43 protein-coding genes and 3 pseudogenes are annotated in these 57,671 nt (G+C 54.6%); 24 read left to right on the forward strand and 22 right to left on the reverse strand.

The annotated features are described in order from the left end of the window. A pseudogene (locus H6G52_RS16055) lies at positions 1–117 on the forward strand (IS1 family transposase); the annotation flags it as partial. A 10-nt stretch (positions 118–127) separates the two neighbouring features. On the opposite strand, the gene H6G52_RS16060 reads toward H6G52_RS16055, so the two are convergent. The 3 genes from H6G52_RS16060 to pruA all read right to left on the reverse strand — a co-directional run bounded on the left by H6G52_RS16060 (position 128) and on the right by pruA (position 5,086). Then, entirely contained in the window at positions 128–676 is a 549-nt protein-coding gene (locus H6G52_RS16060) for an MAE_28990/MAE_18760 family HEPN-like nuclease (protein WP_242026441.1), read from the reverse strand. 82 nt (positions 677–758) lie between these two features. Continuing rightward, positions 759–1,820: a DUF262 domain-containing protein gene (locus H6G52_RS16065; RefSeq protein WP_190529615.1), complete on the reverse strand. Its 1,062-nt coding sequence runs from the start codon at positions 1,818–1,820 to the stop codon at positions 759–761. A gap of 257 nt (positions 1,821–2,077) precedes the next feature. Beyond that, the gene (pruA, locus tag H6G52_RS16070; RefSeq protein WP_190529616.1) at positions 2,078–5,086 is read right to left on the reverse strand and encodes an L-glutamate gamma-semialdehyde dehydrogenase; all 3,009 of its coding nucleotides are present in this window, start codon (positions 5,084–5,086) and stop codon (positions 2,078–2,080) included. A gap of 201 nt (positions 5,087–5,287) precedes the next feature. Here pruA and H6G52_RS16075 point away from each other — a divergent pair, with 201 nt between their 5' ends. The 4 genes from H6G52_RS16075 to H6G52_RS16090 all read left to right on the forward strand — a co-directional run bounded on the left by H6G52_RS16075 (position 5,288) and on the right by H6G52_RS16090 (position 7,196). Further along, on the forward strand, positions 5,288–5,611 hold the full coding sequence (locus tag H6G52_RS16075; RefSeq protein WP_190529666.1) for a nucleotidyltransferase family protein: 324 nt from the start codon (positions 5,288–5,290) through the stop codon (positions 5,609–5,611). Continuing rightward, positions 5,598–5,939: a DUF86 domain-containing protein gene (locus H6G52_RS16080; protein WP_190529618.1), complete on the forward strand. Its 342-nt coding sequence runs from the start codon at positions 5,598–5,600 to the stop codon at positions 5,937–5,939. The genes H6G52_RS16075 and H6G52_RS16080 overlap by 14 nt, the downstream gene beginning before the upstream one ends. A gap of 268 nt (positions 5,940–6,207) precedes the next feature. Continuing rightward, entirely contained in the window at positions 6,208–6,504 is a 297-nt protein-coding gene (locus H6G52_RS16085; protein ID WP_190529620.1) for a DUF2442 domain-containing protein, read from the forward strand. Between the two features lie 80 nt (positions 6,505–6,584). Then, positions 6,585–7,196: a hypothetical protein gene (locus tag H6G52_RS16090; RefSeq protein WP_190529622.1), complete on the forward strand. Its 612-nt coding sequence runs from the start codon at positions 6,585–6,587 to the stop codon at positions 7,194–7,196. Positions 7,197–7,364: 168 nt separating this feature from the next. Here H6G52_RS16090 and H6G52_RS16095 read toward each other — a convergent pair whose 3' ends face one another. Then, complete coding sequence (locus H6G52_RS16095) at positions 7,365–7,559, reverse strand: hypothetical protein (RefSeq protein WP_099531946.1); 195 nt, start codon at positions 7,557–7,559, stop codon at positions 7,365–7,367. A gap of 451 nt (positions 7,560–8,010) precedes the next feature. On the opposite strand from H6G52_RS16095, the gene H6G52_RS16100 reads away from it, so the two are divergent. Further along, on the forward strand, positions 8,011–8,445 hold the full coding sequence (locus H6G52_RS16100; RefSeq protein WP_099531947.1) for a thioesterase family protein: 435 nt from the start codon (positions 8,011–8,013) through the stop codon (positions 8,443–8,445). Between the two features lie 66 nt (positions 8,446–8,511). Here the strand turns inward: H6G52_RS16100 and H6G52_RS16105 are convergent, their stop codons facing one another. Then, complete coding sequence (locus H6G52_RS16105) at positions 8,512–9,276, reverse strand: ABC transporter ATP-binding protein (RefSeq protein ID WP_190529624.1); 765 nt, start codon at positions 9,274–9,276, stop codon at positions 8,512–8,514. A gap of 143 nt (positions 9,277–9,419) precedes the next feature. On the opposite strand from H6G52_RS16105, the gene H6G52_RS16110 reads away from it, so the two are divergent. The 3 genes from H6G52_RS16110 to H6G52_RS16120 all read left to right on the forward strand — a co-directional run bounded on the left by H6G52_RS16110 (position 9,420) and on the right by H6G52_RS16120 (position 11,928). Further along, a complete protein-coding gene (locus H6G52_RS16110; protein ID WP_190529626.1) occupies positions 9,420–9,911 on the forward strand; it encodes a hypothetical protein in 492 nt (163 codons plus the stop codon). A gap of 334 nt (positions 9,912–10,245) precedes the next feature. Continuing rightward, a complete protein-coding gene (locus tag H6G52_RS16115) occupies positions 10,246–10,866 on the forward strand; it encodes an aminodeoxychorismate/anthranilate synthase component II (protein ID WP_190355058.1) in 621 nt (206 codons plus the stop codon). Positions 10,867–11,160: 294 nt separating this feature from the next. Next, positions 11,161–11,928, forward strand: coding sequence for an MBL fold metallo-hydrolase (locus H6G52_RS16120; protein WP_370567728.1), 768 nt, complete (start codon positions 11,161–11,163; stop codon positions 11,926–11,928). 87 nt (positions 11,929–12,015) lie between these two features. Here the strand turns inward: H6G52_RS16120 and H6G52_RS16125 are convergent, their stop codons facing one another. The 3 genes from H6G52_RS16125 to H6G52_RS16135 form a co-directional block, all read right to left on the reverse strand. Further along, complete coding sequence (locus H6G52_RS16125) at positions 12,016–14,079, reverse strand: adenylate/guanylate cyclase domain-containing protein (protein ID WP_190529628.1); 2,064 nt, start codon at positions 14,077–14,079, stop codon at positions 12,016–12,018. Between the two features lie 945 nt (positions 14,080–15,024). After that, a complete protein-coding gene (locus H6G52_RS16130; RefSeq protein ID WP_190355056.1) occupies positions 15,025–16,083 on the reverse strand; it encodes an ABC transporter substrate-binding protein in 1,059 nt (352 codons plus the stop codon). 145 nt (positions 16,084–16,228) lie between these two features. Further along, positions 16,229–18,079 carry an SLC13 family permease gene (locus tag H6G52_RS16135; RefSeq protein WP_190529630.1) on the reverse strand — a complete coding sequence of 617 codons (1,851 nt, stop codon included), beginning with the start codon at positions 18,077–18,079 and terminating at the stop codon, positions 16,229–16,231. Between the two features lie 935 nt (positions 18,080–19,014). Here H6G52_RS16135 and H6G52_RS16140 point away from each other — a divergent pair. Next, positions 19,015–19,548 carry a nitrate reductase associated protein gene (locus H6G52_RS16140; protein ID WP_242026443.1) on the forward strand — a complete coding sequence of 178 codons (534 nt, stop codon included), beginning with the start codon at positions 19,015–19,017 and terminating at the stop codon, positions 19,546–19,548. A gap of 197 nt (positions 19,549–19,745) precedes the next feature. Here H6G52_RS16140 and ruvB read toward each other — a convergent pair whose 3' ends face one another. Together ruvB and H6G52_RS16150 are read right to left on the reverse strand one after the other, a co-directional pair. After that, positions 19,746–20,927, reverse strand: coding sequence for a Holliday junction branch migration DNA helicase RuvB (gene ruvB / locus H6G52_RS16145; RefSeq protein ID WP_190355053.1), 1,182 nt, complete (start codon positions 20,925–20,927; stop codon positions 19,746–19,748). A gap of 132 nt (positions 20,928–21,059) precedes the next feature. Then, a complete protein-coding gene (locus tag H6G52_RS16150) occupies positions 21,060–21,599 on the reverse strand; it encodes a hypothetical protein (RefSeq protein WP_190529632.1) in 540 nt (179 codons plus the stop codon). A gap of 960 nt (positions 21,600–22,559) precedes the next feature. On the opposite strand from H6G52_RS16150, the gene hpsP reads away from it, so the two are divergent. The 5 genes from hpsP (at position 22,560) to H6G52_RS16170 (ending at position 31,351) form a co-directional block, all read left to right on the forward strand. Continuing rightward, positions 22,560–23,726 (forward strand): hormogonium polysaccharide biosynthesis glycosyltransferase HpsP, encoded by a 1,167-nt coding sequence (gene hpsP / locus H6G52_RS16155; RefSeq protein ID WP_190529670.1) that lies wholly within the window; start codon positions 22,560–22,562, stop codon positions 23,724–23,726. Positions 23,727–23,835: 109 nt separating this feature from the next. Further along, positions 23,836–24,582: a dienelactone hydrolase family protein gene (locus tag H6G52_RS16160; protein ID WP_190529634.1), complete on the forward strand. Its 747-nt coding sequence runs from the start codon at positions 23,836–23,838 to the stop codon at positions 24,580–24,582. A 30-nt stretch (positions 24,583–24,612) separates the two neighbouring features. Next, a complete protein-coding gene (locus tag H6G52_RS16165; protein WP_190529636.1) occupies positions 24,613–25,734 on the forward strand; it encodes a glycosyl transferase in 1,122 nt (373 codons plus the stop codon). Between the two features lie 166 nt (positions 25,735–25,900). After that, the gene (locus H6G52_RS18845; protein WP_255508551.1) at positions 25,901–26,023 is read left to right on the forward strand and encodes a hypothetical protein; all 123 of its coding nucleotides are present in this window, start codon (positions 25,901–25,903) and stop codon (positions 26,021–26,023) included. Positions 26,024–26,722: 699 nt separating this feature from the next. Continuing rightward, on the forward strand, positions 26,723–31,351 hold the full coding sequence (locus H6G52_RS16170) for a PAS domain S-box protein (RefSeq protein WP_190529638.1): 4,629 nt from the start codon (positions 26,723–26,725) through the stop codon (positions 31,349–31,351). On the opposite strand, the gene H6G52_RS16175 is transcribed toward H6G52_RS16170, so the two are convergent. Together H6G52_RS16175 and H6G52_RS16180 are read right to left on the reverse strand one after the other, a co-directional pair. After that, the gene (locus tag H6G52_RS16175; protein ID WP_190529640.1) at positions 31,344–33,065 is read right to left on the reverse strand and encodes an iron ABC transporter permease; all 1,722 of its coding nucleotides are present in this window, start codon (positions 33,063–33,065) and stop codon (positions 31,344–31,346) included. The genes H6G52_RS16170 and H6G52_RS16175 overlap by 8 nt on opposite strands. Before the next feature lie 361 nt (positions 33,066–33,426). Then, positions 33,427–33,633: a hypothetical protein gene (locus H6G52_RS16180; protein WP_099531961.1), complete on the reverse strand. Its 207-nt coding sequence runs from the start codon at positions 33,631–33,633 to the stop codon at positions 33,427–33,429. A gap of 111 nt (positions 33,634–33,744) precedes the next feature. Between H6G52_RS16180 and dacB the strand changes: the two genes are divergently transcribed. Further along, positions 33,745–34,989, forward strand: a complete 1,245-nt coding sequence (gene dacB / locus H6G52_RS16185; RefSeq protein ID WP_190529642.1) for a D-alanyl-D-alanine carboxypeptidase/D-alanyl-D-alanine-endopeptidase — start codon at positions 33,745–33,747, stop codon at positions 34,987–34,989. Between the two features lie 153 nt (positions 34,990–35,142). Here the strand turns inward: dacB and H6G52_RS16190 are convergent, their stop codons facing one another. After that, positions 35,143–35,418, reverse strand: coding sequence for an HU family DNA-binding protein (locus tag H6G52_RS16190; protein ID WP_099531963.1), 276 nt, complete (start codon positions 35,416–35,418; stop codon positions 35,143–35,145). A 460-nt stretch (positions 35,419–35,878) separates the two neighbouring features. On the opposite strand from H6G52_RS16190, the gene H6G52_RS16195 reads away from it, so the two are divergent. The 3 genes from H6G52_RS16195 to H6G52_RS16205 all read left to right on the forward strand — a co-directional run bounded on the left by H6G52_RS16195 (position 35,879) and on the right by H6G52_RS16205 (position 39,780). Next, positions 35,879–37,192, forward strand: coding sequence for a glutamate-5-semialdehyde dehydrogenase (locus H6G52_RS16195; protein ID WP_190529644.1), 1,314 nt, complete (start codon positions 35,879–35,881; stop codon positions 37,190–37,192). Positions 37,193–37,427: 235 nt separating this feature from the next. Next, positions 37,428–38,297 (forward strand): SH3 domain-containing protein, encoded by an 870-nt coding sequence (locus H6G52_RS16200; protein WP_190529647.1) that lies wholly within the window; start codon positions 37,428–37,430, stop codon positions 38,295–38,297. A gap of 157 nt (positions 38,298–38,454) precedes the next feature. Then, entirely contained in the window at positions 38,455–39,780 is a 1,326-nt protein-coding gene (locus H6G52_RS16205) for a lipid-A-disaccharide synthase (protein ID WP_242026444.1), read from the forward strand. Positions 39,781–39,888: 108 nt separating this feature from the next. On the opposite strand, the gene H6G52_RS16210 is transcribed toward H6G52_RS16205, so the two are convergent. Together H6G52_RS16210 and H6G52_RS16215 are read right to left on the reverse strand one after the other, a co-directional pair. After that, complete coding sequence (locus tag H6G52_RS16210) at positions 39,889–40,821, reverse strand: NAD(+) kinase (protein WP_099532014.1); 933 nt, start codon at positions 40,819–40,821, stop codon at positions 39,889–39,891. Positions 40,822–40,955: 134 nt separating this feature from the next. Beyond that, a complete protein-coding gene (locus tag H6G52_RS16215) occupies positions 40,956–41,939 on the reverse strand; it encodes an NAD(P)H-binding protein (RefSeq protein ID WP_099531967.1) in 984 nt (327 codons plus the stop codon). Positions 41,940–42,428: 489 nt separating this feature from the next. On the opposite strand from H6G52_RS16215, the gene H6G52_RS16220 reads away from it, so the two are divergent. Then, positions 42,429–42,851 carry a helix-turn-helix transcriptional regulator gene (locus H6G52_RS16220; RefSeq protein WP_099531968.1) on the forward strand — a complete coding sequence of 141 codons (423 nt, stop codon included), beginning with the start codon at positions 42,429–42,431 and terminating at the stop codon, positions 42,849–42,851. 509 nt (positions 42,852–43,360) lie between these two features. On the opposite strand, the pseudogene trmD reads toward H6G52_RS16220, so the two are convergent. The 3 genes and pseudogenes from trmD to H6G52_RS16235 form a co-directional block, all read right to left on the reverse strand. Further along, positions 43,361–44,023: pseudogene (gene trmD / locus H6G52_RS18635) on the reverse strand (tRNA (guanosine(37)-N1)-methyltransferase TrmD); the annotation flags it as partial. 271 nt (positions 44,024–44,294) lie between these two features. Further along, positions 44,295–44,942 (reverse strand): alpha/beta hydrolase, encoded by a 648-nt coding sequence (locus tag H6G52_RS16230; RefSeq protein WP_190529651.1) that lies wholly within the window; start codon positions 44,940–44,942, stop codon positions 44,295–44,297. Positions 44,943–45,199: 257 nt separating this feature from the next. Further along, entirely contained in the window at positions 45,200–46,174 is a 975-nt protein-coding gene (locus H6G52_RS16235) for an alpha/beta hydrolase (RefSeq protein WP_190529652.1), read from the reverse strand. Positions 46,175–46,499: 325 nt separating this feature from the next. On the opposite strand from H6G52_RS16235, the gene H6G52_RS16240 reads away from it, so the two are divergent. The 3 genes from H6G52_RS16240 (at position 46,500) to H6G52_RS16250 (ending at position 50,965) form a co-directional block, all read left to right on the forward strand. Further along, complete coding sequence (locus H6G52_RS16240) at positions 46,500–47,294, forward strand: SDR family oxidoreductase (RefSeq protein ID WP_190529653.1); 795 nt, start codon at positions 46,500–46,502, stop codon at positions 47,292–47,294. Positions 47,295–47,662: 368 nt separating this feature from the next. Next, positions 47,663–49,561: a molecular chaperone DnaK gene (gene dnaK / locus H6G52_RS16245; RefSeq protein WP_099531974.1), complete on the forward strand. Its 1,899-nt coding sequence runs from the start codon at positions 47,663–47,665 to the stop codon at positions 49,559–49,561. A 207-nt stretch (positions 49,562–49,768) separates the two neighbouring features. Further along, positions 49,769–50,965 (forward strand): glycosyltransferase family 2 protein, encoded by a 1,197-nt coding sequence (locus tag H6G52_RS16250; RefSeq protein ID WP_190529654.1) that lies wholly within the window; start codon positions 49,769–49,771, stop codon positions 50,963–50,965. Positions 50,966–50,994: 29 nt separating this feature from the next. Here H6G52_RS16250 and H6G52_RS16255 read toward each other — a convergent pair whose 3' ends face one another. The 4 genes and pseudogenes from H6G52_RS16255 to H6G52_RS19185 all read right to left on the reverse strand — a co-directional run. Next, the gene (locus H6G52_RS16255) at positions 50,995–51,525 is read right to left on the reverse strand and encodes an ATP-binding protein (RefSeq protein WP_190529655.1); all 531 of its coding nucleotides are present in this window, start codon (positions 51,523–51,525) and stop codon (positions 50,995–50,997) included. A gap of 94 nt (positions 51,526–51,619) precedes the next feature. Then, the gene (locus H6G52_RS16260; protein ID WP_190529656.1) at positions 51,620–52,615 is read right to left on the reverse strand and encodes a sugar transferase; all 996 of its coding nucleotides are present in this window, start codon (positions 52,613–52,615) and stop codon (positions 51,620–51,622) included. Positions 52,616–53,185: 570 nt separating this feature from the next. Continuing rightward, entirely contained in the window at positions 53,186–54,202 is a 1,017-nt protein-coding gene (locus tag H6G52_RS18640; protein WP_242026445.1) for a calcium-binding protein, read from the reverse strand. Positions 54,203–55,018: 816 nt separating this feature from the next. Next, positions 55,019–55,945 (reverse strand): annotated as a pseudogene (locus H6G52_RS19185) (hypothetical protein); the annotation flags it as partial. 567 nt (positions 55,946–56,512) lie between these two features. Between H6G52_RS19185 and H6G52_RS16270 the strand changes: the two are divergent. Then, entirely contained in the window at positions 56,513–57,616 is a 1,104-nt protein-coding gene (locus H6G52_RS16270; RefSeq protein ID WP_242026446.1) for a PstS family phosphate ABC transporter substrate-binding protein, read from the forward strand. Positions 57,617–57,671 lie beyond the last annotated feature (55 nt).

The raw sequence follows: 57,671 nt of genomic DNA on the forward strand, positions 1-57,671 counted from the left end.
TATTTCAACTGGATTTGGCAGCATAGTCGTTTCAAAACCACGGCTGCTGAACGAGCGGGATTAGCGACTAGGGCATGGACTTGGCATGACATTGCTACCTATCCCACATTAATCTGATTCACTACCGTCATTTTGAACTGCTACGGGCTAGATAAACTTTATCTTGATAGCCTTTGCTAATAGCCGAAACAATGTCAATAGCTAAGTTTTGAACGAGTAAGGTGAAACTATCAACATCTTTTTGTGTTACTGGAATCCCTTCTTCTCCATGAGCTATCGCATTCCTGAATCGCAATAATCTGTCTAATGGAATTTTATAACTCTTCTCATCCAATGGCTCAAGGCACAGCTTTTCTAGGATAGAATTTGCGATCGACAAATTAGCATTTGATTCGGTGTTTACGCTTGTGTTGAATATCACCGGCTCTTGATACATCTTATATAAATCGTTAGACAGTTTGGTGATTGTTTTAAAATTTGTCTTAGGTTGCTTAAATTTTATAAAATTGTCAGTTTGGTAAGAAATATAATTCTCATTTAATGAGGAAAAACTTAGCTTTTCTCTATTTATTTCCTGTAAATATAATGTAATGGATTTTTTCAGGAAACCTTCCCATTCTGCATATATTCCAAGTATGGAATACCTACGCAAGAAGTCTATATGATCATTAGTCATTGAGTACCGAAGATGTATCGTTTTGCACTTGTACATCTTACTTTGTAGAGTATCAATTTCTGCTAATAGAAGTGACTCTAAATTATTCATCAGGAGCAAATATTTCTAAAGCACGACGAATACGCTTTTTAACTCTCTCTTTATAGTTTGATGATGCTCCTGAAACTTTTTTAAACTCTTCATCTTCCTTGATCTTTTCGATCTTACTGACAAGCTCCTCAATATCACAATTCTCGTAATACTCAAGATTCTCAGCCACCCCACTAAATATACCATCATAAAGACTAGTGGAAAGCTGCCCGTTCTTACCACTCAGAGTAGATCTGCCTCCTTTCGATACAGTAGTTACAACTCGGTTGAAAATTTCAGTTTTGTATTGATAGTCAACTTTACCTTCAGTAGCAAGTTTCATGTACTCGGTCATATGCTCAGATAGCTTTTTGTCTACCTTGCTGTAATTCTGATATAGGGAAAAAAATCGTAAAACAAGTTCATCGAGGTAAAGCTCATCTTTTTGCTTTTGCGTCGGTTGAATCAAATCAACAAACAGTTGATTCGACGCTAGATCTTTGATTAGATTGGTAAATTCAATAGAGATTCCTCTAAATATACAATTCCGAATCTCTTGATCAGTGAGAGGGGTACCGCCAGTATTTAGTCGCTTAAAAAGTTCATACCTCATATCATAATTGCTGTCCCATTTGACGACTTCGATCCGGCAAACCGAGCGCTTAATATTTAATTGATATTTGATTGGTAAATCAGATACCTTGAATCCGCGCAGAGACGATATAACATCCCCGCGTTCCAAAGCCCAGTCATTTTTATCAGGAGTATGTTTGAGCATTCCAAAAAATGAAAGTATTGTGGAAAGCCTTTGCAATCCATCCACGATTTCCCATTTTCCATTGGAGTCTTCCGCAACAAAAATTGAAGGGATGGGTATCCCTAAGAGCAGTGACTCAATAAATCGGGTTCTTTGATCTATATCCCATCTAAACAGACGCTGAAATTCCGGATCGATTACTAGCTCATTATTTGAATACATACTCATTAGTTCGCCGAATGACATATCGAGTCTTTCAGCGGACAAACTGTTTCTTCCTTTTAAAATTTCATCTTCCAATTGTTCTAATTGATTCATCTTTTGTTACTCAGTTTTCATGGAGGACTTAGAACTTGTTGGTTTCTATTATCAGGGTTAATAGTTTTTCAAGAAAGATTACCTTAAGACTGTTAACGTTCAAATCCGTATAGCTGCTTAATATACTATGGCTTCTGAGCAAGGCTTTCTCAATCAAAATTGAAGTCTTAAGCGATATTCTACCTTGAAATTCAACGAGAATGCACGACCGATCGCACTGCGGCCGCGCACCCTCACTTGATACCTACTGATCGCCCCTATTCAAACCCCTCGACTGGCGCAAAGCCTTGGCGCTGAACGTTTTCCGTCACCACACGCGGCTCCAGGAATTGCAACAGATAGTCCGGGCCGCCCGCCTTCGAGCCAACCCCCGAGAGCTTGAACCCGCCGAACGGTTGCCGCGCCACGATCGCCCCCGTAATGTTCCGGTTGATATATAAGTTACCCACCTCGAACTCCCGGGTCGCCCGATCGATGTGTGACGGCGTGCGCGAATAGAGACCCCCCGTGAGAGCGAATTGCGTCCCGTTGGCGATCGCCAGCGCCTGCTCAAACGTCTCCGCCTTGATCACCGCCAGCACCGGCCCAAAGATTTCCTCCTGGGCGATCGCCGCCGTCGGGGGCACATCGCGGAACACCGTCGGCCCCACAAAGTAGCCACCCTCGGGAGCCGGCAACTCGATCGCCAGCGTCGATTCCGCCTTGCCCTTGGCGATGTAGTCGCGGATCCGAGCCTGGGACGTGCCATCAATCACTGGTCCCACCTTGACGCTCGGATCATCTGCCGGGCCAATGTTTAGGGACTTGACCGCCTCCACCAGCCGCTCCACAAACGCCTCGTAAATCGGCGCAAGCACGATCGCCCGGGAGCAAGCGGAGCATTTTTGGCCGCTGTAGCCAAAGGCCGAATCCACCACGCCCTGCACCGCCTGATCCAGGTCGGCGCTCTCATCCACGACGATCGCATTTTTGCCGCCCATCTCCGCGATCACCCGCTTCAGGTGCTTCTGACCCGGTTGCAAAATCGCCGCGTTGGCGTAGATCCAGCAGCCCACTTCCTGGGAGCCGGTGAAGACGATCGTATGCACATCCGGGTGCTTGACCATGTGCGCCCCCGCCGTCGAGCCGCGCGCCGGAACGTATTGCAGCACACCATCGGGAATCCCCGCTTCCACCAGAATTTCAATGAATTTGGCGGCGATCACCGAGGAGGTTTCGGCGGGTTTCAGGATCGTGCAATTGCCCGTCACCAGCGAAGCCACAGTCATGCCCACCGGGATCGCCAGGGGGAAATTCCAGGGCGAAATCACCAACGTGATTCCCTTCGGTTGGTAGTGGTAGCGGTTGGTTTCGCCGGGGTAGTCGTAGGCCGTGCCCGCCTCCAGCCGCTCCATTTCGTCGGCGTAGTAGCGGCAAAAGTCGATCGCCTCGGACACTTCGGGATCGGCTTGGCGCAAGGCTTTGCCCACCTCTAAGCACACCCAAGCGGATAACTCCGCCCGCCGCGCTTCCATCAGGTCAGCCGCCTTCCGCAGGATCGCCGCCCGTTCCTTAGCCGGTGTGGCTTTCCAGGCTGGGAAGGCCGCCTTGGCCGCCGCGATCGCCTCGTCGGCCTGCTCAATGCTGGCTAGGCCAACCTTGCCGATCAGCTCCTGGGGCTTCGAGGGATTTTCCGAGGCGATCGTTTCGGTGGTTTCCACCCGCCGACCGGCAATCAGCGGCCGGTAAAGCTGACCCAACTGCGATCGCACCTGGGCGATCGCCGCCAGGGCCGGATCGCGCAACTGGGGCCGCGAATAGTCCGTATCCGGCGCATTCGCAAAGGGAACCGCCGTTTCATAGGCCGCATCATTCGGCTGCGGCGCGGCGGCCAGTTCGTTCAGTTCCCGCTCCCCGAGGCTACTTTGGCGCAAAAACGACGAATTGGCCGTGTTCTCCAGCAGCCGCCGAATCAGGTAGGCCATGCCGGGGATCAAGTCGCCGTAGGGGCAATAGACCCGCACCCGATAGCCCTTGTCCGCCAAGGTTTTGCCCAGTTTGTCCGCCATGCCGTACAGCACTTGCAGCTCAAAATTCCGCCGGGGTGCGCCCACCTTTTCCGCCACGGCGATCGCCTTCGCAGCCGATCGGGCGTTGTGGGTTCCCAGCGCCGCATACAAGTGAGCATGGCTCTCCAGCAGCAGTTGGGTCATCGCTTCGTAGTTGGCATCGGTCGCCGCCTTGTCGTTAAACACCGGCTGGGGCCAATCCTTTTGCACCGATTGGATCGTTTCCTGATCCCAATAGGCTCCCTTCACCAGCCGCACGGTCACGGGTGTGCCGCGCTCCTTGGCCCAGGCCACCACGCCCTGCAAATCCTGATAGGAATCGCGCAAATAGGCTTGCAACGTCAGGCCAATATCGGTGCGATCGCGGAACTCCGGCTCCATCAACACCGCTTTCAACGCCGCCAGCGTCGCATCCTTATATTTGTATTGCTCCATGTCGAAGTGCACCGCCGCGCCCAATTCCTTGGCCCGCCGCAGCAACACCCGCGCCCGATCGGCCGTTTTCGCTTGCGATCCCGCCACATCCAACGGGTCGAACTGGGAATAGAACGCCGTCAGCTTCACGGACACTTGCACCTTGGGCAAGGGCTGACCGTCCGCCTCGTCGATCTGGGCGATCGTCGGCCAGCGCTGGGCCGCCGTCGCCAACTGTTCCATCAAATCCAGGTAGCGATCGAGGTACTGCTGGGCCTCCACCTCCGTGATCACCGCCTCGCCAAGCAAATCGACGGTGAAGGCCATTTTGTCCTTCCGCAACCGCTCGATCGTCCGAATCGCCTGGTCGATCGTCTCCCCAGAAATGTACTTTTGCGCCAACGTCTTCACGGCCGTACTCACCGTCGTCGCCGCCACCTGGCCAGGCATCGAACCGGGATCGGAAAAATTCAGCAACCCCTTCAGCAAGTCGGGCAGCTCCACCTCTTCCGTGGTCAAATATTCCCGCAGGTGAGCCGCAATTTCGGGGTTCGATTGCAACGCGGGCAGGCAGTCGATGAACCGAAACAATTGCACTTTCAAGCCGGGATTGCTCATCGTCCAATCCATCAGCTTGTCATCGAGCTTCATCTGGTCGCGCATTTGGGCCAGGAAGCCTTTTTTGGTTTGGGTGGCTTGAATCAGTTCACGGGCGATCGACTGGGTGCGGTCTTCGTAAGGATTGGGGACAGTTGCAACCACGGTGTGCGAGCCTCTCAAAGCGTTCCGGTGCTTATCTTCCATTCTAGGAAGTCCGGTGCACGGTGCTTAAAGCGACAGCAAGGGCCCACGGGGCGATCGTCCAAATCGATCGCGCTGCGTGAACGGGCAGACCTTTTAATTCAGCCTGCAATGGTTAAGCCGGATGCCAACGAATGGTTGAATCGAGGAGCTGGTATAACGGACTATATCGCTGAACCCTCAAGCCATCGGCACGACAAAGGTATGTTGAAGCAGCCGTTGAAGATTCATATTCCTCAGCAGGCACTGATCGCCTTTTGCCAAAAATGGCAGATTCAAGAGTTTTCGTTTTTTGGGTCTGTGCTGCGAGACGACTTTCGACCAGATAGTGACATTGATGTCATGGTCAGTTTTGAGGACAGTTCAACTTGGGGAATTTTAGAACTGGTTCAGATGAAGCGTGAACTGCAGACATTGCTAGGACGCGAGGTTGATTTGTTGACTAAAAAATCGATTGAGCAAAGCCATAACTGGATTCGCCGAAAAGAAATTCTAGAAACAGCCCAAGTTGCTTATGTCGCGGGATAGTGCATCACTGATTGATATTGTCCAAGCAGGGCAATTGATTTTACGGTTTGCTCAAGGACTTGATCGTGATCAGTTAGAGTCAGATTTGCGAACACAATCTGCAATTCTGTACCAGATTGCAATCATGGGAGAGGCAACAAAACGATTATCTCGTGAGTTTCGAGCACAACATCCAGAAGTGCCGTGGGATGATATGGCTGGAATGCGAGACATCGTTGCTCATCAATATGATCGAATTGATTTAGATATTGTTTGGCAAGTCATTGAACGCAATATTCCTCAGTTACTCAGTATGCTAATCAACTTGTTGCCAAGTCAGGATGAATAATCAGACATTACTGATATTTTTGAGCTAAGTAATTTGTATAACTTCCAGAATCAGCAGTTACATTAAGCTCTGGCAATTTAGCGATCCCTCTCAATCGTGACAAACTAGATTGCTTGAAAGGCGATCGGGTTTCCTGTTTCAAGGACTCCAGCAAGAGCTGTACGAGTTGCCACCGATGATCCAGTGACAGTTGAAGAACTTGGGTTTGTAATTCCTGGAACGTCATTAGCTTGCAATTTTATACGGCCTATCCATTGTATAAAATTCTATGATGTCGAAGCGAATTATGGGAGTAAATCTCAATGACGATTACTTGATTTTGGAGTTAGAGGATGGGCGAGTTCTATCGGTTCCGATCGCCTGGTATCCTCGCTTGGTTCACGGCACAGAAGCAGAGCGCCAAAATTTTCAAATCAGCGGTGCAGGTTTTGGCATTCACTGGCCAGAACTCGATGAAGATATTGGCGTTGCGGGTCTGTTGCCGGGCAAAAAATCTTCTGAAAGTCCAGAATCATTTCAGCGATGGCTAGCAAGGCGATCGACTACGGCTTGTTCTTCAACGTAAACCGTTGGGAATACTGGCGACCATTACGGTCTTGACTGGCTATCCTGAAGTCAGTACTTCATAGCAAATCGCCCAATACTATGCCCAAACTGCCAATTATTCAGCCCGATCGCGCCTACAGCTTTGCGGATTATTTCAAGCTCAACTTTGCGCCCCAAGATATCTTGAGCTATTTCAATGTTGCGCTCGATCGACAACTGCTAACGCTTCCTTGCTATTCAGGAGAACTCGATCGCCTGGGGGATTTAAAGTCACGCATCCTAGAAAGCCTGCCGCGCATCAGCTTGAATAGCGAAATGGCCCGGCGGGAATTTTTGATTGCGCCGGTATTGATGGAGGTGTTGCACTATACCGAAGCGACATTAAATGTGGAGTACCCGATCGCAGTGAGTCCACAACTCAAAGGATCGCTAGATTATTTATTAGAAACTCAGACGAGATTCTTGGTGATTGAAGCGAAAAATGAAGATTTGGAGCGAGGATTCTTGCAATTGGCGATCGAGATGATTGCGCTCGATCGGTGGCTAGAGTCGGATGCACCGCTGCTCTATGGAGCTGTTTCAACGGGAACAATTTGGCAATTTGGTTTGTTCGATAGAGTTAATAGCCAGGTTATTCAAGACTTAAACCTATATCGAGTCCCAGCCGATTTAGAGGCACTATTGCCAATTCTGGTCGGCGTTTTATCGTAGGGTAACAATAGGGTATCGGTCAAACAGGGCAGCAATCACCCTCAAGACAATAATCACCCGTTCCCGAAACATGATCAAACTGCTTCAGTATGGACTGTAGGTGTACATTGCCCACCCTACTAGTTAGGCAATACTTGTCCCGCAAAATCATGAATTGCTTCACAAGAACTATTTCAACTTGCTAGCAATCTTCCTGACTATATTTTCTAGTTTTTCAAATTGATTTTCCAATTTATCCAATCGTTCTTCTATTTCAAGAAGGTATTCTTTTAGATCATCTCCTTCCTGTTGCGTTTCTACCGGCTGTTGCTGTAGATATTGAGAATATAGATCTTCAGCGTCTTGCTCTGGCAGTTCATTCATGCTTACTTGCCTGCATTTCTAAACACACTTTTGAAGTGCTAACTCTGAATACCGTATCATGCAGTTTCAAGCAATGATAGATATCTTATGCTTTCTTCAAAATCTGATTTTCGATAGTTTGTAGCAGTCTGTGAGTTGAGCAATACTAAACCCACGGAATGTCAACTCCCAACAAACCCTAAAGCCGCTAAAGTGCCGATACGATGAGGGACAAGGGCGCGATCGCACCGAAGTTGTTGTTCCCCAGCGGCTATTCCCTTGGCTCAATCAATTTCCTCGCCAGTTAAAGCCGGAGTGAATTCCATGACCGCCAACCGCCACCCCGATCGAGCCATTCGAGTCTCCCAGCGATCGCACCCTTAAATATTAGCCATCCCGCAGCCACTCAGACTGACGTTTAATTTAATCAATTCAATTTATTATTCATGTTAATCAATTCAAATTATCATTCATGGCTTTTACCTATCATCGTACCGTTCGCTTTGGCGAAACCGATGCCGCAGGGGTGATGTATTTTTCGCGGCTATTGGAATGGGCCCACGAAGTCTATGAAACCTCGCTGATGGCTTCAGGGGTTAATGCCAAACATTTTTTCAGCCGATCGCAGCCTTGGGTAATGCCAATTGTGGAAACGGGAGCGAAATTTTTTCAGCCCATGTCCTGTGGCGATCGCCTGGAAATTGTGATGCGGGTTTATGCCATCCAAGAAAGCGAATTTCGATGTGAATATGAATTCTTTTTTGAAGGATCGCAGCGGGATTTCCACACGGCTCAGGCATTCACGCGCCATGTTTGCATTGACCAAGAAACTCGCAAACGACGCGAAATTCCTCCAGAACTGGCAGTTTGGCTAAAGCTTTTTGAGGAACCTCAGCCCCAGATTTAGGGAAGGTCGATTTCTTTGGCTTTCTTGATAGAATGAATCGCCACGATCGCTGATGGATCCAGCCCTTTAAGCAACGGCGGTCACTTGTCCTAAATCTTCGGGATGGAGGCGATCGTGCAAAACCTGCCCATCCCGAAACCAAACCACACGATGAGTCCGACGGGCCACCTCCGGTTCGTGGGTCACCATCACCACAGTCATGCCGCTCTGGTTTAATTCTTCAAAAATATCCAGCACTTCTTGGGTGGTTTTGGTGTCCAATGCGCCGGTTGGTTCGTCGGCCAACAGCACGATCGGACGGTTCACAATCGCGCGCGCAATGGCCACCCGCTGTTGCTGCCCCCCAGACAGTTGGTTGGGTCGATTATTCACCCGATTCCCCAAACCCACGCGGCCCAAAGCGTCCAGGGCCCGCTGTCGTCGCTCCCCGCTGGGCACACCCGCATAGACCATCGGCAACATGACATTTTCCAGGGCGCTCAGTTGGGGCAGCAGGTGAAATTGCTGAAACACAAACCCCAGCTTGCGATTGCGCACCGTGGCTAGGTCTTTTTCGTTCAATTCGGCCACGTCAATGCCATCGAGCTGATAGCGCCCGGAGCTGGGGCGATCGAGGCAACCAATCACGTTCATCATGGTGGATTTGCCGGAACCCGATGCGCCCATAATTGAGCAATATTCACCACTTTCCACCACCAAGTTGACCCCATTCAAGGCGCGTACCTCAGTGTTGTCGCTGCCATAGATTTTGTAAATCTCGGAGAGTTGAATAACTGGCGGGTGATCGGGAATGGGCGATCGGGGCTGAGGATTAGGCAGGGCAAGGGTCATAGCACTGTTTCAGGGAGGCAGGGATGAGCGGGAACCATCTCCCATTCTAAAAAGCTTGGCCAATTTTGTGCGGCCAGGGGATAACCGTAGAGGATGACTCAGCCGCTCACCGCTCAGTTGAATCAAGATGGGGGGATCGATCGATGACGAATGACCGTTCCAACGCAGATACTCAGCCCGAAAATACTCCCGGAAACATTTCCAAAAACACTTCCGCAAACATTCCTGAAAATCCTACAAATCATCCAGGAAATCATCCACCAGGCAATTCAACCAATCATCCAGTTACGGTTGCAGCCGCCAACACCATTACTTTTCAAACATCGACTAGAAATCGGCTCTTGGCCAAGCTGATTGTGTTGTTGCTCGTGACAGGAGGATTCAGCCAGTTATTTCTGAAGGTAAGCCAACAGGATTATCAAAAGGGTTTATCCCTTACCCCGGAGGCCTATTCACAATCCTATGAACGGTATCGCGCCCAACTTTTATCTAAAAAGATGACCGTTGATTATCCGGCTGTGGGTGTTTTTGCGGTTTTTCTGGTGTTGCTGGGTCTGGTCGGTGGCTATGAATTGGCAGTGTTTGTGATTGGTTTGTTGATCGGGAAATTGTGGCCGCCAGGAGGTCAGCGCTGACATTGAAAAGGTGGCGAGGAGAACCGCTGGGAAAGGAGTAGCCAAGGTTGTTGGGCAAGGCATTTAAAGCCATAGGAGGGGCGCGAAATTGATGTCAATCATGGATGCCAATCATTGATGTCAATCTCGGATCGCCTGTGGGTGGCTGGCCGAAAACCAATTGCCTCGGGTGTTCGGAAGGGTTGGGCACTGGAGGCGATGGGCCCTTGTGTACGGAGCCACTGGCCAAAGAGTCCGTGTCGATCGAAGCCGATGCCGGTATAGTTAAACCCTAGGTCCAGAATGGCGATCGCCCGATCGCTTCTGGCACTGCATCCCTTCCCGATCGCCCGCCATGACCGTCCTTGTCATCGACAACTACGACAGTTTCACTTACAACCTCGTTCAATACTTTGGCGAGTTGGGCCAAACCCACCCGATCGCTCGGGATATTCAGGTTTTTCGCAACGATAAGATCACCCTAGATCAAATTCGGGAACTGAAGCCCGATGGCATCACCATTTCGCCCGGCCCCGGCACACCGGACGAAGCGGGAATTTCCCTAGATATCATTCGGGAGTTGGGGCCAACTCTGCCGGTGTTTGGGGTTTGTTTGGGTCACCAAAGTATTGGCCAAGTATTTGGGGGCAAGGTGGTGCGTGCGCCGGAACTGATGCATGGCAAAACCTCCCCGATCGAGCATCGCAATGTGGGAGTCTTTCAGGGCATTGAATCTCCCATGACCGCGACTCGCTATCATAGTTTGGTCATTGAGCGAGAAAGCTGCCCGGAACAGTTAGAAATTACCGCTTGGGTGGCTGACGGAACCATTATGGGCGTGCGCCATCGGGACTATCCCCACATTGAAGGGGTTCAGTTTCACCCCGAAAGTATTCTGACCAATGCCGGTAAGCAACTGCTCTCGAATTGGCTGACGGCGGTGGCCCAGTTCCACCAATCCGCCGCTTTGGTCTAAGAATCCTGAGCATCCTGGCTCCTGGTTTCTGCGGTCGATCGGGTCAATCACGTCGATTCGATCGCTTTGATGAGTACGCAAAGCGTTCCCAAAAAGTTCACCCCAAAAATTTACCCAAAAATTTACCCAAAGAGTTCATCCAAAGAGTTTTCAGAGCGTTTCCCAAAGGGAGTTTTCAACACGATTTCCCAAAGCGTCCCTGAAGTTCCCATTCAAATTCAGATCAACTCAGTCTCTAATCAATTCAATCCCTAATCAATCTCAAACGGTGCGAGGAATTTTATGGATCGGTGGATCAATCGGCGGCAAATTCTGCGATATGGCCTGATGGGTGCAGGGGCCGCCCTGGCCAGTGCGATCGGGAGCCGTGCAACCTCAGCCCAAGCCGCCGATGGCTTAACGATTCAGTCCTTGGGCCACACTTGCTTTGCCTTCACCGGGGGTGGGCTGCGGGTTCTGAGTAATCCTTTCAACACCCTGGGTTGTACTGCTGGTTATCGATCGCCCAATTTCACCGCCGACCTCGTGACCATCAGCAGCCAACTGCTTGATGAGGGATTTGTCAGCAATCTGCCGGGCAATCCCAGTTTGCTGTTTGAGCCAGGAACGTTTGAGTTTCGCGGTAACCAATTCCAAGGCATTCGCACCGCCCACGATCGGTTTGGGGGGCGGCGATTTGGCGACAATGTGGTTTGGCGCTGGAAGCAGGGGGGCATCTCCATCCTGCACTTGGGCGGCATTGCGGCTCCTTTGGGAGTGGAAGAAAAAATTCTGATGGGGCGGCCCGATGTGGCCATTGTGCCGGTGGGCGGCGGGGCGAAGGCCTATAACGCTGAGGAAGCAAAACGGGCGATCGAGTCGTTGCAACCCAAGGTGGTGATCCCCAGCCAATACCGCACGGCGGCGGCCGATAGCCAATGTGATCTGGATGGGCTAGAGGCCTTCTTGAACTTGATGAGCGGCTACGACATCCAAACTTTGAACACGGAAACCATGACCCTGCGTCCGGAAAATCTGCCGCCCCAGGGCACGCTGATCCGCGTTTTGCGCCACCCGGTCTAGGGGCGACTCTGGCAAGGGAAACGCTGACCGCTATTGGTCTAAATTGGTCTAAATCGTGTGGACGATCACCTGGATGGTGCTCCTGGGTTAACTGGGGGCAGATTGGCGATGCTGTGGTCGATCGCTCGTCAGATCGCCCGCCAGATCGCTGGGCAGATCGCCCGCCAAATCGATCGATCGCGCCGAGCCGCTGCTCACCACACTTTCAGCCCGCATCGGTGCATAAACCTCCACCGGCTCATGGCGACCTTTCAAACGCTGTGGGCCGAGGGAATGGAGCACCACCTCTGGATAGTTACGCAGGGCCTTGGCGGTGGTTTCATTAATCAAAATGGGATAGTCCGGAAACTGTTTGGTCAGGGTTTCCAGACGGGCAGCAATGTTCACCGCGTCCCCAATGACGGTGTAAATCAGGCGATCGAGCGAGCCAATTTGACCCGCCACCGCCTGACCGGTGCTGATGCCAATGCCGCTTTGGATCGGTGTCTGGCCGCGGGCGCGCCGATGTTCATTCAACTCCGCCAGGCGATCGCGCATGGCCAACGCCGCCGACACCGCACACCACTCCGCATCCGGCTGGGGCACGGGCGCGCCAAATACCACCACGATCGCATCGCCAATGAAGTTATTGATATAGCCGCCCCAAGGCGCAACGGCCTCCGTCATCGCCGTCATATATTCATTTAAAAATTCCACCACCCCCTGGGGATCCAACTGCTCGGAAAGGGTCGAAAATCCCCGAATATCGGAAAACAACACCGAAACCCAGCAGGTTTGCCCACCTAGCTCCACCCCACCCCGCAATAGTTGTTCGCGCACCACAGGCGACACCATTCGCCCAAAAATATTCAGCTCCCGTTCCCGCTCCCGCAAACCGGAAACCATTTGGTTAAAGGTGGCCGCCAACAAACCCAGCTCATCAGTGCCCTGAATGTCCACATGGGCCCGGTCAAACTGTCCCATCCGCAATTCCTGAGCCGCACGGGTGAGCAAGTGCAAGGGCCGCACAATACTCCGGGCCAGGGCCAGGGCCAGCAGGGCCACCGCTCCCCCCACCAGAAACACACTGGCCGTGGTGCGATGGGCCAGCGCATTCAGCGGCGTGACAAAAACCGACTCTGGCTCCGTGATGGCCAAACGCCAGGGCCGCATATCCAAAGCCGACATACCCACGATTTCCGTTTTGCCCGTGAAGGGCGATCGATAGGCAATGTTACCGAAGGATGGCGGGCCCAGCTCCATCGTTGACTGGTTTGGGGTGGCGGTGGGCGTAATGGGGGGCAGTGGAACCGCCGATGATGCAGCCGTGGGGGCAGAGGGCAATTGCAGCGATCGCGCCAACACCGGCAAATTCAAACTTTCAATTCGATCGAGGCCAAACTGGACTTTCGGGTCGATCGTGCGCAACTGCACAGGCGACAGAGGCAACAAGCTGCGATAGACCCAACGCCGATCCGTATGGGCAATCACAATTCCGTTTTGATCGACCAAGAAAGCAGAGCCGCCTTCCTTTTGGTTCAAGCTGGTGAGCAAGCGGCCCACCGCCTCCGATCGCAGCTTAATCACCACCACGCCCAGCAAATTGCGCGTGCCCTTGGCCACCACCGGCACCGAAAGGAAAATCCCCGGCTGACCCGTTGTGGATCCCACCGTCCATTCCGAAATGTAGAGTTTGCCTTGGCGCGCTTCTTGGAAGTAATTGCGAAAGGCGTAGGACTTGCCAATGTTGCTGGGATTCGTTGAAACCAAACAACGTCCCGTGCGATCGAGCAGAAACACTGAAAAATAATCAGGATTGGAATTGCGAACATTCGCGATCGCTTCAGCCGCCAAAATTCGCCAATAGTTCTGTTTTTCCGGAGGTTCCTTGGCCGCTACCGACCCTGCAAATTGCACAATGTCCCGCGCGCTGGCCATCTGAATCCCCACCCGTTGCGTATCAATCAGCAACTGATCCAGTCGGGCCGCCACACTTTTTGCCAACAGTTCCAGATTTTTGTACTCCGCCATTTTGACCGTATACAGGCTTTGGCGAAGGTTATAAAACGCCGTCAGACTCATTGGCAGCAGCGACGCAGCCAACAAAGCCGCCGACAGCTTGGGCGCAATTTTCCAGCGAGCCGGATTCCAACTCCAACGCCAGCGGTTCACAAACAACCTCAGAGAGACACACTCAAAATGTAGGTTTAGCAGCGGCCACCATGACTTTGATTCGTCTTCAGCCATGAATCCGCAGCTAGCGAAATGCGATGCGAGTGTTTACCCCCACCTTCATCTTACCCAGCGCCCATTGCCCAGGAACAGAGTCAGGGGTGCTGGTCAATCGCTCCAAGCTGCACCCAGCAAGACAGCAAAAGATCCTCAGTCTCCTGTTCTCAAATTCGCGATCGCCTTCCCTTGACTGTTCAATCTTCCTGCTTCAAAATCCGCAGAAAAATCAAACAACATCATCAAGATTTCACAAAAAATGGTCTGTAATTTTCCACAGAATTTCAAAATTGCAGTTAACAATTATCTTTAAGGTTCTAACAAGATCCACCCAATTTCAATGGGCTTTTATGATCGAACCTAGTCTCAGGCTGAAAGATCTTGACCCAAGCGCATAAAATTACACTGACATTAAGCTTGAGATTTCAAGATTGGTATTCAAAAGAGTGCCCTCAACATATCCTGGCTAAGCCATTGCCGCTCAAGAAGGGCAAAGCCAAGCAGATTAATCAAAGTAAAATTAATCACCAACCTTCTACGTAGAACCCCCTGCGATTGAACATAAATTCCTCGCTGACCGCCCTGAATGGGCCGCCCTGAATAGGTCACACCATTAGCGTGGGCAGGTCTGAGCACAACTGAACGCAACTGAACACAACCCAGTCAGTCGAGCTAACCCAGCAAACCGAACAAGAACCCGCTGCCAGAACCTGAGCAGGTTCTCTGTCGGCCCACATCGCCAGCCTAAATACCTGCCCAAGATTCGACAAAACACCCAAAATTACAACCCAAAATTACAAAATTAAAGGGGTTCAGGGGCCGTGACTCGGCTCCCCTAAACCCCAACTGAATTTCCTGATTGCTCAAGCCCCCAATGACTCAGCCAGCCTATTGGTAGTAGTGGTTGGTGGCGTGGGCGAAGTCCTTATACACCTTGGGGAGATCAACGCCATATTGCTTGAGCCGCGACTCCCGCATATACATCACAAAATTCTGGCTTTTCGTGGTGGGAATTTCGCTGGGACGACGATGATTTTCCAAGATTTCCGTTGTCATTTTGCCGGCCACTTCTCCCATCTCATAGGGCGAAATCCCAACCGCCAACATGCCGCCATCATCCACATAAAATCCCCAACATCCGATATCAGGAATTGGTGAGTTCTCGATCGTCCACTTCATCACTTCCTTCGGCGACACCACCGTATCATCGGTACTGGAGCGACGCAGCGTGTGATAGTGCGTGATCAGCAAAAAGTCAGCAATTTTGCCGGAATTCTTGATAAATTGCTTCCACTCTTCAAAGGTAGCCACTTTTCGGTGTTCGATCAGGTCGATCGGTCGCCAGTCAAAATCTGCCATTTCTTGGTGAATGGCTTCCGATGTTTCCGAGTCATCGGAATAGTGAACAATGCGACGGCGATCGGGTGGCAAAATTTGCAGAAAAATCTCTTTCAAGGAAAGGAAGGGAATCCGCTCCAAAATGCCCGTCACATTGCTGGCTTTGTCAAATCCGTAGGCGCTGGCTTCCGCATTCACCCCGCTGTAGACAATATCAATCTTGGGGTGATTATTGAAATACTTGGCGACAAACTCTTGAGCATTATCATCGATCGAAATAATCACATTTGGTTCCCAGCGCTCAATGAGCCGCCGAGCCAATTGCCCTGCCTTCTCCTTGTAAGCCGCACCAGGATTCCGCTTCGTATCCATGTAGTGATACTGAATCGAGTAAGGCTTCTTATCCAGAGTCCAGCTTAGCCCCACATTAATGTCCTTCGTCCAGGCAAAGTCTGTGGCATAGCTGCTCAGCACTAATACACGCGGCTTACTGGAATTGCTGAAGGCAAAGAACACCAAGGCGCAAATCAAAAAGAAAATAATGGGCAATTTTTGAAGCTGCTTGCCCCAGCGGTTAACGTTAGAAAGCTTCCAGGTAAATCGTGACATGGCTAGAGAATGAGTGGAGAAGTGGGTCGGCCTTAAACTGTCATCACTTTGAGCGCAAAGATTTGAGCACAAAGATTTGAGCACAAGGAGATGAATGCTCGTTTAGGAGACTCTCAAAGTTGATTTCATGGTCTTCAACAACGATTTAGAGAATTCCAAGGGTTCGGAAGTATCCCAATGATAAATAGATTGAAAAGAAGCGAATCAGCGTTGCCAGGAAATTGCCGCGTAAAATTAAACGCTCATTAAAAAGTTGCTGTTTGTCCAATAGCTCCTGAAATTGTAGGTAGTAGGAACATTGGTAAGGAAAAAACCAGGCATCACTGATATTTAGGATAATCGCTCCCACAATCCAAGGATTTACCCCGTTGCTTTCTGCCATCGGGATTAATATTGTGGCAAAAATTGCCACGGCCGTCGTGTTGGGGATCACAAACCGCACAGCCAAAATTGTCAGGCTCAATAAAAAGATAAAAAGGGGAAAGTTGGACTTCATAGAATCGCTGAGCCAAGTCAGATACCCACCAAAGTGGGTGTCGAGACCTAAGTAGGACATGGCTTCTGCAATTCCGACCAAGCTGCCTAATAGGATTAAAAATGGCCAATCGATTTGGGTGCGAAATTCATTTTTTTTCAGAATCCCCAGCGATAGCACCAGAAATAGAACCCCCAAACCAATCCAGGGCAATTGGATTTTGTGAATGGATGCGGTGACAATTCCCAGCAACAACACGATCGTGCTGACCAGCGAAATCCACTCCTGGCTGCTTAAGGGCCCTAGGGTTTCCACCTGAGCTTCCACCTGTTGTTGGGAAATTTCAAAGGCTTGATTATTACTAAACAGGAATTTTGTGGAGATAAAATACAGCACTAGGGTCACGATCCCCACCACCAAACTCGCCTGCAACCAATAAACCCAACTAAATTGTTGTTGAACCTGCAAAGGCAAGAGGCCATAGACTACAAAATTAGCCGACTTACTGCTTAGAAAAACATGGGAAAGCAGGCTAGCACCGCTAAAAGCAGCAAAGGCGAGATGGCTGGCAGCTTTGCCACCTGGTTTGACTCCTGTGGCATCAATGGTATCTGTCAAAATCGGTGACAGCAGACCAATTCGACCATTAGCCGAGGGCAAAATGGGGGTCATTGCCAATCCGGTTAAAAATAAAGCGGTCGCGTACCAGCTTTCTGTTTTAGGAATGAATCGAGAGAGCCATAAAACTAGGCGATAGGTTAATCCTGATCCCATCAAAACAGCTCCCAATCCAAAGAGGCTGAGCGCCATAAAAAAGCTGCCCGATGCAAAGCCAGAAAGAATAACTTCACTGGGAGCAATGTCTAAAATTAGCAATGACAGAATGCAAAAAAGACCAGGAATAAATTCAGGAACCATCCCAAAAACCCACATCACAATGGTGGATGTGAGTACGATCAAAAACATTTGAGAATTCCAGTCAAATTCCGCAGTTTCCCTCAAAATCAAGTACAAAATACCGGGGATCACCACTGACAAAATCCAACCACAGGACTGAACCCAATCATTGCGCTTGAGCTGACTGATGGGCGATCGACTCTCCAGTTTTCGGTTAGGCTGTCCGCTGTAATGACTGAGCAGGGAAGCGTAGAATCGATCGATGGTTGGAGTGCCAGCACCGGCCACTTTGGTAATAGCCTCGCGGGGCAAGGCGATCACTTCCGTGTTGTCAACCGCGATCGCGTCGGCCATGTAGTAGTCAGAGGAAACGGCCGCCTCTTCGCCCACAAAACCATGCTCCACCTCCGCAATGACACGCCCTCCAGCCCAAAGCTGCACTTTGCCCCGGCGCACAAAATAGAGGGTTAAGGCAGGGTTGCCTGACTGGAATAGGGCTTGACCATTTTCCAAAAAATGCTCGACCGCATAGGGCACAACTCTCGCCAGTTCTTGTACAGAACAGTCAGAAAGAATAGGAGCACGTCGCAACTCCTGCGCCATTTGCTTAAGATCGATCGCCATATGTTGATGTCCTGATCTGGAATTTCAATTGTAGGTCTGACCTATTAAAAAAAGGCAGGTTAATCAATTGCTTTGGGATACAGATTTAATTCTATCTTCCAGGCAACTTGCCAGCTATTGAGGAAATTGAATCAGCCAATTGAATAAACCATTGGTTTGTAGTTCAATTTCATTTCTAAAAGTTTGCTGCCAAAGGTAACGGCCCTCGCAATCCTGTTGAGCATCACTATCTTGAAAGTTATGATTCAACGCCAATAGTTGTACCAATAACTATTGTTGCCAGATTGATTGGTGGCTAATTTTAAGGTTGTCTTGATTGTTGAGAACAGCGTCAGGGAATGACTCTCGACGATCAGCGGAGTAGGCCTGAGCCAAGCCACGATCGCCTGGTCATTCATACAACAGCCATCAATTCAACCCGGTCAAAATAAACACAGAGCGCGGAGTTCATCGGTTGAGTCCGTGGTTTTGACTACGGATCAGGAATGATTTAATACAGGCTTCTCTGTGTTTTCCCTAAAGCCACTGTTTTGACAAATATTTGACAGGGGTGAGTTGATGAATTGGCTCGATCGCGGGGGCGATCGGGTTGCTTAATCATCGTCAAAATGGATCAGGATGTTTAGGAACTGGCTGAAAGTCCCAAGAAATTCAAGTCTCAGGTTGGCAGCCCTGGTGAATTATTGCACCTTGGACTTGGTTTTTCAGGAGCATCTTTGGTGATCCCTTGAGATTGGTTAATAATTGGTTAAGGCAATGCTAGCGCAAAACTTCGCAGCCATCACCAATCGTTGATTAAATCCAGACAAGCCTGAAATTGCAGTCCCTGGTCAGAAATTTCAGAGAAAGATCGTCGAAAATAGCAAGCTGCAATTTATGATTCCATGGGTCAGAACTATCTTGAGAACATCAAGAACAGAGTATTCAGGGTTCCTATGGGTTTTGAGTCAGTCACGAAACATTCAGCAACCAATTCACCCACAATGGCCGATCGCCCAACAATCGTTTCGGAAGCCTCACCTTTTTTCCAGTTTGAGCAAGAGTTCATCACTGGGTTACGGTGCATCCCCATGGTGGTTCGCTACCGGCTCGATCGAGTCGGCATTAAGCTCAAACTGCACCACTGGAACCAACTGTCTGAGGCCGATCGCTTGCGGTTAGTTTTGGCTCCTTGCGACACCTTGCTCGAGCAAAAAACCTATCGCCAGGAATTGCGCGAGTTGGTGGCAGCGCGATCGGGTGAAATTCCCAAAGATTTGCCCCTGGAAAACCCGTTTCCTTGGCTGAGTGCCGACTTGCCCGATTCAGTCGCAGCGCAAGCAGCGCGGGTTGGAGTCACAGTGAGTCATCAACAGTGGCGATCGCTCAGTGAATTGCAGCGATTTGCGCTCATTAAACTCAGCCAGCCCGGCCACGAAAACCGCAACTTTTTGCCAGCGGTTCAAGAATTTGGCCTCCTGAACCCCTAACGGTTGCCAGCACTGCGGTGGGGCGTTTTGAGGATGCGATTACGCCTGCGATCAGCCGGGGCTGCCAAGGGGGTTTACCTGAGGCGTTGGGAGCTGGCCGATCGAAACGATCAAAAAGACTGAAAAAAGCTGCCCACAAGATTGTACTGACAGGATCTTGGGATCTAGGGCTGGGCAGCAAACCCATTTTCTATTCTCTAGTCCACTAGAGAGTCAAGAGACGCGGGGAGAAATTTAGAGTAGCCCAGGTGTTGCCAAGCGGCGGGGGTAGCCACGCGGCCGCGAGGGGTGCGCTGAAGGTAGCCAATCTGCATCAGGTAAGGTTCATAGACCTCTTCGATTGTCTGGGCATCTTCCCCGGTGGCGGCTGCCAAGGTTTCCAGACCCACGGGGCCGCCGTTGAACTGCTCAATAATGGCGCTCAGGAGTCGGCGATCGGTCCAATCCAGCCCCCGAGGATCCACATTGAACAGTTCTAAGGCCGCCGCCGCGATCGCCCCGTCAATGGTTGTTTTACCCTGAGTTTCCGCCCCTTTCACTTGCGCATAGTCCCGCACCCGCCGCAACAGGCGGTTAGCAATCCGGGGTGTCCCGCGCGATCGCCGGGCAATTTCTGCGGCCCCGTCCGGCTCGATCGCCACCTGCAAAATCGTCGCCGTCCGCAACACAATCCGGGCCAGCTCCTCGGGTTCATAGAACCGCAGCCGTTGAATCAGGCCAAAGCGATCGCGCAGGGGCGAACTGAGGGCCCCCACCTGGGTTGTTGCACCCACCAGGGTGAACTTGGGCAACGGGATCGATCGGGTGCGGGCGCTCTGGCCCTTACCCACCGTCACATCCAGCCGAAAATCCTCCATTGCTGGATACAAAATTTCTTCAGTGACCCGGGGTAATCGGTGGATTTCATCCACAAACAACAAATCTCCCGGCTGCAAATTCACCAGCAGCCCGGCAATATCCCGAGGGCGCTCCAGAGCCGGTGCGGTCGTAATTTTGCAAGACACACCCATCTCGCCGGCCAGAATCAAGGCCATGGTGGTTTTGCCCAAGCCTGGCGGCCCATAGAGCAACAGGTGATCCAGCGGCTCCCGGCGACCCTGGGCCGCTTGAATCGCAATGGTCAGCACGTCTTTTAAATCTTGCTGCCCCACATAGTCCGCCAGCCGTTGGGGGCGCACACGCTCATCGGGACGATCGCCCTGGGGAGACTGGTGAGCGGGCTTGGCCGCATCTTGGTGAGCTTCCTCAGGCGTGGCCACCGGATCTAGCAGCGACGACGGAACGGACGATCGCGGTGAGTTCGATCGCCTAGCTGGCTTGCGGGGAGGCTGGGGATCAGGATTGCCGCCGCCGGTTGACTTGGAAGAAATAATCGCCATGCCGTTGATATTAGCAATGGCATCCGCTCGGCCAAAATCGAAATGGCAAACCTCAGCGGAATTTGAGGGGAACCGCCAGCTTGAGTCCAGCAGCAGTTAGGCCTTGGGTTAGGTCTTGAGTTAAACCTTGGGTCAGACCTTACGGCGGAACGTGGCCCCGCGATATTTCAGCTCGATCGTTTGGTTAGCTGCTTCAACCTCTGGGGCTTCGGTGGTTTCGGAAGTGACTTCCTGCCGCTTTTTCGGCATTTTCAGCCCCCCACGATCGGGCATATGCCAAATTACCCCGCGATATACCCGATCGGTCACCGCCAAATGGGGATGCCCCAAAATCGAATCATTCGCTGCATGGGCCGCCGCATTCGACGTATTAACCGCCGTTAATTCCGCCTCATCAACCGCCACCGACGAATCCGCCAACTCCGCCCGATCGCCCAAGGCCGCCGACTCCAGCACCTCCACCGGCTCCGGAGACCGCAGACCGTACCGCGCCACCCACCACACCGACAGCAACAGCAACACCTGAACTTCCCAGGGAGCCAAAACCAAGGCCACCAGAAAGCTCAAAATCGCCACACCGTTCAGAATCAGCGACGGTTCATCCTGCCATCGTGGAGCCAGATAAACCGCAGCCACACAGATCAAAGTCGGCACCAAAAAACCAAGAGACATGGCTTACGCCTCAAAATAACTTGCCAGCTAGCCCGCATGATCAACAGAATCAGAATCAAAACGCCCCTTTCAGAATGGGCAATGTGTATTTTTACTTAGTAATCTTTGCTGAATTGCAGCGAAATGATGGGGGAAATCGCTCGTTATTTCGCCTGTATCATCATGCTGACTCAAAGTGTTACATCAACGAAGGTAACTTTGTCAGCATATTCGGTCTTATTACGCAGCATTTTTTAAGAAACTGGTGAGTAAAAACTCCTGCTCACCGACTGTCCAGGATGACCCAGGGGCGATCGAAGCGGGTCAAGGAAGCCAAGATCAGCAGTCTTCAGGGGGGGTCAGCCTTGCCCTTGGCGCACACCCATCCTGTGGGCGAATTGTGCCGTTAGCATCGGCAACTGAGTCATGAAAACTGAGTCATGGAAACTGGTCTGAATCGCTGACTTTTAGAGAATCTTGACGAAGATGTCATTAAACATAGTTTAGATCAGTTATCTAGGCTACGAATGGGGTTGAAATAGGTCTGATTGCCATCAAATTCATCGAACACCAAGCGGCAATTGAATAGACTGTGGGGTATTTTCGGCATCAATATCAATATCAATGTCAATATCGATGTCAGTGTCAACGTCGGCATCAATGACTGATTAAGAACCGCAACACGATCATGGGTCTGGACGGCCGATTGCCATTGCCCGCCCCCGGTTGGACTTCGGTAGGCTAGGGTTGGAAAACCCGGTTTTGGCCAATCTTGCTGAAAACGGGTGCTGAACAGGGGTAAAGAACTGGATGAATGATTGAGATCATCATGATTCAGATGCCCCCTTCGATCGGGATCATTCGGGATCGTTAATCCACGGGCCCGACGCACCCAGGCCGTGCGCCCCCGGCGATCGCATTCATCCCCCCGCTCTAATCGCCTCTTGCTGGAGTCCGCCTCTCATGACCGAATCACGCCCCTTGCGCCTGTTGCAAATTGTGCCATCCGTGTCCTTGGTCTATGGCGGGCCGAGCCAGATGGTGTTGGGGCTAAGCCAGGCCCTGGGCGCGGCGGGGGCGCAGGTGACGCTGCTAACCACCGATAGCAATGGGGATGCGGGGCAGGCTCCGTTGGATGTGCCGATCGCCCAGCCTGTGCCGGAAAAGGACTACAAAATCTATTACTTTCGCTGTGCCCCCTGGCGACGCTATAAGTTCTCGATCGGGCTGTTGTGGTGGCTCTGGCGGCACGCACCGGAATACGACGTGGCCCACATCCATGCCCTGTTTTCGCCCATCAGCACCATGGCAGCGATCGTCTGTCGGTGGCGCAAGTTGCCCTACGTGCTGCGGCCCCTGGGCACGCTGGATCCGCTGGACCTGCGGAAAAAGGCCAGGTTGAAATGGTGGTATGGGCGGCTGCTGGAGCGGCGAAATTTAGCCAAGGCCGCCGCTGTTCACTTCACCAGTGCGGAGGAGTGCAAAATTTCTGAGCGGTTTGGGGCCATTTCCCGCGATTGGGTCATTCCCTTGGGGGTTCCGTTGCCGCCGCTCCGTGAACAACCCATGGCGCAATCCTCTAAGGAGGCGGGGCCGATGGTGCTGTTTATGTCACGGCTCGATCGCAAAAAAGGATTGGATATTGTGATTCCCGCACTGGAAACGTTGGCCGTGTCGGGGCTGCCCTTTCGGTTTGTGTTGGCGGGGGCCAATGTGCAGGATCCAGACTATGAACAGTCCATTTCGGACTATTTGAACCGATCACACCTGAGCGATCGCACGGAAATTGTGGGCTTCGTGACCGGGGAACAGAAGCGATCGCTCCTAGCCCAAGCCGATTTGTTTGTGTTGCCGTCATACTATGAAAACTTCGGAATTGCGGTGGCCGAAGCGATGGCCGCCGGAGTGCCGGTGGTGATTTCCGATCAGGTACATATCTGGCCCGATGTGGCCGATACCCGATCGGGCTGGGTTTGCACTTGCGACGTATCTTCCTTTGCCGGGGCCGTGCGCGAGGCTTTGACCCAACCCACCGAACGGCAACAGCGAGGCCACAACGCCCGACGCTGTGCGGGCGATCGCTACAGTTGGTCAGCCATTGCTCAGCAGTTAATCGCCGCCTACGGCGAAATTCGCCGAACCCGGTAGACTGAAACGGAAGTTTACGGAAGTTCGCAGAAGTTCATCGCATCGATGATCGCAGTCACAATTGCAAACGATCGCGGCGATGTAATGACTGCGTTGCCAGGTTGTGCCTATGGTTCTTGAAATTTGCCGCGAAGTCACTATCATTCCCGCCCGGGAGCCTGGCTTAGGGGTTGACCTCCAGGGCTACCTGGCACGCCCTCGGGCCGCCGGTTCCTATCCGGTGATCGTGGTTCTTCAAGAAGTGTTTGGGGTGAATGACCACATTCGAGATCTGTGCGATCGCCTGGCAGGATGTGGTTATGTGGCGATCGCCCCCGCCCTCTTTCAGCGCACCGCTCCGGGCTTTGCTGTGGGCTACAGCGCCGAAGAGCTAGCCCTCGGCCGACAACACAAGGACTTAACCAAGGCGGATCAACTGCTGGCGGATATCCAAGCCGCGATCGCCTTTGCCCAAAAACAACCCAACGCTAAAGCCGGAGCCGTGGGCTGCATCGGTTTTTGTTTTGGGGGCCATGTGGCCTATTTGGCCGCCACTCTGCCCCAAGTCGCCGTCACCGCTGCGTTCTATGGCGCAGGGATCACCACTTTTTGTCCCGGGGGCGGCGAGCCAACCGTCACCCGCACTTCCCAAATTCACGGTAAGCTCTGGTTTTTCGCAGGACTGGCCGATCCGCTGATTCCCATTGACCAGCTCGATCGCCTAGAGGCGGCCCTCGTGACCCACGGGCGCAACTTCCGCATCTTCCGTTACCGCGATGCAGACCATGGATTCTTCTGCGATCGTCGATCGAGCTACCATCCAGCGGCCGCCGCCGATGCCTGGAAAAAGGTACAAACCCTGTTTCAAGACCTCTAGACCGGATTCCATGGCCCACCCCCCAGCCGCATGACCCGTCCCATTCTTTACGTTGCCATTACTGCCCATGGATTTGGCCATGCCACCCGAGCGGCTGCCCTAGTTGATACCCTGCAACGGCTGCGGCCCGATCTGTTGCCGATTTTGGTCACCACCGCCCCCCGCTGGCTGCTCGGGTCTTACATCAGTGGTGAATTTCTTTACCGGCCCAGGGCGCTGGATGTGGGTGTGGTGCAGCAAGATAGTTTGCAAATTGATCGGCAAACGACTCTGGAGCAACTCCAGGCTCTGCGATCGCGGGCGGCGGCCATTGTGGCGGCAGAGGTGGACTTCATTCGGCAAATGTCCGTCAAAAATGGGCGCGTGGCTCTGGTTTTGGCCGACTTACCCCCCCTTGCGATCGACATTGCCCAAGCGGCAGGTCTACCCTGCTGGGCGGTCGGTAACTTCGGCTGGGATTTCATTTACCGAGATTGGGGTGGCGAATTTGAGCAAGAGGCGGACTGGATTGCCGATCGCTTTCGTCGGTGCGATCGCCTCTTTCGGTTGCCTTTTCACGAACCCATGGCCAGCTTTCCTCAACAAACCGATGTGGGCTTAACGGGCGGCACACCCCGCTACGGCGCGGCGGAATTGCGCGATAAGTTGGGTTTACCAGATATCCCGCGCGATCGCACCGTTTTGCTCACCTTTGGCGGTCTGGGATTGCAACAAATTCCCTACGAACGGCTGCGGCAATTTCCCGACTGGCTTTTCATCACCTTTGACCGATCGGCCCCGGACTTGCCCAACCTATACCAAGTGCTCGACCCGATCGAACACCACGCGAGCGATCGCCCCTTTCGGCCCGTGGACTTTATGCCCCTTTGTGGGCGCATCGTTTCCAAACCCGGCTACGGAACCTTTGCCGAAGCCTGCCGCACAGGCCCAACCGTGGCTACCCTCACCCGCGATGGATTTGCCGAAGCCCCCATCTTGTTAGACCAAATTCAAGCCCAAACCTCCCACCAAATTTTGCAACCGACCGAATTTTTTGAGGGAGATTGGTCTTTTCTACAAGCAGCACCCACACCTTCCCAGCCCGGCCAGCGGTTTACCTTGGATGGCAATGAAACCATCGCCCAGGCAATTAGCGCAGTCCTTGAAACCTAGTAGCATGACAGGCTTAATATATTGGGTCAAAGTTGCGGAGCCAGTCGTGGTAACAAGGGGCTTAAGCCCCTTGCTGCCTAACGGTTTGGTGGCGATAACAGCCATGTAATTTAACTCAGCGAATTAAGGCAGCCACGCTACTAGTAAAGGCTTGAGGTCTAGAGGGATGCGGCAAGCTCCACAACAACGATCGCCCCACATTCCCAATTCCCACCCTGGAATTCCCGACTTGAACTCCTCAACCTGTTTGTTTTACGACAACGTGCCCATCCACAAATCGCTAGAATGACCAACGGCTGTTCGACGATTGGATTAGGCTAACCATTGGAGTTGGCAGCTCGACAGCTCTGGGGTGCTACCCCCCAAGGCCCATCCCATCGGTGCATCAAAATCGCAGACGAGCCTCATTTAACCAAAACGCTTCGTCAGGGATTTGTTAGGGTGCGATTAGGCGGTTATTTAGACTCAGGGTGGCCCCGGCTGGGATCCAATCTCCTTAAGATTTGATCAATTCGATCCAGAATAGGGAATAGGGCGCTACTCGATTTCAGTCCCGACTTTGGGCTGCGATCGCTGAAACAAGAAACGGCAGCCCCCATGGGTCACCATCATTCAGACACTGCCCAGCCGAGTCGGCCAGCGCGAGGCAGCTCGTCAATGATTTGTCTGTGATGGCTGGTCTGAGATGGGTAGCCTGCGATAGACAGTCTGCAATAGACGGTTTTCAATGGGTAGCCTGCGATAGATAGTGTGCGATCGACAGTCAGCGACGGATGGTTTCCAGCGGACAATCTGCAACGAACAATCTGTGGCGGTTCCCATCAAGGCACAGAGACACATCGCCCGATCGCGGCCAAGACCCAAACCCAAATTCGGGCCGGTCATTCAGGGACGCATCCAGGGGTTTGAGTAGGAGGTAGCAAATTTGAAATTACGGCTCAAAACGCTGGTCATTGTTGGACTAGCGCTGCTCTGCTTAAACTTGGTGATGTTCACAACATCCTCCAATCTCCTGCTGGATGGCTATAGCCAGCTTGAGCGGCGTGAGGTGGAGCGCGATGTGCAGCGGGCCATCAGCGTCGTGATGGACAACGCCACGGATCTGGATGCGACGGCGCGGGACTATTCCGAATGGGACACCACCTACAGTTTTGTGGAAACCCATGATCCTGCCTATGAGCGATCGAACTTTGTCGATCGCACCTTCGACTATTTGCGGCTGAATGCTCTGATTTTGCTGGATCGATCGGGGAAGCCCCTCCTGCAACAGGGCTACAACCTGGAAAGTCGGCAGCGCGTGCCGATTCCCCGCAGCCTTTGGGAACACTTGCAACCGGGCAGCCCACTGCTCACCCACTCATCAACCACCAGCGCCGTTCATGGCCTGCTGCAATTGCCCGAGGGGCCGATGATGGTGGCGGCCCGCCCGATCGTCACCAGCGAGGCAGAGGGGCCGATTCGCGGAACCTTGTTGCTGGGGCGGTTTCTAGCTGGGCCGGAAATTGAACGGGTCAGCCGCTTAACGCAACTCAACCTGAGCCTGCAAAGTTTGCATGGGATTGTGCAACCATCGAGTGCTTGGGCCAAGCTCCCGGCCAGTTCTGTCCGTCGGTCTTTGCTACCTTCAGCCCTTGCCAAGTTGCCCCTCGTTGCGCGATCGGCTCCTGACATCACGCCAGCACCGCAACAGTCCACAGCACAACAATCAACACCGCAGCAATCCGCACCAAAACCGGCTACGTCAATACCGTCAATACCTGAGCGATCGAAACCTGAACGATCGGAGCCTGAGCGATCGAAATCATCAGCGCTGGCTCAGCCCACTGAACAGACTCAACCGCAATCAACCCGGCTGAGTGCTACGCCCCCAGAATCCGTTCAACCCGAATCTACCCAACCCCAATCGCCTCAGTCGCCCAAAGTTGCCAGAATTTCCGCCGCGACAATGCCCCCGGCCATCGACGATTCCCGATCGAACTCGAGAGCTGAGGGGCCGGAGGTCTTGCGCCACCGAGCGGTGAAGGCCCTGCTGTTGGGTACGGAAACGGTGGCGATCGAAACCCTTTCCGATAATCGCCTGGCCAGCTATGCCCTGTTGGACGATTTGTATGGGCAACCGGCTTGGTTAGTGCGGGTTGAACTCGATCGCGCCATCTATAACCGAGGGCTAATTAGCCTCCGCTACACGCTGGTACTGTTGGTGTTGGGGGGCTTAATTTTTGGGGCCATTACCCTGCTGCTGCTGGAGCGCTTGGTGTTGGCGCGGTTGATGCGGCTGAGTGAACAGGTCAGCGCGATCGGCACCAGCGGCAACCCGACTCAGCGGGTGGAGGTGATGCCCGGAACCGATGAATTGTCGGAGTTGGCGGCCATTCTGAACGCCACGCTCGATCGCCTGCAAGTGTCTCAGTCGGCCGTTTGCGCCGCCGAAGCCCAATACCGCAGCATCTTTGAAAACGCGATCGAGGGCATTTTCCAAACCACCCCCGATGGTCGCTACCTGAGCGCAAACCCGGCCTTGGCCCGCATCTATGGCTATAGCGGGCCCGATGTGCTGCTGCTGGCCCTGAATGCCACCCAAAATCTCTACGTCAACCCCAATCGCCGCAAGGAATTTGTTGAGCAAATTCGCCAAAAGGGATCCCTTGCCAATTTTGAGTCGGAAGTTTACCGGGCCGATGGCCGCCGGATTTGGATTTCCGAATCGGCCCGGGCGGTTTACGACGAAGACGGCGAATTGCTCTATTACGAAGGCACAGTTGAAGACATCACAGAGCGCCGCCGATCGGAAGCCAGCCTACGCACCCTGAAGGATCGACTGGAAGCGATTTTGGCCGCTGTGCCCGGCACGGTGTCGCGGGTGGGCCGCGACTTGCGTTACCTGGAAGTGAACCACCACTTGGCCGAAAGCTTTGGCCGCGCCCCGGAAGAATTTATTGGCCAAGACATCGGCTTTTTGGGCTATGGCCAAGAATTTCGGGAATTTGTGGCGGAATTTTTTGCTTCTCCGATCCAAGAGGCCACGCGCGAAGTGTCGCGACCGGTGGGCGATCGCATCGAAAGCTATTTGGTGGTGGCCCAAAAATACAACAACGACCAAGCGGCCTTTGTGCTGGGGATCGACATCACCGAACGCAAGGAAGCAGAACGGGCCGTGCGCGAAGCCGAAGAACGGTTCCGCAGCATTTTTGAAAACGCGATCGAGGGCATTTACCAAGCCCTGCCCGATGGTCGCTACTTGAGCGCAAACCCGGCCATGGCTCGCCTCTATGGCTATGAGTCACCAACCGCGCTGATCGAAGCGTTCGATCGCATGGGTGGGCCGCCCTACGTCCAGATCGATCGGGCACGGGAACTGCTGAACATGCTGGAGGCCAGCGGCAGCGTTTCCGGGTTTGAATCGGAAGTGTACCGAGCGGATGGGCAACATATTTGGATTTCGGAAAATGCTTCCGCCCTGCTCGATGATGCCGGGCGGCTGGTTTGTTATGAAGGGACGGTTGAGGACATCACCGATCGCAAGCGGGCCCAGGAAACCCTGATGGAGCGATCACGCCTTTCGATTCTGGAAGCGGAAGTGGGCGTGGCCCTTTGTCAACGGGGCGAACTCTCGGAAATTTTGCAAACCTGCGCCGAAATGATGGCCGGGCAACTGGATTGCAACCTGGCCCGCGTTTGGACGGTGGACTTAGATCCCACCTACTTGACCCTGCAAGCCCAGGTCAACCGCAACACCAACAATGCGCTGCACCTGGATATCCCCCTGCTTGATGATGCCCTGCGAGACAAAATCAGCCTGAGTACTCCGGAGCTGTCCACGGTGGCGGCCGTGGCTCGATCGCGCAATCCCCTATTCCGCAGTGAATGCGCCCTGATTCCCCATCAAGGCAGATCCCGCACAGAAGTACATTTTGCAGGCTTCCCGCTGGTGGTGGAGGATCGGCTGGTGGGTGCGTTGGCGCTCTATCGTGTGGAACCCTTCGCAGAAGCAGTGCAGGATGCCTTAGGTTGGTTGGCCAGCGCGATCGCCGTGGGGATTGACCGCGCCCAAGCCCGCCAGGAACTGACCACCCGCCGCGAGGCCCTGTTGTTTCAGTTGGCGGCCCAAATTCGCAACTCCCTGGATTTGGATACGGTGCTGGAATCGGCCGTCCAAGGCATCCGTAACCTGTTGGATACCGATCGCTGTCTTTTCGCTTGGTATATCACCGATGCAGGCGGCGGCATTCCGGCTTGGGATGTGGTGAACGAGTCCCGTACCCCAGCCGTGCCCAGCGCCCTCGGCCCCTATCACCATATCCACGCCAGCTACTTCCTTCAGCAGTTGATGTGGAGCAAATGTGTGCGGGCCGATGACGTGTCGCGGTTAGATAATCCCACCCTACGGCAAATGATGGAAGATCGGGGCTATCGTTCCCTGCTGGCCTTGCCGGTGCAGACCCGTTCCGGGGCGATCGGGGTGATTGAATGCGGCCAAAGTGCCCAGGTGCGCACCTGGAGTGAGCGGGAAGTGGAGCTGTTGCGGGCTGTGACCGACCAGCTATCCACCGCGATCGACCAAGCGGAACTCTATGCCAAGGCCCAGGTCACCGCTGTGCAGGCCCAAGATCAAGCCAAACGCCTCAGCACCGCCCTCCAAGAGCTGAAAACCGCCCAAACTCAGCTCATTCAGAACGAAAAAATGTCCAGCCTGGGGCAAATGGTGGCCGGGATTGCCCATGAAATCAATAACCCCACCACCTTCATCCATGGCAACCTGACCTATGCCCGCCGTTACACGCAAGAGTTGCTCTCGCTCATTCAGCACTACCGGGATAGCTATCCTGTGCCGACGGAAGCGGTGGCCAATTTCTCGCGGGACATTGATGTGGATTTCCTCTGTGATGATTTGCCCAAAACCCTGCAATCAATGCAGTTAGGAGCGGAACGAATTCGGCAAATTGTCGCTTCCTTGCGGAATTTCTCACGATTGGATCAGGCGGAAATGAAGCCGGTGAACATCCACGAGGGCATCGAAAATACGCTGCTGATTTTGCAACATCGCTTCAAAGCCAATAGCAATTTCCCTGGAATTGAAGTGGAAAAACACTATGGTGATTTGCCCCTGGTGGTTTGCTACGCGGGGCAATTGAACCAGGTGTTCATGAATGTGATTAGCAATGCGATCGATGCCTTGGAAGACCGTTACGGGCGATCGCGCAATTTGCGAGCCCAAGCCTTGCGATCGGCCCAGGTGGAAGAAGCCTCTCTCGTGGCCGGCAGCGGCAACAACAGCAAGGTTTGGATCACTGACAACCTTGAGGATCGCCCCATTGCAACCTCGATCGTGATGCCCAGGCTGACGATCACCACGGAATTGATGTCCGGAGAGCAGGTGCGGATTCTGATTGCCGACAATGGCAACGGCATGAGTGATGAAGTGCGCTCTAAGCTATTCGATCCGTTCTTCACCACCAAGCCCGTGGGCCAAGGCACGGGACTGGGCCTGTCCATTTCCTATCAAATTGTGGTGGAAAAACATCGCGGAACCCTTGATTGTCGGCCCGCAGAGGGGGGCGGCACGGAGTTCTTGATCGAAATCCCGATCGAACAGCCCGAGTGGAATGAGTCTACCTAAACTCGCTGGGTAGGCGACGGGGGCGCGATCGGGAAATTTGCCAACTCAACAGCGCCACCGGCACAATTCCCACCGCCACAATCGCCAAAGCGGGCCCCGCCGCATCCACAATCCGTTCATCGGAGGCCAACTGATAGGCCCGCACGGCCAGGGTGTCGAAATTAAACGGGCGCACAATCAGCGTGGCCGGTAACTCCTTCACCGTATCCACAAACACCAACAGCAAGGCCGTCAACAGCCCCCCGCGCAGCATGGGCACATGGACGCGCCACAACACGGCCCCCGGTGACAATCCGGCAATCCTGGCCGCCCCATCCAGGTTGGGCACAATCCGATCGAGGCTGGCTTCAATCGGGTTCAGGGCCAAGGCTAAAAACCTGACCCAATAGGCAAAAATCAAGGCCCCGATCGTGCCGCTCAGCAACAAACCCGAAGATGCGGCTCCCGCTTCCGGGGCGATCGCCAAAGGTTGCGTCGCCAACTGTTGATCAACCCAACCCACCGAAATCAAAACGCCCACGGCGGCCACGGATCCGGGAATCGCATAGCCCAGCGCCATGAGTTTCAGCAGGAACCGCATCAGGGGCCCCGAAACCACTCGCACCCCATACACGGCAGCTCCGGCAATGATCGCCGCCGTGACCGCCGCCAAGCTGGCTACTACGGCGGTATTGCGCACGTAAAGCAGGAAGCTGGGATCAAGAAGACTATTGGGATTGCGAATTGCCATGCTGGCCAGCAGCAGGGCCGGCAACCCAAAGCCCAAAAACAGCGGCAACCCACAAACTACCCAGGCCCCGATCGCCCGCAACCCACGGAGGGAGTAGGGTGCTTGCACCGCATAGGCCCCGCCCGATCGATAGCCAGCCCCACCGCGCGATCGTTGCTCCACCCACACCAACAACAACACCGCCCCCAACAGCAGGGCCGACAGTTGACAGGCCGCCGGGCGATCGCCCATGGCAAACCAGGTTCGATAAATACCCACCGCAAAGGTGTTAACGCTAAAAAATTCCACTGTGCCGTAATCGCCCAGGGCTTCCATCATCACCAAGGCAGCCCCTCCGGCGATCGCGGGCCGGGCCATGGGCAAAGCCACCCGCCAAAACCCCTGCCAGGGATTCAGTCCCAAGGTGCGGCCCGCCTCCAGCAGGCTGGCTGCTCCCTCCAGAAAGGCTACCCGCGCCAGCATATAAACGTAGGGATAGAGCACTAGGCCCATCATCAAAATGGCCCCGGGCAGCGATCGAATCGGAGGGAACCAATATTCACCGAATTTCCAGCCCGTGAGCGATCGCACCCAAGACTGAATGGGCCCATAAAAGTCCAGCAAATCCGTGTAGACATAGGCCAACAGATAGGCCGGGAAGGCCAAGGGCAGCAACAGCAGCCATTCAAACCATCGCCGCCCGGGAAACTGAGTGGCCACTACCAGCCAAGCCGTCGCCACCCCCAGACCGATCGCCAGGCCCGCCGTCCCCACCGCCAGCCCCACCGAAGCCGACACATATTCCCCCAACACAGTGCGGGTGAGGTGGTTCCAGGTTTGGCCGCTGGCGCTCAGGGCGGCTGCAATTGAGGCCAGGAGCGGCACGCCCACCGCCACCGCCGCCAACACCGTTGCACAGATCCACAACCCTTCCGTGAAGCTGAAGGGGCGCAAACGGAAGCGATTAAAGTTTAGCGGCGGCCAGCGGCGATCGGCGACGGTCATGCCAAAAACCTGAGAATAACTTGCAATAAACCAGAAGCCATCCTACCATTGCACGCCAATTGCATTAGGTTGCATCGATCACGGGGGCTGGGTGGGGAAACCCCATCCCTACGACCAAATTGATCGACCAAATTTTTCCGATAGTTCAGGATTTGCTGACGAACAGCCGAAGCGGCGATCCCCAAACCAGAATCGGGAAAAAGCTAGTGATGATGAGAGTTTTCGGATGGTGAAGAACCGGCTTAGGCGGGGATCGCCGGCCAGTTGATCCAGCTAGGCCACTGGCCGAGGTCTGATATTCTTGAGGGCAATTTGTGCTGATGGGCCATCACGAGCCTGATGACCTCAGATTTGCTGAGGGTTAGCGCCATGCGGCCAAGGCCGTTGGACGATCGCCGCGACTCACACCCGTTTTTGCGATCGCCCTAGTCGCTAAGTCCTCGGAGTTGCCATCCGAGTCAATGGGCTTGTCCTGAGTGCGATCGATTTCTGGGGTCACTGACCCGGCTCGATCGCGCCGTTCCTCTCCCACCGCCCAAGGGTGCAGCCGTTGAACACGGCCGCCCATCACCGGTTGGATCCTTGTGGAACTGGTTCAGGTGTCCCGTCCCAATCCTGAGGATTGGATTGACTGTCAGGGATGTGCAGAACGGTCGTGCCTTTAAGGGAAATCCAACAGATGTCTGAGCAACCCCGATGGATCGCTGGTTTGGCTGGTTTGGGTTTGGCGTTGGGTGGTGGTTTGCTGACTGAACCAGCCCTGGCCAACTCCCAAGCAGCCACAACCGCTGAACCGGCTAGCGTTTCACAAACCGGGGCGATCGCGCCGCCACCAGCCCCCGCGCCTAACCCCTCAACGGATCCCGCGCGCGCGCCAAAACCGCTGTCTAAAACGCTGAGTCCAGCTTCTGCAACGGAGTTGGTTCCCGGAACCACCGTCACCCGTAAGCCGGGAATCGAGACCGAGGTGATCGAACCGGACTCGATCGAACCGGACTCGATCGAACCGGAAACCGCCAAGCAGGAACCGATCGAAACCGTGGAAGGCAAGTCCCTGCTGGCCCAAACGCCTCGGGTTTGCAGCAACCAACTGGCCGGAGCCTTAAGCCGCATTATTGATGCGCCTGCTTTTCGATCGGCCCGCTGGGGGATTCGGGTAGAAACCCTGGCCGGGAATAACGTCCTGTTCGATCGCAACAGCATCCAAGCGCTGATTCCCGCCTCCAACATGAAATTGTTTGTGACGGCGGCGGCCCTGCAACTCTATGACGGTCAAACCCCGCTCAAGAACTCCAACTTGGGCACGTTGGTGCGCACCATCAACGTCAACAGCAACAATGGCTACGCCGATTCTCTGTTTCGATCGATTGGTGGCTCCGGGGCCGTGCAACGGGCCTTAGCTCCCTTGGGCGTTAATCGTGGCGAATATCGCATGAGTGACGGGTCTGGCCTCTCTCGCAGCAATGCCGTGCAGCCCCGTGCCTTTGTCCATTTATTGGAATCCATGACCGAAGCTAAGGGCAGCGACATTTTCCGCAGCTCCCTCCCGATCGCGGGTCAAACCGGCACGCTGCGCCGTCGTTTCCGCAACACACCGGTTCAAGGTCGTGTTTCCGCCAAAACCGGCACGCTCCGGGGAGTCCGGGCCCTATCGGGCTACATGGAACACCCGCTTTACAACACCTTGGTTTTTAGCGTGTTGGTCAATCAACCGGGCCAAGATGGCGACACCTTGGTTTCAGCGGTCGATCGAGTGGTGTTGACCCTCGCTCAGATGCGGCCCTGTGATGGGTGGGACACCGAAGCCAATCCCATGCTGGATCAGCCTACCGAACTCGACGGCACATTGCGGCCCTTGCTGCCTTGGTGGCGACCGGGTGTGCCCCGGCCCAATGCCCCCAGTTCATCGGAACTCACCCCCTAGGTAAAAAAACAGCCCTGGGCCTGGCGAAACCAGCTCGGGGCTTTCCTTTGCCAACAAAAATTGAACAATTTAACAATCGAACAATGGTTAGGGGGTTGAGCCTGAGAGTTGAAATTTGCGCCTAGAATTTGCGCCTAGAATTTGCGCCGAAAATTAAGGAGCAACCGACTCCTTGAACTGTTTGCCCGCTGAAAAGGCCGGAACCTTGGTGGCGGGGATTTTCAGTTTCGTGCCGGTCTTCGGGTTGCGACCCTCGCGGGCCTGGCGCTCGCGGCGCTCAAACGTACCAAACCCCACCAGGGTCACCTTTTCGCCCTCTGCCACGGCATCCATGATCACTTCAATGGCAGCGGTCAAGATGGCATCTGCTTCCTTTTTGGTGGTATTGACCTTTGCTGCAATTTGGTCAATCAGTTCGCCCTTGTTCATGGAAACGCCTCAAGTTCGGTATTTCCAGCGATTCTAGCCCGACAATTTTCGATGTGAAGTGAAAGTTTTGTAGCAACTTCGCGGGTTTGAGCCAGTTCCAGGGCAGCGCGTGACCCGATGGCAGTCCGTTAAATCGCGGTTGACAATGGCGAAAGCCTTTATTTCACAAGCCTTTCTCGGTTCTGCGGGCCTGAGTAACGATTAGACATTAAGGATCAAAAATCGTTGCGATCGCCCGCCTAGATACCTTTTGCCCCCCTGAGACCCGGTTTGGGTGTTGTTACAAAATTTTATAAACCCTCTTCATAAACCCTCCCGATCAGGATGTATTGTCACCCCATCAACCTTCAAACCCCACCAACCAACCTCGCCCGATCCCAAACGGAGTCATGGCCCATGGGATGGGCCGTCCTTGCCTATACTGTCTTCTACCCCTTTTGCTCCCTGTGCTCTTGCAATCATGACTGTTGCTTCATCTGCACCCACGTTGGTTGATCTTGCGCGCCAAACCCGCCAGGCGGCCCGAGCTTTGGCGCTGCTGCCGACGGCCGATCGACGGGCGGCCTTGGAAGCGGTGGCCCAATCTTTGAGCGATCGGGCGGCAGCGATTGTGGCGGCCAATGAAGCAGATTGCGCGGCGGCCCAAGCGGAGGGAATTTCTTCGGCACTTTATGGCCGGCTCAAGCTGGATGGGGTGAAGCTGGCGGGGGCGATCGCTGGGGTGCGCGACTTAGCTCAGTTGCCGGATCCCTTGGGCGATCGGCAAATTCACCGGGAACTGGATCAAGGGCTGGTTTTGGAGCGGGTGACCTGTCCGCTGGGGGTGTTGGGGGTGATTTTTGAAGCTCGCCCCGATGCGGTGGTGCAAATTGCGGCCCTGGCGATCGCCTCAGGGAATGGGGTGATCCTGAAAGGGGGCAAGGAGGCGGTGCGCTCCTGCCAAGCGCTGATTGAGGCGATTCACGGGGGATTGGCTAATTCGGCGGTGGATCCGGCGGCCGTGCGGCTGTTAACCACGCGGGAGGAAACCCTGGAACTGCTGCGACTCGATCGCTATGTGGATTTGATTATTCCCCGAGGATCCAACGCCTTTGTGCAGTTTGTGCAAAACAACACGCGAATTCCGGTGTTGGGCCATGCGGACGGTATTTGCCATCTCTATGTGGATGAGGCTGCGGACTTAACCAAAGCAGTGCCGATCGCGGTGGATGCCAAAACCCAATATCCTTCCGCTTGCAACGCGATCGAGACCCTGTTGGTTCACCGGGCGATCGCCCCGCAGGGGTTGCCGGAGCTGGCCCGGGCCCTGGTGGCCAAGGGGGTGGAATTGCGCGGGGATGCGGCCACCTGTGAGTTGTTGCAAGGGATTTGCGAGATCACCCCGGCGACGGAAACAGATTGGGCGACGGAATATAGCGATTTGATTTTGTCGATCAAACTGGTGGCGGACTTGGACGAGGCGATCGACCACATCACCACCTATGGATCGGGCCATACGGAAGCCATTGTGACGGAAGACGATGCCGCCGCCGATCGCTTCCTGGCCGAAGTGGACGCGGCCGGAGTCTATCGCAACTGCTCCACGCGCTTTGCCGATGGCTTCCGCTACGGATTCGGGGCTGAGGTGGGAATTAGCACCAATCGCCTCCCACCGCGTGGCCCCGTTGGGCTAGAAGGTCTAGTGACCTATAAGTACCGCCTAACGGGCCAGGGGCATGTGGCGGCCACCTATGCCGGAGCCGAGGCTAAACCCTTTACCCATCGGGACTTGTAGCCTGCGGGTTGCTCAGCGGCATCAGCGCATGGGGGCAAAATCTTGCTCGATCGAGGGGCGATCGATGCTCCCCAAAATGGTCAATTGACCGATCGATCCAAATCCTGGGCGATCGCTCGATCGCTCGACCAGAATGGGAGCAACTCCTGCAAACCTGCCTCCTTCGCTCTATCACCAGTGCGGGGATGCATCTTCAGGATGAATCACCATGCTTGCTGTGTTGCAGATTTTCCCTATGGATCAGTCCCTTTTCGGTCTTCGGACTCGCTCGGCCCACCTGGCTCGGCGTTATGGCCAAGCAATGCTGTTGACGGTGGCCCTGGTGGCCGGTGGGTTGGCAATGGGGGCAACGGCCCAACCGGCCGCGGCCGCTGAAGCCAACTGCCGTGTGGTCACCACCAACGGCTCACCCTTGAATATTCGCAGCCGTGCTGACAGTAACGCCTCCATTGTGGGCACGATCGCCAAGGGTCGCACCCTGGACGTGATTGGCGGCCCTCAAAATGGTTGGGTACAGGTTCGCGCCACCGTACCCACCGCCAACGGTTCACGCACCGTCGAAGGTTGGGTGGCCAGCAGTTTTCTGCGGCCCTGTGCAGTGGTCACGCCGCCCCGCACTTGCCGAATGGTGGCCACGAGCGATCGCCCCTTGAATATTCGCAGCCGGGCCGATGACGACGCGCCCATCTTGGGTACGATCGCCAAGGGTCGCACCCTGGAAGTCACAGGCAGCGCCCGCAATGGCTGGGTTCCTGTGCGGGCCACGGTCATCACGGGCAATGGCTCGCGCACGGTGGAAGGTTGGGCTGCGGCCGCGTTCCTGCGTCCTTGCACCACGGCCCAAAATCCCCAAAATCCGATCAAGCCGGAATTGTGCCGTCGAGTGGTCTATGGCGAAGGCCTGTCGGTTCATGCCAACCCCGACCTAACCAGTCCCCGGCGCGGCGGTGTGGCGGCCGGGAGTGAAGTGCAGTTGTTAAATCGGGAGTCCACCACGGCCGGGGGCGCGGTGTGGATGCAAATTAATCAGCCGGTTCAGGGATGGATTCCTGTGCGATCGCTCAACCGACCGACGGATCAACTGAATGTGCTGAATTGCCTTTAAGCTCCATCCCGGCGATCGGGGAAGTTGGGTCGCAAGGAAGATCGACCGTCTGAGACAATCGGCTAGCGGATGCAACCCATTCACCAGCCCGTTGGCCCATCCTGTTCATCACCCTGCTGGATTTGCGCCCCATGGGGCTGCCCCAATCGCACCAATCATGCCGACTTCCCGCCCGATCGCCCCTGAGATGATGTCAACTGCTGCCGAGCCGCTGGATCTCTTAATTTTGTCCAACGGCCCCGGAGAGGTCACCACTTGGGTGCGACCGGTGGTGCAAGCCTTGCGGCAGCAGTGGGGAGCGGATCGATCGCGCCTGCGAATTTCCGTGGTTTTGGCCCCCTGTCCCAATGCAACGGGTCAGGAAGCGGCCGTGGTGCAATCATTTCCAGAAGTCGATCGGGTGCAAGGGGCTGCGGCCTTTTGGCCCTTTTTACTTTGGGGACGGACGGTGGAAGGGTGGGATTGGCGCGATCGAGGTGTGGTGTTGTTTTTGGGCGGCGATCAATTCTTTGCCGTGGCGATCGCCCGCCGTCTGGGCTATGGCAGCGTGATCTATGCGGAATGGGATTTACGCTGGCTCCGTTGGGTCGATCGCGTGGGGGTGCGGTTGCCCCGGTTGGCCACCCAAGTTCCCCCCTGGGCCACCTCCAAAGTCGCCGTGGTGGGCGATCTGATGCTGGAGGCTGGCCGTTTAACCCAGTCACCACAGGGCGATCGGGAACGGCTGGCCCTGCTGCCCGGCTCCAAAAGCGCCAAACTCGCCCAAGGCGTGCCGTTATTGCTGGGTACGGCCGATCGAATTCGAGCCGATCGGCCCCAAGCGGAATTTGTGATTCCTGTGGCTCCCACGATCGACCTGTCCACCTTGGCCCGCTATGCCGATCGCACCCATAATCCTGTAATTGACTGGGTTTCGGGCACAACAGCCCGCTTGGTAATACCCGAAGCGATCGCCCCGGCCGATCCCCGATCGCTCCAGAACTTGCCTTACCTGGAAACCCCGGCGGGCACAAAAATTTGGCTTTGGGAGCGATCACCCGCCTGGGACTTACTCAGCAGCTGTGACCTATGCCTCACCACCGTCGGTGCAAATACGGCCGAACTAGGCGCATTGGCTCGCCCCATGTTGGTGTTGTTGCCCACCCAGCAGTTAGATGCCATGCGGGCCTGGAATGGCATTCCGGGGCTGTTGGCAAATCTGCCGGGTTTGGGCGGCCTCTTTGCCAAGTTGATTAATGGCTTTGCCTTGCGTCGGCTGGGGATGTTGGCTTGGCCAAACCTGTGGGCCGGGGAGGCAATCGTGCCGGAACTGGTGGGGCCGCTCACGCCAACGGTTGTGGCTGACCAAGCGATCGCCCTATTGGCCAACCCCACTCAGCTTCAGGCTATGGGCGACCGGTTGCGGGCCGTGCGGGGCGAGCCGGGAGCCGCCGAAAAACTCGCCACTCTGGTCACGGAGTTGCTACAGCAACCCAAAAGCTAGAGAGCGGTTGGGTTTTGATTAGGTGGAGATTGAGCCTAGTGAAAATTGACCCGATACTTCGATTGACCCGGTGCTTTGATCGGTGATGGATCCATCCTAAAGCGCCGCCTAGGGCAACTCCACCGAGGTGGGCTTGGCAATGTGGGGCAGCCCCCAGCCCAACTTTTCACGCAGAATTCGGAAAAACTCCGGCGGTTGCAACCGAATGAACTGGGCTGAATAGGCCGATCGATTCACCCGCACCCGATCGTCCGGCTGTACATAACATCCCGCATTCCCATCCACCACCATCACGATCGGGTTTTGGGTTGCCGAAAAAATTGTGACCGGCTCCGTTTCGGAAAACACCAACGCCCGAGAGGCCAAGGAGTGGGGGCAAATGGGCGCAAGTTGCAACACCGGCACTTCCGGCGCAATCACCGGCCCTCCCGACGACAGGGCATAGGCCGTGGAGCCGGTGGGCGTGGACAAAATAATGCCATCCGCCGCAATATCCACAGGGGAGTGATGCCCGATCGCCACCTCAAAATGGCACATGCTGGTCATGGGTTCCCGGTGCAGCACCATCTCATTCAGGCACAACACCTCCCAAAGGGGGTCATCATCCCGAAAAACCCGCACCTCCAACATGGAGCGGCTTTCCACGGAAAAATTACCCGCCAAGAGCTGCTCGATCGCGGATGGAAGTTGGCTCAGGTAAATTTCCGTCAAAAATCCCATATGCCCGGTGTTGACCGTCAACAGGGGCACCCCGATCGGGGCCAACTGCCGAAAGGCCGACAGCACCGTCCCATCACCACCCAAGACGATCGCAAAATCCAGGGATGGATCAAATCCCGGTGGCACCAACTGCTCAAGCGGCGAAGAACAAACAGGATGGTTCAGCCGCGAGCAACCTAAAATTCCACCGGATCCCGTGGTGGAAATTACCCGACAGCCCCGGGCCGACAGTTGTTCGACCAAATCCGCCGCCGTCTTTTCCGCGACGGGTTTGGCATCGTTATAGATAATTCCAACGTTGGGGCAGGCGCTGTCAGACACGGGCAACGACCGAAGGAGTGAGATGGGCGGGGCAAATGAGGTGGATGAGTCAGTCAGGCTAGGATTCCGTCCTGGTGACCGAATCAGGCGAAACTCATCCTATCGCGCCCCAGCCGGATGCCACTGTGATCGCCTTAAAACCGCAAGGTTTTTTTACGCTTACTTTCCTTGGCCGCGATCGACTGTTCGTAGTCAATTTGCTTCAATTTCTTCAGAATTCGCCCAAAATATTCTTCCAGGTAGGCTTCCAGGGTGCTAATCTCCGCCGGATCAATGCCAAACGCGCGATAGGTTTCCGCCATCTCCGCCGTCAGCGGTTGGCCCGACGAAAACACATCCGCAAAGGCCAGGCGATCGGCCACATTCAAGCTCCACTTGAACCAGCGGGCCGCACTGCGCACCAAATTCAACAGACCCGTGGGCGGGCTGGTGATTTTGGCTTGGCGATCGGACAGTTTTTCGCAGAGGGCGATAATTTCCGCCGGAGTCCAGGCCTTGGGCCCCACCACCGGGAAGGCTTGGCGCTCCGTTTCCGTGGCCGTCAGGGCCCGCACCGCAAACTTCGCAATATCTTGGGTGTCCATGTAGGCCACGGGCGATCCCCGATCGGGCACCCACACCGATTGATTTTCCAAAATCGGGATCGCATACTGACCGATTAACCCTTGCAGAAAGCCACAGGGCCGCAGGATTGTGTAATTCATCTCCAATTGCTTCAGGTACTCCTCCGTGCAGCGCTTGACTTCCATCAGCGGCACTTTGGGAAACTGATTCGCATTCAAAATGGAGAGAAAAATGTAGCGATCGACTCCCGATTCCTTAGCCGCTTGAATCAGATTGACCTTGCCGCGCCAATCCACATCGCGCACCCCCAGGGAATCCGTTGCCCGAGCCGTGGCCGCGTCAATCACAGCGGTAATTTCACCACCGGCAAAGGACGGGGCGATCGTCTCCGCATCGCAAATGTCGCCGCCCACCAGCTCTGCTCCCCACTCCCGCAGGAACGAAGCACGGCTGTAACTGCGAACCAGGCACCGCACCGTGTGTCCCTCATCCAGGGCGCGACGCACGATTTGCCTGCCGAGGGTGCCGGTTCCGCCAACGACAAGAATGCTCATGAGGGACTCGTTACTAATCGTTAACTTTTTATAAGATGTTATCAGAAAGCGCTAACAGCACCACAAGGTGGGATCGCAAGATTTGCAATCAACCACCGTCAACCGACCCTAATTCCTAGGATTCCAGCGCTTTGCGCTTCGGGGCCAGTCTCTTCTCATTTTCCACGGAGCTGAGCTGGGCTGGTGCGATCCCGGCTTGCTAGGCTCATCCATCTCCGAAAGCGACACGATATGGTGTGGGAAGGATCTTGAAACCATAGGGATCGCTTCTCGAAGCCTCGCTCAGGGATTGTTTTCTCCTATCGCCTCACACAAGCCAATCATTTTTCGTTCTCTGTTCCCGAAAAACGAAACGCAGTACCCTGGTTGTGATTGGTTTTGATCGCAAGTGAGTAGTACTAGAGAATTAAGAGCACCATAAATCCCGCACGGGGTCTGGGCTTGGCATCGAGCAGTTAATGCAACGTAGTACTGACAAGGATTCTGGGTATGGCTGCCGATCACTCCTGCATAGAGCTATCCACGATAAGTCCCTCAACCCGTTTGGCGATCGACAAGCGATCGCCCGATGGATCAACAACACCGGCTCCCTTGGTGGAGAATGCCTTGGGCGATCGGGTACTTTCCACCAACATGGCCCAACGGATGGCGGAGGTGTTTGCCCTGTTGGGTGACCCAAACCGCCTGCGGATTTTGTCAGCCCTGGTTCATCAAGAACTCTGTGTTTGCGACTTGGCCGAAGCCGTTGGCATGAGTGAATCGGCAGTGTCCCATCAGTTGCGGGCCTTGCGCAGCCAGCGCTTGGTGGCTTACCGCAAACAAGGCCGCCATGTCTATTACCGACTCAAAGACAGCCACATCCTGGTGCTCTATCAACAGGTCTTGGAGCATTTACAGGAACCGGATGATTAGCGGCCCTAGCGCAACAGTTGTCGCAGCTCAGCCAGATCGGCCGATCGCCCCAGCCGTTCCTTGTAGGCAATCAGATGATGGAGCGACTGCACCCATAGGGATTGGCCAAAGTAGCGGGTGCGGTGGGCGGTTTTGAGATCAGTATTCAGGGGCAAGCGTTTTTGCCCTCGAATGGCGTAGGCGGCTTCGTCAGCGCAAAGATCAACCAACAACCCATTCACATTGAGCCGCAATAATAAGAGGTCAAATTCCGCGTCAATGTAGCGATCGGGCGGGGCGATCGCCCAATCTTGAAAGCAGGCATAGGCCCGATCAAAATCAGCGATCGCCACATCAATATCCAAATCATGCAGGGGCCAAGCGGAGCCATAGAGATTTCCCGCCAGGCCCCCCGTCACTTGGTAGCGAATTTGGTGGGTTTCTAGGCGCTGAATCACCCATTGCACTTGAGTCCACTGATCGGGTCCCATGCAAGGGGGATGGATCGGCAAGGGGACGGGGGGGCGATCCAAATCTGGACGACGCTCGCGGGTGCGCAAAATTTGTTCTTCGCGCCGCCATTGCTCGATCGCCCCGTGATTTCCAGACATCAAAACCGCAGGCACGGTTAACCCCCGAAACTCCGGCGGCCGGGTGTAGTGCGGATAATCCAGCAGCGGTTCCTCAAAGCTTTCGGCCTTCAAGGATTCTTCCTTGCCCACCGTGCCCGGCTGAAGACGCAACACCCCATTGAGAAGGGTGAGGGCCGGAATTTCGCCGCAGGTCAGCACAAAATCCCCCAAGGACACTTCCCGATCGACCAGGCTCATTACCCGCTCATCCACCCCTTCGTAATGCCCACAGAGCAACACCAGTTGATCGCAATTGGCAGATAGGGCCTTAAACAGGGATTGGGTCATGGGTTGCCCCTGGGGCGTGAAGTAAATCACTTCCCGACGAGGCAGTTGCGGCAAAGAGTCGAGGGCCGCCGCGATCGGCTCCGGCTTCATCACCATGCCCACGCCACCACCGTAGGGTTCATCGTCCACTTTCCGATGTTTGTCCGTGGCGAAGTCCCGGGGATTGGTGACAAAGACTTCGGCAATTTGTTTTTGCAGCGCTTTGCCCACCAAGCCCGATCGCAGGGGGGATTCAAAAAAGTCTGGAAACAGGGTGACAAGGTCAAAGCGCATGGTTGAACAATCTAAAAAAACGCGCTAAAACAACGCAACCGCTGGGGGTTTTGTCGTGGGCCTTGGCCTTGGGGCAATGTCGCCATCCAAACCAATGTCCTGAGCATCCCAATGATTGCGTTGATTGCGTTGTTTAGACTAGCTGTTGAACAGCCCAGTTTGGCAAGGGGCGGCAACTCGGAAATTGCGGAAGACTCGAATTTTGAAAGAATCTTGACCGAGATTTCGGCCACCGTCCGCCCGCTCACTGGCTTTTACTGACCGGATAAGATTACTTACCGGGTAAGAATTGCCCGATCGCGTCACGAATTTCGTTGGCCATGCCCATGGCTCCGGCCGCATCCAGGCGCACGACGCTGGGGCCGTAGTCTTCTAGCACTTCCAAAACCGAAATTTTGCCATCGTCCATAATCGCCGTAACCAGGGCCCCGCGCAGGGCGTAGAAGTTACCCCGATCGTAGGGGGGGTAAATGACTTCGCTCACCCGCTTCAGCAACCGCTCACCCACGAAACCATAGGACAGTTTCACTGCGTCGGCGGGATCAATGCCCAAAACTTTCAGGTCGATCGAGGTGTTCAGATAGCCCCGCAGGCGATCGCGCGGTACTTTGCCATAGGATTCGATTTGACCCAGCAAACTATTAAAGCTATCAGAAACCGGTTTATCAGCCGCAAAGTCTTGCAGATCCTTCAGGGTGGCACTGACCCCGATCGGTCCATAGCGAATTTGAACCTGATCCGCCGCCTGGGCCATGGGAGCCAGCGACAACAACGCCGCTCCAGCCCCCAGCAGGGCCCAACGCCCGCGACGCAACAGGCAAGAAAGGGATTTTGCCGGGGCAGCACCCAGCGGGCTAGCAGGGGCGATCGCACACCCCGGCCCGGAATCCGACAAGAGAGAACCTACAGACATAACCATCAGCAGTACCGTCCTTGGATGGGGACTCGTGGGATGGGGACTCGTGGTCGAGTGACAGTGCTTTTGCACCATTTCGGCCAACGCTTCAGCATCAGAGACTTCAGGGAGTCGCAACCAGTCTGCATTGATGGTTGATGGCAATCAAGTTTGCAATGGTGTTTGTTTGCAAGTCAGTTTGCGATCAAATTCAATCAGACTGGTTGCTGCCTCGGTGTGGCGGCCCGGGTCAGGGGAAATCGTCAAGAACCGCAGGGGTCTTACATCACCGCCCGACAGGCTGTACCCCGATTCACCGGCAACCCGAGGACTTCCATCATGGCTGCCATGAACCCACTAACGCGCCCTTCATAAGGTTTCAGATCGATTTGGCTTACGTCGATCGATCCCAATTCCGACAGCAGCGCCGAAAAGTCCCCAGCCGCCGCCTTTTGCAGCAGTGAACCAACATTCACTTGGCGCAACAGTTTATCCAGGTCAGAACCCGGGTCGATCGTGCCAAAGGCCTGAATTGCCCCTTGAATCTTGCTGATGTCGCTGCTGGTCACCCCGGCTTCTGAGAGCAGTTGGTTCAGCTTGGCCGAATCCATGCTGGTCAGTTCCCGCACGGTCAGACCGCCCACCTTGCTGATAATCGGTTGCACCTTGGTTTTAACGCGGGTATAGATTTTGAGTGCTTCCCCCGCATCCACCGTCATGGTTTTCGGTTCAAGCTGCATCAACACATCCAAGGCCGTGACAGGTGCTGCCGAAGCGCGGGACAGCACCTTCTCGATCGCGGCGGTCAAGGGCTGCGCATTGCCCTGGGCGTTGTCGGCATAAAGCACCTGGCTAATGGAGCCGATCACCAACTCACCGGGACAGCTCTTCAACACGGACGGAGCCGTGCGAGCCGCCGCGCTGCCCACTTGGAAGGGGCTTTTCAAAATCCGTTGCAAATCAGCCCGGCTCACTTGCTTGGCCACGTTGGGATCGCTCAGCAGTTGCCCAAAGTCGCCGCTGGCTTGCCCCGTTTCCGCAAAGGTTTTCAGCTCTGCCATGGTGATATCCACATCACCCAGGCCCGGTAACCGCAACACTAACTTATCTAGGGCCAGGGCCTGACCGGCGGCCAAGGCAATCGCCAAGCTACTTCCCAGGGCCACGCTGCCGACTCGGCCAATCCAGCGAATGGCACGTTGACCCAACAGGGGAGGTTGCTGAACTGCTTGAGGTTGTTTGATCGATCGAGCCATGATCCACTCCTTCTCCTTTCTCAATCGGGTTGATACCTGTTTCAACCCAAAATTCAACCCAAAATAGGGTCAGGTACTAATGTTCAGGCATTCGTTCAGGCATCTGTATCAGGCTACATCTGACCGCTGATTAGCCCCGCCACCCATGCCCGATTACTATCGGCTGCTTCATGGGGGTCTGTTGTCCAGAATGGCACGGTTTCCAAACCGGCATTTACCTGGGAACCTGTCCAGCAGTGCCATTGGCGCAATTGGCACAGTATCGATCCTAAGCTTTCCTTCACGATTGAACCTTCTTGATTGCCCCAAGTTGAGAAACTATTCCATGGCAACAGCCCTAATTACCGGCGCTTCTAGTGGCATTGGTGCAGCCTTTGCCCAAGCCCTGGCCGCCCGTGGTGTGAGTGTGATTTTGACGGCTCGATCGACCGAAAAACTCCAACCGTTAGCCCAGTCCCTAACCACCCAATTTGGGATCCAGGCGATCGCCCTGCCGCTTGACCTCAGTGAGCCGGGCGCGGCCGACCAGTTGGCCGCCCAAGTCAAAGCCCTTGGTCAGCCGATCGACTGGTTAATTAACAATGCTGGCTTCGGAGACTTTGGGGAATTCGCCACTCGGGACTTGGCCAAGCAGCGGGCCATGTTGAACCTGAACGTGGTGGCCCTGACGGAGCTAACACACCACTTCTTGCAACCGATGCTCGATCGGGGCCAAGGACAAATCATCAACGTTGCCTCCACCGCTGCCTTTCAGCCCATTCCCTACCTCTCGCTCTATGCCGCCACCAAGGCCTTCGTCCTCAGCTTCAGCGAGGGCCTGTGGGTTGAGTGCCAAGGCCGGGGCGTGCGGGTGATGGCCCTTTGTCCGGGCCCCACCGCAACCAACTTTGCTGCGGCGGCCGAATTCCCCGGCAGCCTGAAGATGCCCAACGATATCGCCACTCCCGAGGCCGTTGTTCAAGAGGCACTCCAGGCGATCACCCAAGGGAAGCCCAATTGCGTTACGGGCGGCTTGGCCAATCAAATTTTGGTGAACGCCGGCCGGTTCATGCCCCGCAGCAGCTTAATCCAAGGGATTGGGAAGCTGTTTCGATCCGCGTCCACAGGATCCGAGGCTTAGCATTCCCGTGAGCACCCCAGGCAGTCGATCGCGCTTGGGGTGCTCAATTTAACTAGCTCAACTTGATCAATTTACGAGTGATTGAGATCGATCCCATCGATCCCCAAATTGATCCCAATGCACCCCAAATTCATTCCAAATTTGCTGTGAATCAAAACCAAATCACCAGCTCTCGTAGGTATCCCTGGCGGTTTCCCAAGGGGCGATCGCCAGGGCCCAACCTTGCCTCAACCATGCCCCCAACGCCTAAAACCGCCATCAAGCCGGTTCGGTAAATACCCCTTCATCATCTCGCCCCCACGAACCACTATAGAAAGCAAGAAATACAGCCAAATTTTCCCAATCGCCTCAGAAGCAGCAATACCCCTATGGCCAAAGTCGTCGGAATTGACCTCGGAACCACCAACTCTTGCGTTGCCGTAATGGAAGGCGGCAAACCCACCGTCATCGCCAACGCCGAAGGTTTCAGAACAACCCCTTCAGTCGTGGCCTACGCAAAAAACGGCGACAAACTCGTTGGTCAAATTGCCAAGCGCCAAGCGGTGATGAACCCCGAGAACACCTTCTACTCGGTCAAGCGCTTCATTGGTCGTCGCTTTGAAGAAATCACCCACGAAGCCACCGAAGTGGCCTACAACGTAGACAACGTTGGTGGAAACGTCCGCATCAACTGCACGGCCAAGGGTGAAAAATACGCTCCGGAACAAATTTCCGCCCAAGTGCTGCGCAAGCTGATCGAAGATGCCAGCAAATATATCGGTGAACCCGTTACCCAAGCGGTCATTACGGTTCCCGCATACTTTAACGACTCCCAACGCCAAGCCACCAAAGACGCAGGCAAAATCGCAGGCGTAGAAGTGCTGCGGATTATCAACGAACCGACCGCCGCATCGTTGGCTTACGGTCTTGATAAAAAAGAAAACGAAACGATTTTGGTTTTCGACTTGGGCGGCGGTACGTTTGACGTATCGGTGCTGGAAGTGGGCGATGGCGTGTTTGAAGTGTTGGCCACCTCGGGGGATACCCACCTGGGCGGCGATGACTTCGACAAGCAGATTGTGGACTTCCTGGCCGACACGTTCCAAGCCAGCGAAGGCATTGACCTGCGCAAGGACAAGCAAGCTCTGCAACGGCTGACGGAAGCCGCCGAGAAGGCCAAGATTGAGCTGTCGAGCGTTACCCAAGCCGAAATTAACCTGCCCTTCATTACGGCAACCCAGGACGGGCCCAAGCACTTGGACTTGACCCTGACTCGGGCCAAGTTTGAAGAGCTGTGCGCTGACCTGATCGATCGCTGCCGGATCCCCGTTGAGAACTCCCTGCGCGATGCCAAGCTGACCAAGACTGACATTGACGAAGTGGTTTTGGTGGGCGGTTCAACCCGGATCCCGGCCATCAAAGACCTGGTGCGTCGCGTTCTGGACAAGGAACCCAACCAAAGCGTCAACCCCGATGAAGTGGTGGCCGTGGGCGCTGCGATTCAAGGCGGCGTGCTGTCCGGTGAAGTTAAGGACATCCTGCTGTTGGATGTGACTCCGCTGTCGTTGGGTGTGGAAACCCTGGGCGGCGTGATGACCAAGATCATCCCTCGCAACACCACGATCCCCACCAAGAAGTCCGAAGTGTTCTCGACGGCGGCCGACGGCCAAACCAATGTGGAAATTCACATTCTGCAAGGGGAGCGGGAGTTCGCCAACGATAACAAGAGCTTGGGAACCTTCCGTTTGGATGGGATTCCGGCTGCGCCCCGGGGTGTGCCTCAAATTGAGGTGACCTTCGACATCGACGCGAACGGTATCCTGAACGTGACCGCTAAGGACAAGGGCACGGGCAAGGAACAGTCGATCAGCATTACGGGTGCTTCGACATTGCCGAAGGACGATGTGGATCGGATGGTGCAGGACGCGGAACGCAACGCCGCCGCCGACAAGGAGCGCCGCGAACAAATTGACCTGAAGAACCAAGGCGACTCGCTGGTTTACCAGGCTGAGAAGCAACTGAAGGAACTGGAAGACAAGATCTCCGACGACCAAAAGGCCACGGCCGAGGCCGCGATCGCCAGCCTGAAGGATGCGTTGCAGAAGGAAGATTACCCGGCCATCAAGACCCAGGTGGAGGCCCTGCAACAGGCGCTGTATACGATCGGGTCGTCGGTGTATCAGCAAGGGGCCCCGGATGCGGCCGCTCCGGATGCACCCACTGGGGATAGTTCGACCGGTGGCGATGGCGATGATGTCATCGATGCGGAGTTCTCGGAAACGAAGTAACTCAAACTCAGGTGCAAAACCTGGCGCTAAAACTCAGGTGAAGCTCAGTCGCTGAAATTCACTTTGTTTTAGGGTTGTTTCAGAGTCATTTCAGAAGCGATCGGATAGGTTATCCCTACCCGATCGCTTGTCATTTAGGATGAGTGCATTGATTGGGTACGAATCCATACCAGGCACAGCAGCAGTGGCAAGACGGGTGACGAGACTATGGTGGGTTGGCTGATTCTGGATGGACTCTTGGCCCTGTCTGGGTTAGGAATTGGGATCTTTTGGGTGCGATCGTGCCAGTCCTTGGCCGGTGCATCGCGGCTGGAGCCGGTGACGCTCGCGGAGATTCCGGCTCGATCGATCGCGGTGGTGATCCCCGCCTACAACGAAGAAGTGAACATCGTTGATTGCGTGCGATCGGTCTTGGCCAGTGAGCTGCCGGACAATGTGGAATTACAAGTGTGGGTTGCCGATGACCAATCCAGCGATCGCACCCTGGCCCTGGCCGCAGCCTTGATGCCCACCGATGCCCGGTTGCGGGTGCTGCGAGTGCCCCCGCGCCCCACGGAGCAATTGTGGTTAGGCAAAAACTGGGCCTGTGTCCAAGTGACAGAGGCGATCGGGGAAACCGTAGATTATTTGCTGTTTATTGATGCTGATGTGCGGTTGGCTCCTGGGGCGATCGGGGCCGCCTTGACCCTGGCCGATCGCCAACAAATCGACTTGCTCAGTTGTGCCCCCCTGTTGGTTTGTGGCTGCCTCTCAGAATGGTTGGTGCAGCCCATTGTGGCCAGCGCCATGGCCATTGCTTTTGACTTCCGCACCTTGAACGATCCCAAATCGCCCACGGCCTTTGCAGCGGGGCCCTTTATGTTCTTTCGGCGATCGAGCTATGCCGCCATCGGTGGCCACGCCGCCGTGGGCCATGAATTAACCGAAGACCTGGCCCTCGCTCGCCAGATTCGCCAAAGTGGGCGGTCGCTGCATTTCGCCCTGGGGTTGGGGTTAATGCGCGTGCGGATGTATCAGAACTTTGCGGCCCTGTGGGAAGGTTGGACCAAGCATTGGCACATTGCCAACCAAAACAACATCCCCAAAACCCTGATCTCAGCAGCGGGGTTATTTGAAGTGTTTGCCATGCCCTGGCTGGGGTTGTTAATCGGGGCGATCGGGCTACTGATTGACGGCCCCTCTCCCCTTGGGTTTGCGTCCTGTGGGCTGGCACTCGCCACCACGATCGCGGTCTGCTGGATGCGCTGGGCGATCGCCCAACAAACGGACCAATCCCTGCGCTACTGGTGGCTGATGGGTGTGGGTGGCGTTTTAGTTTTCGCGATCGCGATCGCCTCAATCATCAAAATCGAAACCGGTTGGGGATGGACTTGGCGCGGCCGCCCTTTAACCCAAAGCTCTTAACTCCTGAATCAAACAAATGACCCGGAAAGCTAACTGGGGAACGATTTTTGAACCATCAAGCAATTGCGCTTTCCATAGCGACGGTAACGCACCCGCCGCGACAATTGCTCCATAAACATCAATCCCCGCCCCGATTCCTTATCCAGAGGGCTGCGCTTTTCCTGCTTCAGTAAAGCCAACTTTGCATCCCAATCAAAGGGATCGCCGTAGTCCCAAATTTGAATATTTAAACAACGTCCGCAACGGCCCACCTCAACCACGATCGGGGTGTGTGGGGGGCGGTGATGGTGCGCATGGCGAGCCGCATTCGTAAATCCTTCCGTCAAGATCAACTGGCACTCCCACAAAAATTGTGGCGGCAGCGATTCAGGAATAGCCCGCTTCAAAATGACATCAAACCACTGCAACAACGAAGGCAGTTCCTGAAGATCCGTTGTGAGGTGCAGGTGCGATTGATGGCTGGTGGGCATCCAGCGGTTATCCGTTTGATAGTCCCACCAATGGTGCAGACGGGGCCCCAACCCCTGAGTCCACCATTGCTGCCAGCGACGAGGCCGCAAGCAATCTCGCAACCAGGCAAGGCGGCCGCGCAGAGATTTGAAGCGGTTTGATCTGATCGAACCTTGAGGACGCGCGCCCATGTGACTCGCCTAACTACATTGCGCCGCTGCTGCGGGAAAACAGAAGTGCGACGGTTTTGAAAATGAGTTTTAAGTCGTGCTTCAAACTCCAATTTTCCTGATATTTCAGGTCTAGGCGAATCACGTCCTCAAATTTTTTCACCGTCGATCGCCCATTAACCTGCCACTCACCAGTCATCCCAGGACGCACATCTAACCGCTGCCATTGGGGAACCTCATAGCGCTCCACCTCATCAGGCGTGGGCGGCCGAGTACCCACCAGGCTCATATCTCCCCGCAACACATTCCAGAATTGGGGTAGCTCGTCCAGGCTGGTGCGGCGTAAAAAACGACCAATGCGAGTAATGCGGGGATCGTTGTCATTCTTGAAGAACGCACCCTCAGCTTGATTTTTAACTTCCTTGCGCCGGGCTTCTGCATCAGAAACCATGGAGCGAAATTTCCAAAGCCGAAACCGCTTACCCATCCAACCGCAACGGGACTGACTAAAGAGAATGGGGCCGGGGCTGTCAAGACGAATCGCGATCGCGAGGGGAACAAACAAAACGCCCAAAATGGTCAGCCCCACCAGCGAACCTGCAATATCGAGGGTGCGCTTCACCCACGATCGCACCGAGGGGTGAGTGGCCGGTGGCAACACCTCTTCTGATGCAGCCTTGGCGCTCATGAGGGCGGTGGCCCGTTCGATCGGCAACATCGCATCCAAACCAGTCATGGACAGCACAGCCATCACTGGCGGCTGCACATCCCGCAGCACAAAGCTCACACCCGTCGCATGGGCCAGCTTATAGCTGCTGACCAATGCACCGATACCGCTGCTATCCACAAAAGCGGTGCGGCTGAAGTCCAGAGTGATTTGAACCGGAAGCGATTCCGATTCACAGAGCATTTTGCAGGTGTCCTTAAAATCAACGGCTTCCAGAACAGAGAGGCGCTCAGGGATATGAAGAACCGTTTCAGTGGTTCCAGCCACAGTTGAAACACCAATACTAGTCGGCTGCGAAGTCATAGAACCGTGCGAATCACGCGATGATTAGCAGTTGAACCTGAAACTGAAGACAGTTACGAATATCCTGTTGCACCCCTAGGAGAATGTCTGAGACGTAACTTGGGGTACTGGCAACGCAAAAGCTGCCTTCGGGGCAGGGGGCCTAAGCCCCTTGTCGTCGATCAATGAGACCCACAAGATAGCCGTTTTGGCTTTTTAGACATCCCCTAACCGATGACTCAGACTTTGAGGGCCTAAACACCGATTTTGCCTTTGCGGTCAGAATACCAGTGCGGGTTTGCAATGGTAGCAATTATGCTGTCAGCTACGACGAATTTTAGGATATTCGATCCGCTCATTCATATATAGCTCATCTGTTGGCAGTTACTGGCCATTTGCGCCTGATTCTGATCGATGACGATCGATTTCATTTGAAATTCCTAAATACTTCTATAGTGTTCGATTGATGGCGTAGCTGATAGGGATTCTAGGGGTCGATCGCCCTGAAACCGGCTCCCAAATTTTGAGAAACCAATACCGCAAAGGGAGCCGATCGCTTCAAAACCGGCCCCATTTCCTCAGCTAGCCGGTCTAAAAGCCGCTAATGCCGTCAGCGGGAGCGCCCACCAGATATGCCACCACTCGATTACCCAGCAGCACCTTCGTATCGCAGCCCACAGACTCGAAGGTGACCTGACCAAAATCAAGGCCGGTGATGCGATCGACCCCTCGCTCAAAGTCCAGAATCGTGATAGTTCCGGGGCGATCGCCCAACACGAACGTATCCCGTCCCGCGCCACCGCCCAAGGTATCGTCTCCTTGGCCACCATCTAGCCAATCGTCTCCATCGTTGCCTAACAGCAGATCTTTGCCCCAACCGCCAAAGAGGGTGTCGTTACCATTGCCGCCGCCCAAGGTATCGTCACCATTCTGACCAACCAACAAATCATTACCTTCGCCACCCAACAGGCGATCGGCATCCGCTTCGCTACCCAGGAGATCTCGGGTCACTCCCCCATCAAGGTCACCAAACAGGGTGTCATTGCCCGCGCCGCCCACCAGCAGGTCTTGGCCCAAATCACCCCACAGAAAATCATCATCTCGGCCGCCCCAAAGGGCATCTTGGCCACTGCCCCCAAAGATGCGATCGCGCCCGGGGCCCCCTTGCACCACGTCATCCCCCGCGTTGCCGTTGAGCTGGTCGTTGCCCGCATCACCGTAGAGGTTATCGTTGCCACCTAGCCCAAAGATGCGATCGGCTCCCTCGCCACCCCGAATTTCTTCGCTGCGATCCGATCCGGTAATGAAATCGCTGGAGTTGCGGCCCAACGTGGCCGGCTGGGCGATCGAGTTCTGCCGAAACTGCACTCCGGGTAAATCCGGCAGCGGCAGCGGCGCGGGCTGCGTTGCCAGGTTACAAACGGGAGCACGCGAACTACCGATCGGCGTAACCGTCGAAATATTCGGGAAAGTGACTCCTGACCCCGAGTTCGATCCGCCATTGATCACAATGCCCCGCGACGCATCGATCACGACTCCCGGGCCACTGGTGGTTGGTGTGCTGCTTCCACCGGTTGGTGTGCCGCCTCCCGATGAGCCTCCAGACATGCCACCTCCAGACGTGCCGCCTCCAGAGGAACCACCTCCAGAGGAACCACCTCCGCTAGCCGTGTCGTTATCAGTATTGGTTGCTGTAATTTCAAACGGTGACAGTGACGTGTACTTAGAGTCGCCAGTTGTCACTGAGCCGGTGATTTTGTAAGCAACCGTACCATCAACAATTGAGTCGTCAACACCTGTAACCGTAATAGGTTGCGCTGTTTTCCAGTTGGTATTGTTGAACTCAACTGAAGCAGGCGAGACAGTTCCTTCAGCCATGTTGGAGCTAACCAGACTAATTTTCACTGGGCTGGTTGGCTGAGAGGTCAACTTCAGATCAAATTTTGCTGTACCACCCGACTCTGTAGTGACTAATCCTGATGCTGGTGTCCGCTCAATTCCAGCAACATCATCATCAGTATTGGTCAAGCTCACCGATGCAGTTAGCGCATTATATTTTCCATCCGAAGAGCTTGACTTCAGGTCGATTTTATAGGGCTGATCTCCGTCGTCCACATCATCATTGACACCAGTGACCGTAACTTTTTGAGCCTGATCCCAGTTACTACTAGTGAATGTGAGGGGAGTTGCGGAAACTGTTCCTTCAGCAGTATTGGAACTGGTCAAGCTAATGGTTACATTCCCTGTGGGCTGAGATTTAAGCTCAACTTCGAAAGATGCTGTTTTACTGCCACTCTCTGCTGTTGTGAGTCCTGTCGTTGGCGTAACTAGCAATCCCGGGGTGTCATCGTCATCAATAGTAATTGTTTTGGAAACTGTACCGGGCAAATACAATTGAGATGAGGCATTTTTGAGGGTTAATGTAATTGTTTCACTCCCCTCGTTAATAGAATCATCAAAGATAAAGAGGTCTGAAGTTCCTTCTGTGGAGCCAGCAGGAATAGTAATTTTCAGTGGAGTGACTTCATAATCTGATGGTGTGGTTGGGAATCCAGTTGCAGTTCCACTCAGATCAATTTCAATAGTTTGGTCAGTGGCAACAGCATAGGGTGTCGTGACCCTAATCAGAGCTTGTGATCCATCAGGCTCAAATAGATTGGTGATCGGATTATTGTTGATGGCATCATCTACCACTTCTAGAGTCACAGGAAGCTGAACTGTAACACTAGCTGGCGGTGTGGATAGTGATGATTGCCAGTTGCTTGAGTTGCCTACATAGGCTAGCCAGCTATCTCTGGACTGAGGAGGTGATGGAGGTGCTGTTAAGACCCATGATTTGAGTTGTCCAGAGGATTCGTAACCAGTTGGCAAAGTGACAGCGGTAGAACCCAGTGATAGTCCTTTAGCCATTGAACTCATAGAAGTCAGAAAGCTAAAGGTTGTAGACTGAGCCTCAAACCCATTAGTGGTGTCAACTTGAAATATCGGTGTTAATTGAGCAGGCGTGGTCAAGGACGGAGGATCAACAGTACTTTGAAAAGCAGTAATTTGGTCTCCACCTGACTCCAGAGCGAGGGATGAGTAAGGAGATGGGGAAAAAGACCAACCAGAGCCGCTTGTAGATGAAAACGGAATATAAGTTCCTATTGGGATATTGCTAGGTGCAGTGAATTTCACGAGTTCTTCGCCCGTCCTAAAGCCGAGCGTGTCATGCCTCCATGCGTTATCAGTGAAGTAAATGATCGTACCGGCAGAGAGTGGAACGAAATTGATAAAAGCAAATGAGTCAGGGTTTGGGCTGCGATCGTAACGGACGATCGCGATGTCGCCGGGGGTCAGGGTGGTAGGCATGATGCTTCCTCGTGACGATCGAAGAAATTAAGAAAAGGACGTAGACAATCAATTAACCCTGCCGCAGCCGATTAACCGAACGACAAAGGCGGCGACCAAAGACCGGATTTGACGATCGCGCGGCTTGGTCTGACGCAAATCGGAGAATCGGGGCTTTGGGGTGAGATTTACGAAAACTTTAAAAGAAACCTTAAGATGCAGCCCCAATTTAACTATACCCAAGCGGATGAGCGAAATTTCCACTGAGGGAGCCAGGGATCATCAGCCGGCCTTGTGTGGGTAAGGGTCTGGGCCCAAAAACCGGAAATTTGTAGCGATCGCGACAGCAAGCGGATCAGCCCCATTAACCTTTTCTTTACCCAAGCGGTTTATGCTAGCCGCCGTTTGCCCCTGTCATTATTCACCACACACCAACGGGCGGCGCAATCGGCAGTTTTAGCCGCCGCGAGGCAGTTTCCTCGTCAAGCAACCCACTCGACTTCAGCTCATCGCCGATTTCAAATCAGGTTTCAGATTTCAGACCTCAGACTCGATCGGTTGATTGACTTCACCCCTTACGGAAGCTCTATGACTTACTCACTCCTGCGTCGAATGACCCGTCACGCGGCTGCTGGCTCGATCGCAGCCCTGGCCCTCTCCCTAGCCGCCTGCGGTGGCGCACCCCAAGCAGGCAACAGCCCCGCTGCTGGCGAAAGCCCCGCTGCCGGTGCTAGCCCCGCTGCTGCGGAAGCAACAGCCACCGTCAAGGTTGATGGCTCCAGCACCGTGTTTCCGATTTCGGAAGCCATGGCTGAAGAGTTCATGAAAGTCAACACCAGCACCAAGGTGATTGTGGGATCGTCGGGAACCGGTGGCGGTTTCAAGAAATTCTGCGCCGGGGAAACCGATATTTCCAACGCTTCGCGACCCATCAAAACAGAAGAAATTGAACTCTGTAAGAAGGGCAATGTGGAATATGTGGAGCTGCCCATCTCCTTTGATGGTCTCTCGGTGGTGGTGAACCCCAAAAATGACTTCGCCACCTGCTTGAGTGTTGATCAGCTCAAGAAGATGTGGGAACCGGCCGCCGAAGGCAAAGTGAAGAGCTGGAAGGATGTGGATCCGAAATTCCCCGACAAGCCGATGACCCTCTACGGCCCCGGTACGGATTCGGGAACCTATGACTACTTCACCAAGGCCATTACCGGCGAGGAAGGTAAGAGCCGTGGGGACTACACGCCGAGCGAAGACGACAATGTGATTGTGCAGGGCGTGTCGGGTGATGAAGGCTCCTTGGGCTTCTTCGGCTATGCCTATTACGAAGCAAACAAGGATAAGCTGAAGCTGGTGGAAATCAAGGGCAAGAGCGGCAAGTGCGTTGCTCCGAGCGCTGCTTCGATCGCCGACGGTTCCTACGAACCCCTGTCGCGTCCGGAATTCATTTACGTCCGCAAGGATGCCCTCAGCCGTCCTGAGGTGAAGGCCTTTGTGGCATTCCAGATTGATGCGGCTAATAAGCAAATCATTGCGGATACGGGCTATCTGCCGCTGCCCGATGAGGTGCTGACGCTGGCGAAGGAGCGCCTGGAGAAGGGAGTAACCGGTTCTGTGTTCGGTGGCAAGGCTCCGGCTGGGGCTAAGCTGTCGGATCTGCTGGCGGCTGAAAAGGCTGGCGGTGCCGAGAAGAAGTAAACGGGTTCAGCCTGGTGCTGAGGGGCGATCGCCTGGGTCTTTAAAATCCTCACGG

This window comes from Limnothrix sp. FACHB-881 (genome assembly GCF_014698135.1).
Lineage (GTDB): Bacteria > Cyanobacteriota > Cyanobacteriia > CACIAM-69d > CACIAM-69d > CACIAM-69d.

Bases quoted from the DNA above. Each gene is read 5' to 3' on its own strand.
- H6G52_RS16060 (WP_242026441.1), bottom strand. From the start codon at position 676: ATGACTAATGATCATATAGACTTCTTGCGTAGGTATTCCATACTTGGA.
- H6G52_RS16065 (WP_190529615.1), bottom strand. From the start codon at position 1,820: ATGAATCAATTAGAACAATTGGAAGATGAAATTTTAAAAGGAAGAAAC.
- pruA (WP_190529616.1), bottom strand. From the start codon at position 5,086: ATGGAAGATAAGCACCGGAACGCTTTGAGAGGCTCGCACACCGTGGTT.
- H6G52_RS16075 (WP_190529666.1), top strand. From the start codon at position 5,288: ATGTTGAAGCAGCCGTTGAAGATTCATATTCCTCAGCAGGCACTGATC.
- H6G52_RS16080 (WP_190529618.1), top strand. From the start codon at position 5,598: ATGTCGCGGGATAGTGCATCACTGATTGATATTGTCCAAGCAGGGCAA.
- H6G52_RS16085 (WP_190529620.1), top strand. From the start codon at position 6,208: ATGATGTCGAAGCGAATTATGGGAGTAAATCTCAATGACGATTACTTG.
- H6G52_RS16090 (WP_190529622.1), top strand. From the start codon at position 6,585: ATGCCCAAACTGCCAATTATTCAGCCCGATCGCGCCTACAGCTTTGCG.
- H6G52_RS16095 (WP_099531946.1), bottom strand. From the start codon at position 7,559: ATGAATGAACTGCCAGAGCAAGACGCTGAAGATCTATATTCTCAATAT.
- H6G52_RS16100 (WP_099531947.1), top strand. From the start codon at position 8,011: ATGGCTTTTACCTATCATCGTACCGTTCGCTTTGGCGAAACCGATGCC.
- H6G52_RS16105 (WP_190529624.1), bottom strand. From the start codon at position 9,276: ATGACCCTTGCCCTGCCTAATCCTCAGCCCCGATCGCCCATTCCCGAT.
- H6G52_RS16110 (WP_190529626.1), top strand. From the start codon at position 9,420: ATGACGAATGACCGTTCCAACGCAGATACTCAGCCCGAAAATACTCCC.
- H6G52_RS16115 (WP_190355058.1), top strand. From the start codon at position 10,246: ATGACCGTCCTTGTCATCGACAACTACGACAGTTTCACTTACAACCTC.
- H6G52_RS16130 (WP_190355056.1), bottom strand. From the start codon at position 16,083: ATGTCACGATTTACCTGGAAGCTTTCTAACGTTAACCGCTGGGGCAAG.
- H6G52_RS16135 (WP_190529630.1), bottom strand. From the start codon at position 18,079: ATGGCGATCGATCTTAAGCAAATGGCGCAGGAGTTGCGACGTGCTCCT.
- H6G52_RS16140 (WP_242026443.1), top strand. From the start codon at position 19,015: ATGGGTTTTGAGTCAGTCACGAAACATTCAGCAACCAATTCACCCACA.
- ruvB (WP_190355053.1), bottom strand. From the start codon at position 20,927: ATGGCGATTATTTCTTCCAAGTCAACCGGCGGCGGCAATCCTGATCCC.
- H6G52_RS16150 (WP_190529632.1), bottom strand. From the start codon at position 21,599: ATGTCTCTTGGTTTTTTGGTGCCGACTTTGATCTGTGTGGCTGCGGTT.
- H6G52_RS16160 (WP_190529634.1), top strand. From the start codon at position 23,836: ATGGTTCTTGAAATTTGCCGCGAAGTCACTATCATTCCCGCCCGGGAG.
- H6G52_RS16165 (WP_190529636.1), top strand. From the start codon at position 24,613: ATGACCCGTCCCATTCTTTACGTTGCCATTACTGCCCATGGATTTGGC.
- H6G52_RS18845 (WP_255508551.1), top strand. From the start codon at position 25,901: ATGCGGCAAGCTCCACAACAACGATCGCCCCACATTCCCAATTCCCAC.
- H6G52_RS16170 (WP_190529638.1), top strand. From the start codon at position 26,723: ATGTTCACAACATCCTCCAATCTCCTGCTGGATGGCTATAGCCAGCTT.
- H6G52_RS16175 (WP_190529640.1), bottom strand. From the start codon at position 33,065: ATGACCGTCGCCGATCGCCGCTGGCCGCCGCTAAACTTTAATCGCTTC.
- H6G52_RS16180 (WP_099531961.1), bottom strand. From the start codon at position 33,633: ATGGGCGGCCGTGTTCAACGGCTGCACCCTTGGGCGGTGGGAGAGGAA.
- dacB (WP_190529642.1), top strand. From the start codon at position 33,745: ATGTCTGAGCAACCCCGATGGATCGCTGGTTTGGCTGGTTTGGGTTTG.
- H6G52_RS16190 (WP_099531963.1), bottom strand. From the start codon at position 35,418: ATGAACAAGGGCGAACTGATTGACCAAATTGCAGCAAAGGTCAATACC.
- H6G52_RS16195 (WP_190529644.1), top strand. From the start codon at position 35,879: ATGACTGTTGCTTCATCTGCACCCACGTTGGTTGATCTTGCGCGCCAA.
- H6G52_RS16200 (WP_190529647.1), top strand. From the start codon at position 37,428: ATGGATCAGTCCCTTTTCGGTCTTCGGACTCGCTCGGCCCACCTGGCT.
- H6G52_RS16205 (WP_242026444.1), top strand. From the start codon at position 38,455: ATGCCGACTTCCCGCCCGATCGCCCCTGAGATGATGTCAACTGCTGCC.
- H6G52_RS16215 (WP_099531967.1), bottom strand. From the start codon at position 41,939: ATGAGCATTCTTGTCGTTGGCGGAACCGGCACCCTCGGCAGGCAAATC.
- H6G52_RS16220 (WP_099531968.1), top strand. From the start codon at position 42,429: ATGGCTGCCGATCACTCCTGCATAGAGCTATCCACGATAAGTCCCTCA.
- H6G52_RS16230 (WP_190529651.1), bottom strand. From the start codon at position 44,942: ATGGTTATGTCTGTAGGTTCTCTCTTGTCGGATTCCGGGCCGGGGTGT.
- H6G52_RS16235 (WP_190529652.1), bottom strand. From the start codon at position 46,174: ATGGCTCGATCGATCAAACAACCTCAAGCAGTTCAGCAACCTCCCCTG.
- H6G52_RS16240 (WP_190529653.1), top strand. From the start codon at position 46,500: ATGGCAACAGCCCTAATTACCGGCGCTTCTAGTGGCATTGGTGCAGCC.
- dnaK (WP_099531974.1), top strand. From the start codon at position 47,663: ATGGCCAAAGTCGTCGGAATTGACCTCGGAACCACCAACTCTTGCGTT.
- H6G52_RS16250 (WP_190529654.1), top strand. From the start codon at position 49,769: ATGGTGGGTTGGCTGATTCTGGATGGACTCTTGGCCCTGTCTGGGTTA.
- H6G52_RS16260 (WP_190529656.1), bottom strand. From the start codon at position 52,615: ATGACTTCGCAGCCGACTAGTATTGGTGTTTCAACTGTGGCTGGAACC.
- H6G52_RS18640 (WP_242026445.1), bottom strand. From the start codon at position 54,202: ATGTCTGGAGGCTCATCGGGAGGCGGCACACCAACCGGTGGAAGCAGC.
- H6G52_RS16270 (WP_242026446.1), top strand. From the start codon at position 56,513: ATGACTTACTCACTCCTGCGTCGAATGACCCGTCACGCGGCTGCTGGC.